Source organism: Streptomyces sp. CA-243310 (assembly GCF_050936775.1).
Lineage (GTDB): Bacteria > Actinomycetota > Actinomycetes > Streptomycetales > Streptomycetaceae > Streptomyces.
The window spans coordinates 3,417,652-3,473,298 of record NZ_JBNJMF010000001.1 but is presented as its reverse complement, the minus strand read 5'-3'; the positions used below and the strand labels follow the sequence as shown (position 1 = coordinate 3,473,298).

Annotated in this window: 53 protein-coding genes (2 of these 53 cut by a window edge); 17 read left to right on the top strand and 36 right to left on the bottom strand. The window is 73.6% G+C overall.

The window, feature by feature from the left end; translation table 11 throughout:
* The 5 genes from ACQEVM_RS15280 to ACQEVM_RS15260 all read right to left on the bottom strand — a co-directional run.
* A protein-coding gene (locus ACQEVM_RS15280; protein WP_433078931.1) for a hypothetical protein crosses the window boundary here: on the bottom strand, positions 1-782 show its 5' portion. The gene continues 40 nt to the left of window position 1, outside the view; only the first 782 of its 822 coding nucleotides appear in the window; it begins with the start codon at positions 780-782; its stop codon lies beyond the left edge, outside the window.
* Positions 782-2,056, bottom strand: a complete 1,275-nt coding sequence (locus ACQEVM_RS15275; RefSeq protein WP_433078929.1) for a VWA domain-containing protein — start codon at positions 2,054-2,056, stop codon at positions 782-784. The genes ACQEVM_RS15280 and ACQEVM_RS15275 overlap by 1 nt, the downstream gene beginning before the upstream one ends.
* 123 nt (positions 2,057-2,179) lie before the next feature.
* Positions 2,180-2,575 (bottom strand): GntR family transcriptional regulator, encoded by a 396-nt coding sequence (locus ACQEVM_RS15270; RefSeq protein WP_433078927.1) that lies wholly within the window; start codon positions 2,573-2,575, stop codon positions 2,180-2,182.
* A 52-nt stretch (positions 2,576-2,627) separates the two neighbouring features.
* Positions 2,628-3,614 (bottom strand): ABC transporter permease, encoded by a 987-nt coding sequence (locus ACQEVM_RS15265; RefSeq protein WP_433078924.1) that lies wholly within the window; start codon positions 3,612-3,614, stop codon positions 2,628-2,630.
* Positions 3,611-4,558, bottom strand: coding sequence for an ABC transporter ATP-binding protein (locus ACQEVM_RS15260; RefSeq protein ID WP_433078922.1), 948 nt, complete (start codon positions 4,556-4,558; stop codon positions 3,611-3,613). Before ACQEVM_RS15260 ends, ACQEVM_RS15265 begins: the two co-directional genes overlap by 4 nt.
* Positions 4,559-4,748: 190 nt before the next feature.
* Between ACQEVM_RS15260 and ACQEVM_RS15255 the strand changes: the two genes are divergently transcribed.
* From ACQEVM_RS15255 to ACQEVM_RS15245, 3 genes are read left to right on the top strand one after another with little or no spacing between them, the layout of a single operon-like run.
* Positions 4,749-5,384, top strand: a complete 636-nt coding sequence (locus tag ACQEVM_RS15255) for an ATP-binding cassette domain-containing protein (protein ID WP_433078919.1) — start codon at positions 4,749-4,751, stop codon at positions 5,382-5,384.
* Positions 5,381-6,247 (top strand): metal ABC transporter permease, encoded by an 867-nt coding sequence (locus tag ACQEVM_RS15250; RefSeq protein WP_433078917.1) that lies wholly within the window; start codon positions 5,381-5,383, stop codon positions 6,245-6,247. The genes ACQEVM_RS15255 and ACQEVM_RS15250 overlap by 4 nt, the downstream gene beginning before the upstream one ends.
* Complete coding sequence (locus ACQEVM_RS15245) at positions 6,205-7,020, top strand: metal ABC transporter solute-binding protein, Zn/Mn family (RefSeq protein WP_433078915.1); 816 nt, start codon at positions 6,205-6,207, stop codon at positions 7,018-7,020. The genes ACQEVM_RS15250 and ACQEVM_RS15245 overlap by 43 nt, the downstream gene beginning before the upstream one ends.
* A gap of 81 nt (positions 7,021-7,101) precedes the next feature.
* Here the strand turns inward: ACQEVM_RS15245 and ACQEVM_RS15240 are convergent, their stop codons facing one another.
* Together ACQEVM_RS15240 and ACQEVM_RS15235 are read right to left on the bottom strand one after the other, a co-directional pair.
* Positions 7,102-8,757 (bottom strand): class I adenylate-forming enzyme family protein, encoded by a 1,656-nt coding sequence (locus tag ACQEVM_RS15240; protein WP_433078913.1) that lies wholly within the window; start codon positions 8,755-8,757, stop codon positions 7,102-7,104.
* On the bottom strand, positions 8,754-10,613 hold the full coding sequence (locus ACQEVM_RS15235; protein WP_433078911.1) for a CoA transferase: 1,860 nt from the start codon (positions 10,611-10,613) through the stop codon (positions 8,754-8,756). The genes ACQEVM_RS15240 and ACQEVM_RS15235 overlap by 4 nt, the downstream gene beginning before the upstream one ends.
* Positions 10,614-10,887: 274 nt before the next feature.
* Here ACQEVM_RS15235 and ACQEVM_RS15230 point away from each other — a divergent pair, with 274 nt between their 5' ends.
* Positions 10,888-12,015, top strand: a complete 1,128-nt coding sequence (locus ACQEVM_RS15230) for an acyl-CoA dehydrogenase family protein (RefSeq protein ID WP_433080025.1) — start codon at positions 10,888-10,890, stop codon at positions 12,013-12,015.
* Between the two features lie 21 nt (positions 12,016-12,036).
* On the opposite strand, the gene ACQEVM_RS15225 is transcribed toward ACQEVM_RS15230, so the two are convergent.
* Positions 12,037-13,128: a sugar ABC transporter permease gene (locus ACQEVM_RS15225; protein ID WP_433078909.1), complete on the bottom strand. Its 1,092-nt coding sequence runs from the start codon at positions 13,126-13,128 to the stop codon at positions 12,037-12,039.
* Complete coding sequence (locus tag ACQEVM_RS15220) at positions 13,125-14,339, bottom strand: MFS transporter (RefSeq protein ID WP_433078907.1); 1,215 nt, start codon at positions 14,337-14,339, stop codon at positions 13,125-13,127. Before ACQEVM_RS15220 ends, ACQEVM_RS15225 begins: the two co-directional genes overlap by 4 nt.
* Before the next feature lie 171 nt (positions 14,340-14,510).
* Between ACQEVM_RS15220 and ACQEVM_RS15215 the strand changes: the two genes are divergently transcribed.
* From ACQEVM_RS15215 to ACQEVM_RS15195, 5 genes are all read left to right on the top strand, one after another.
* Complete coding sequence (locus ACQEVM_RS15215) at positions 14,511-15,206, top strand: hypothetical protein (protein ID WP_433078905.1); 696 nt, start codon at positions 14,511-14,513, stop codon at positions 15,204-15,206.
* Positions 15,207-15,349: 143 nt separating this feature from the next.
* Positions 15,350-15,949, top strand: a complete 600-nt coding sequence (locus ACQEVM_RS15210; protein WP_266952898.1) for a sigma-70 family RNA polymerase sigma factor — start codon at positions 15,350-15,352, stop codon at positions 15,947-15,949.
* Positions 15,950-16,050: 101 nt separating this feature from the next.
* A complete protein-coding gene (locus ACQEVM_RS15205; protein ID WP_433078902.1) occupies positions 16,051-16,557 on the top strand; it encodes a GNAT family N-acetyltransferase in 507 nt (168 codons plus the stop codon).
* A gap of 110 nt (positions 16,558-16,667) precedes the next feature.
* Positions 16,668-17,465 carry a 3-hydroxybutyrate dehydrogenase gene (locus tag ACQEVM_RS15200; RefSeq protein WP_433078900.1) on the top strand — a complete coding sequence of 266 codons (798 nt, stop codon included), beginning with the start codon at positions 16,668-16,670 and terminating at the stop codon, positions 17,463-17,465.
* 243 nt (positions 17,466-17,708) lie between these two features.
* Positions 17,709-18,095, top strand: coding sequence for a VOC family protein (locus ACQEVM_RS15195; protein ID WP_433078898.1), 387 nt, complete (start codon positions 17,709-17,711; stop codon positions 18,093-18,095).
* A gap of 40 nt (positions 18,096-18,135) precedes the next feature.
* Here the strand turns inward: ACQEVM_RS15195 and ACQEVM_RS15190 are convergent, their stop codons facing one another.
* The gene (locus ACQEVM_RS15190) at positions 18,136-18,687 is read right to left on the bottom strand and encodes an STAS domain-containing protein (protein ID WP_433078896.1); all 552 of its coding nucleotides are present in this window, start codon (positions 18,685-18,687) and stop codon (positions 18,136-18,138) included.
* 370 nt (positions 18,688-19,057) lie between these two features.
* Positions 19,058-19,351, bottom strand: a complete 294-nt coding sequence (locus tag ACQEVM_RS15185) for a hypothetical protein (protein WP_433078894.1) — start codon at positions 19,349-19,351, stop codon at positions 19,058-19,060.
* A 222-nt stretch (positions 19,352-19,573) separates the two neighbouring features.
* Here ACQEVM_RS15185 and ACQEVM_RS15180 point away from each other — a divergent pair, with 222 nt between their 5' ends.
* Positions 19,574-19,807: a hypothetical protein gene (locus tag ACQEVM_RS15180; protein ID WP_433078892.1), complete on the top strand. Its 234-nt coding sequence runs from the start codon at positions 19,574-19,576 to the stop codon at positions 19,805-19,807.
* 40 nt (positions 19,808-19,847) lie between these two features.
* Here the strand turns inward: ACQEVM_RS15180 and ACQEVM_RS15175 are convergent, their stop codons facing one another.
* The 13 genes from ACQEVM_RS15175 to ACQEVM_RS15115 all read right to left on the bottom strand — a co-directional run bounded on the left by ACQEVM_RS15175 (position 19,848) and on the right by ACQEVM_RS15115 (position 33,601).
* On the bottom strand, positions 19,848-21,038 hold the full coding sequence (locus ACQEVM_RS15175) for a Gfo/Idh/MocA family protein (protein WP_433078890.1): 1,191 nt from the start codon (positions 21,036-21,038) through the stop codon (positions 19,848-19,850).
* 187 nt (positions 21,039-21,225) lie between these two features.
* Positions 21,226-22,071: a class I SAM-dependent methyltransferase gene (locus tag ACQEVM_RS15170; RefSeq protein WP_433078888.1), complete on the bottom strand. Its 846-nt coding sequence runs from the start codon at positions 22,069-22,071 to the stop codon at positions 21,226-21,228.
* Between the two features lie 94 nt (positions 22,072-22,165).
* The gene (locus ACQEVM_RS15165; RefSeq protein WP_433078886.1) at positions 22,166-22,597 is read right to left on the bottom strand and encodes a hypothetical protein; all 432 of its coding nucleotides are present in this window, start codon (positions 22,595-22,597) and stop codon (positions 22,166-22,168) included.
* A 196-nt stretch (positions 22,598-22,793) separates the two neighbouring features.
* Positions 22,794-24,035, bottom strand: coding sequence for a cytochrome P450 (locus tag ACQEVM_RS15160; protein ID WP_433078884.1), 1,242 nt, complete (start codon positions 24,033-24,035; stop codon positions 22,794-22,796).
* A gap of 24 nt (positions 24,036-24,059) precedes the next feature.
* Positions 24,060-25,451: an NAD(P)/FAD-dependent oxidoreductase gene (locus ACQEVM_RS15155; protein ID WP_433078882.1), complete on the bottom strand. Its 1,392-nt coding sequence runs from the start codon at positions 25,449-25,451 to the stop codon at positions 24,060-24,062.
* Positions 25,444-25,683 carry a ferredoxin gene (locus tag ACQEVM_RS15150; protein ID WP_433080023.1) on the bottom strand — a complete coding sequence of 80 codons (240 nt, stop codon included), beginning with the start codon at positions 25,681-25,683 and terminating at the stop codon, positions 25,444-25,446. Before ACQEVM_RS15150 ends, ACQEVM_RS15155 begins: the two co-directional genes overlap by 8 nt.
* A gap of 105 nt (positions 25,684-25,788) precedes the next feature.
* Positions 25,789-26,421: a hypothetical protein gene (locus tag ACQEVM_RS15145; RefSeq protein WP_433078880.1), complete on the bottom strand. Its 633-nt coding sequence runs from the start codon at positions 26,419-26,421 to the stop codon at positions 25,789-25,791.
* Between the two features lie 101 nt (positions 26,422-26,522).
* Entirely contained in the window at positions 26,523-27,605 is a 1,083-nt protein-coding gene (locus tag ACQEVM_RS15140) for a polyprenyl synthetase family protein (RefSeq protein WP_433078878.1), read from the bottom strand.
* A gap of 108 nt (positions 27,606-27,713) precedes the next feature.
* Positions 27,714-28,523: an anti-sigma factor domain-containing protein gene (locus ACQEVM_RS15135; protein ID WP_433078876.1), complete on the bottom strand. Its 810-nt coding sequence runs from the start codon at positions 28,521-28,523 to the stop codon at positions 27,714-27,716.
* A complete protein-coding gene (gene sigK / locus ACQEVM_RS15130) occupies positions 28,520-29,128 on the bottom strand; it encodes an ECF RNA polymerase sigma factor SigK (protein ID WP_433078874.1) in 609 nt (202 codons plus the stop codon). The genes ACQEVM_RS15135 and sigK overlap by 4 nt, the downstream gene beginning before the upstream one ends.
* A gap of 143 nt (positions 29,129-29,271) precedes the next feature.
* Positions 29,272-29,763 (bottom strand): hypothetical protein, encoded by a 492-nt coding sequence (locus ACQEVM_RS15125; protein WP_433078872.1) that lies wholly within the window; start codon positions 29,761-29,763, stop codon positions 29,272-29,274.
* Positions 29,764-29,860: 97 nt separating this feature from the next.
* A complete protein-coding gene (locus tag ACQEVM_RS15120; RefSeq protein ID WP_433078870.1) occupies positions 29,861-31,714 on the bottom strand; it encodes a VanW family protein in 1,854 nt (617 codons plus the stop codon).
* Between the two features lie 279 nt (positions 31,715-31,993).
* A complete protein-coding gene (locus tag ACQEVM_RS15115; RefSeq protein WP_433078868.1) occupies positions 31,994-33,601 on the bottom strand; it encodes a phospholipase D-like domain-containing protein in 1,608 nt (535 codons plus the stop codon).
* A gap of 533 nt (positions 33,602-34,134) precedes the next feature.
* Here ACQEVM_RS15115 and ACQEVM_RS15110 point away from each other — a divergent pair.
* Positions 34,135-34,335, top strand: a complete 201-nt coding sequence (locus ACQEVM_RS15110) for a hypothetical protein (RefSeq protein ID WP_433078866.1) — start codon at positions 34,135-34,137, stop codon at positions 34,333-34,335.
* Positions 34,336-34,451: 116 nt separating this feature from the next.
* Here ACQEVM_RS15110 and ACQEVM_RS15105 read toward each other — a convergent pair whose 3' ends face one another.
* From ACQEVM_RS15105 to ACQEVM_RS15065, 9 genes are all read right to left on the bottom strand, one after another.
* Positions 34,452-35,159, bottom strand: a complete 708-nt coding sequence (locus ACQEVM_RS15105) for a formyltransferase family protein (RefSeq protein ID WP_433078864.1) — start codon at positions 35,157-35,159, stop codon at positions 34,452-34,454.
* Entirely contained in the window at positions 35,156-38,320 is a 3,165-nt protein-coding gene (locus ACQEVM_RS15100) for a non-ribosomal peptide synthetase (protein WP_433078862.1), read from the bottom strand. Before ACQEVM_RS15100 ends, ACQEVM_RS15105 begins: the two co-directional genes overlap by 4 nt.
* Positions 38,317-39,462: an NAD-dependent epimerase/dehydratase family protein gene (locus tag ACQEVM_RS15095; RefSeq protein WP_433078859.1), complete on the bottom strand. Its 1,146-nt coding sequence runs from the start codon at positions 39,460-39,462 to the stop codon at positions 38,317-38,319. Before ACQEVM_RS15095 ends, ACQEVM_RS15100 begins: the two co-directional genes overlap by 4 nt.
* Complete coding sequence (locus ACQEVM_RS15090; RefSeq protein ID WP_433078857.1) at positions 39,447-41,474, bottom strand: fatty acid CoA ligase family protein; 2,028 nt, start codon at positions 41,472-41,474, stop codon at positions 39,447-39,449. Before ACQEVM_RS15090 ends, ACQEVM_RS15095 begins: the two co-directional genes overlap by 16 nt.
* Positions 41,475-41,478: 4 nt before the next feature.
* On the bottom strand, positions 41,479-42,357 hold the full coding sequence (locus ACQEVM_RS15085; protein WP_433078855.1) for a hypothetical protein: 879 nt from the start codon (positions 42,355-42,357) through the stop codon (positions 41,479-41,481).
* 9 nt (positions 42,358-42,366) lie between these two features.
* Entirely contained in the window at positions 42,367-43,401 is a 1,035-nt protein-coding gene (locus ACQEVM_RS15080) for a 3-oxoacyl-ACP synthase III family protein (protein ID WP_433078853.1), read from the bottom strand.
* A 458-nt stretch (positions 43,402-43,859) separates the two neighbouring features.
* Entirely contained in the window at positions 43,860-45,035 is a 1,176-nt protein-coding gene (locus ACQEVM_RS15075) for an RNA polymerase sigma factor (protein ID WP_433080021.1), read from the bottom strand.
* Between the two features lie 8 nt (positions 45,036-45,043).
* Positions 45,044-45,451: a YciI family protein gene (locus tag ACQEVM_RS15070; RefSeq protein ID WP_433078851.1), complete on the bottom strand. Its 408-nt coding sequence runs from the start codon at positions 45,449-45,451 to the stop codon at positions 45,044-45,046.
* 168 nt (positions 45,452-45,619) lie between these two features.
* Complete coding sequence (locus tag ACQEVM_RS15065; protein ID WP_433078849.1) at positions 45,620-46,330, bottom strand: adenosylcobinamide amidohydrolase; 711 nt, start codon at positions 46,328-46,330, stop codon at positions 45,620-45,622.
* Positions 46,331-46,491: 161 nt separating this feature from the next.
* Here ACQEVM_RS15065 and ACQEVM_RS15060 point away from each other — a divergent pair, with 161 nt between their 5' ends.
* On the top strand, positions 46,492-47,982 hold the full coding sequence (locus tag ACQEVM_RS15060; RefSeq protein WP_433078847.1) for an MFS transporter: 1,491 nt from the start codon (positions 46,492-46,494) through the stop codon (positions 47,980-47,982).
* A complete protein-coding gene (locus tag ACQEVM_RS15055) occupies positions 47,979-48,590 on the top strand; it encodes a TetR family transcriptional regulator (RefSeq protein ID WP_433078845.1) in 612 nt (203 codons plus the stop codon). Before ACQEVM_RS15060 ends, ACQEVM_RS15055 begins: the two co-directional genes overlap by 4 nt.
* A 47-nt stretch (positions 48,591-48,637) precedes the next feature.
* Here ACQEVM_RS15055 and ACQEVM_RS15050 read toward each other — a convergent pair whose 3' ends face one another.
* The gene (locus ACQEVM_RS15050) at positions 48,638-50,023 is read right to left on the bottom strand and encodes a sensor histidine kinase (RefSeq protein ID WP_433078843.1); all 1,386 of its coding nucleotides are present in this window, start codon (positions 50,021-50,023) and stop codon (positions 48,638-48,640) included.
* Positions 50,020-50,709: a response regulator transcription factor gene (locus ACQEVM_RS15045; protein WP_433080019.1), complete on the bottom strand. Its 690-nt coding sequence runs from the start codon at positions 50,707-50,709 to the stop codon at positions 50,020-50,022. The genes ACQEVM_RS15050 and ACQEVM_RS15045 overlap by 4 nt, the downstream gene beginning before the upstream one ends.
* Before the next feature lie 80 nt (positions 50,710-50,789).
* Between ACQEVM_RS15045 and ACQEVM_RS15040 the strand changes: the two genes are divergently transcribed.
* The 4 genes from ACQEVM_RS15040 to ACQEVM_RS15025 all read left to right on the top strand — a co-directional run bounded on the left by ACQEVM_RS15040 (position 50,790) and on the right by ACQEVM_RS15025 (position 55,169).
* Positions 50,790-51,974: a UDP-N-acetylglucosamine--N-acetylmuramyl-(pentapeptide) pyrophosphoryl-undecaprenol N-acetylglucosamine transferase gene (locus ACQEVM_RS15040; protein ID WP_433078841.1), complete on the top strand. Its 1,185-nt coding sequence runs from the start codon at positions 50,790-50,792 to the stop codon at positions 51,972-51,974.
* Positions 51,971-52,975 (top strand): SDR family NAD(P)-dependent oxidoreductase, encoded by a 1,005-nt coding sequence (locus ACQEVM_RS15035; RefSeq protein ID WP_433078839.1) that lies wholly within the window; start codon positions 51,971-51,973, stop codon positions 52,973-52,975. The genes ACQEVM_RS15040 and ACQEVM_RS15035 overlap by 4 nt, the downstream gene beginning before the upstream one ends.
* Positions 52,976-53,202: 227 nt before the next feature.
* The gene (gene argJ / locus ACQEVM_RS15030; RefSeq protein ID WP_433078837.1) at positions 53,203-54,348 is read left to right on the top strand and encodes a bifunctional glutamate N-acetyltransferase/amino-acid acetyltransferase ArgJ; all 1,146 of its coding nucleotides are present in this window, start codon (positions 53,203-53,205) and stop codon (positions 54,346-54,348) included.
* Positions 54,349-54,476: 128 nt separating this feature from the next.
* The gene (locus ACQEVM_RS15025; RefSeq protein ID WP_433078835.1) at positions 54,477-55,169 is read left to right on the top strand and encodes an NADPH-dependent FMN reductase; all 693 of its coding nucleotides are present in this window, start codon (positions 54,477-54,479) and stop codon (positions 55,167-55,169) included.
* 30 nt (positions 55,170-55,199) lie between these two features.
* Here ACQEVM_RS15025 and ACQEVM_RS15020 read toward each other — a convergent pair whose 3' ends face one another.
* On the bottom strand, positions 55,200-55,647 hold the 3' portion of the coding sequence (locus ACQEVM_RS15020; protein ID WP_433078833.1) for a mechanosensitive ion channel family protein. The gene runs 662 nt beyond the window's last position; the window shows 448 of its 1,110 coding nt (coding positions 663-1,110); its start codon lies beyond the right edge, outside the window; its stop codon occupies positions 55,200-55,202.

The following is a 55,647-nucleotide window of genomic DNA, read 5'->3' as shown; positions in this document are numbered from 1 at the left end:
CGGGTCAGGGAGTACCCGCCGATGCCGGCGAGGGCGGCGAGGGCGGCGAGCAGTCCGCCGGCCACGGTCCAGATCCAGCGGTCGGACCACCGGCCGCCGGCCCAGCCGCCTTCCGGCTCGATGCCGGCCGCCGGCTGCTTCCCGTCGGCCTCCGCCGCGCGGGCAGCCGTGATGCCGGGCACCAGCGGGGCCGACAGGGCGCCGTCCACCGCGTAGGCGCCGCCGGTGTCCTTCGCGTCGGCCCGGACCTGCGCCCGGACCGGCTGCCCCAGGTCCTCCGGGGCCAGGTCGATCACGGTGAGCCGGACGTAGTAGCTGCCCGGCAGCGGGTCGTTGGCCCACGTGTCCGCGCCGGTCCGCACCGGTCGCAGGGTGCAGGACAGCTCGACGGCGCCGGCGTCCTTGGCCGCCGGGGCGGCCTGCTTGCCGTACATGCAGGGCTGACGGCGGCGCAGCCCGTCGTAGACGTCGAGCCGCCAGCTCGCGGCTCCGTGTCGGGAGGCCGCGGCCGGCAGCGTCACCGTGGCCTTGACGGTGGCCCGTTGACCCGCGTCCAGCGGGAGCACCCAGTACAGGTAGTCACCGGTGGACGCGTCGGCCGTGGCTTCCTGGCCCACCTTGACCGGGGTGGCGGTGCGGAAGCTCGTGCCCGCCTCCGTCGGCCCGCCTCCGGTGCTCGCCGACGGGGACGGGGACGGGGTGTCGGCGACGGCCGTCCCGGCGAGGCCGAGGAGGGCGCCGCCGGCGAGGGCGGCGGCCGTCAGTGCGCGTACGGTACGCATCAGTTGGTCCTCCAGACGGAGATGCGCCAGCGGGAGATCCAGCCCCAGACCACACCGACCACGAGGCCGGTGAGGACGAGCACGCCCAGCAGCCACCAGCCGCGTCCGAGGCCGAAGGACGCCACGTCGGAGGTGTCGTCGGGGCCGTCGACCACGTCGATGGTCAGTTCGAGGGGCATGCCCGGGGTGGTCTTGACCGAGGCGGGCGCCGAGAAGGAGTTGCTGACCTGGAGGCAGACGGTCTCCGGCTCCGTCACCTCGTTGCCGTCGGCGTCGTCGAGGACGGCCTTGGGGTACCGCAGGCCCGTGGAGACGAGGTCGGTGCGACCGTCACCGGCCTCCGAGCCCCGGACGATCTCGCGTCCGTGGACGGTCGAGGCGCGCAGCATCACGCCGTAGTCGTTGTTCACGGCGCGGTCGGCGCCGATGCTCACCGATGCGCGGAGTTCCTGGCCGGGCTTGACGGCCACCTTGTACCAGCGGTGTTCGCCGAACGTCTCGCGGTCGGTGTAGAGGCCGGCGCCCAGCACGGGGGCGTCCTGGCACCGTGCGGTGCCCGTGGCGGCCACGGGGGTGACCACGGGTGCGGCGGCCCGGTCGACGAGCTGTTTGACCCGGCCGGAGAGTTGGTCGGTGTGCTGTACCGAGGTGTAGGTGCCGCCGGTGGCCTCGGCGATGCAGATGAGCTGGTCGCGCGTCTTGGCGTCGGGTACGAGGCCGAGCGTGTCGATGGTCAGGTGGATGCCCCGTGCGGCGATGTCGCGGGCGACCTCGCAGGGGTCGAGCGGGGCGCAGGTGTCCTCGCCGTCCGTGATGAGCACGATCCTGCGGGTGGCGTCGCCGCCCTTGAGGTCGTCGGCCGCACCGAGCAGGGCCGGGCCGATCGGGGTCCAGCCGGTGGGGGCGAGGGTGGCCACGGCCGTCTTCGCTTCGGTCCGGTTCAGCGGACCGACGGGGTAGAGCGGTCGGGTGTCCTTGCAGCCCAGTTTCCTGTCGTCACCGGGGTAGTTGGCGCCGAGGGTCCGTATGCCCAGGAGGACGTCGTCCGGTACCGCGTCGAGCACGTCGTTGAACGCCTGCTTCGCGGCGGACATCCGGGACTTCCCGTCGATGTCGGTCGCCCGCATCGAGCCGCTGACGTCCAGGACCAGTTCGACCTTGGGCGGCTCTTTCGCCGCCGGCTCGCCCGCCGAGGCCTGTGCCGGGAACAGCCCGACGGCCAGTGTGGCCAGCAGGCCGCACGCCGCGGCCGCCACCCTTTTTCTTGTGATCATCGCCGGATCGTATTGAGGATCGTCGGCCAATCCAAAAGCCGCCCGGCGTGAAGACGTTCTCCGGCGCACCCGTGACCTCCGCGCGCCGGGTCCGACCCCCGGGCGCGCCCGGGGGCACCCGGACTACACCGTGCCGACCGTGGGGAACGTCTCCGCGCGCACGGTGTCGAAGAGGGTGGTGACGTCCGAGGGCGTGAGGCCGTCTTCGCGGGCCTGCCGCATCCACGCGCCGAGCTGGACGCGCAGCGGGGACTCGGCATCGGTCAGGGGGCCCGATGACGACTGGAGGACGAAGGTGCCCGCGCCCTGCCGCACTTCGACGAGTCCGGCGCGTTCCAGTTCGCGGTACGCCTTGAGGGTGGTGTTCGGGTTGACCTTGGTACTGGCCGCCACTTGTGCGGCGGTGGGCAGTTTGTCCCCCTCGACCAGGGCGCCCATGCGCAGCGCCTGCTCCACTTGTCGGACGATCTGGAGGTAGGCGGGCAGGCCGCCGCGGCGTTCGATGCGAAACACGACCACGGTGCCCGCCTCCTTCGTTGCTTCGTCGTCGATGGTCAGACTAGGTCGCGGATCAGAACGGTCCGCGCCGGGTGCGCCAGAGCAGCAGGGCGACGAGGAGTCCGGCCAGGACGAGGAAGATGCCGGACGCGGTCCACTGCATGCCCGCCATCTGGTCCTTGCCGAAGTAGTCCCACACCGAGTTGACGATCCCCATCTTGGCGCGGCAGGCCTCCGGAACCACGTCGTTCGCGCAGGTGCCCCACCCGTGGAGTTCCCCGGAGGCGGTTGCGATCCAGTTGTCGACCAGCACGGCCTGGTCGAGCGCGGCCGGCCGCGCCCCTTCCAGTGGGAAGGCGATCCGGCGCGGGGTGGCGAGCCGGTCCTTGACGACGTCGAAGGCGATCGACGCCGCGTACCCGATGAGGAAGGTGAGGACCATGGCGGGCACCGTGCGCCGGATCAGGGCGCCGATGGTGATGCCCAGGACCGTGGAGAACAGTGCGAAGGAGATGAAGACCGGGACGGTGGTGTCGAAGGAGGATTCGTGCAGCCAGTCGTGCGGGTTGAAGGGGGTCACGGAGCCGCGCCACCAGGCGAAGAGCCCGCTGAGCGCGGCCGTGGTGAGGGTGATGAGCAGGAGGGCGAAGCCGAGCTTGGCGAGGAGCCAGCGTCGCCGGGTGACGGACTGGGTGGTGGCCAGTCGCGCGGTGCCGTTCTCCATGTCGGAGGCCAGCAGGGGCGCTCCGACGAACACGGCGAGGACGGTGGTGAGGAAGGACAGGTTGACGGCGAAGGAGTTGAGGGTCTCCGACGCGTTGCCGGCGATGTTGTCGCCGAGGGCGTCCGCCGGTTTGCCGGGCCAGCCCGCCGCGTGCAGGGTGTCGAGCATCGCGCCGCGCTCGTGGATGATCCAGGCGCCTCCGAGGACGACCAGCACGAGGCAGGTGAGCAGGGCCGGGCGGTGCCGGCGGAACATCAACCAGGCCAGTCCGCGCAGTCGGCGGGCCCTGGCGGGCGCGGCGCTCGCGGTGGCGTCGGGGCGGGTGACGGTGTTCATGCCGCGAAGTCCTCTCGTCGGCCGGGCGCGGCGGTCGGGGAGACCAGCGCGGGCGCCCGGGGCGAACGGAGGTAGGCCAGCAGCACTTCCTCCATGCCGGGGTGCGATTGCTGCCAGTCGGGGCTCAGCGGTCCCTGACGCAGCAGGAGGGCGGTGAACTGCCGCCCGGAGGTGCGGACCTCGACGACGGTGTGATCGTCGAGCGCCGCGGGCAGGGCGCCGCCCTCGGCGACGAGTCCGGTCACCAGGGTGTGCATGGGAAGGAGTTCGTCGGCCTCGCCCGCCATGCGGACCTGGCCGTCCGCGAGGACGAGCAGGTAATCGCACATGTTCTCCAGCTCTCCGAGCATGTGGGAGGACATCAGGACGGTGGTGCCGTGCGTGGCGGCCTCGGACATCAGCAGCGAGCTCAGCTCGTCCCGGGCGACGGGGTCGAGGTCGGCCATCGGCTCGTCCAGCAGGAGGAGTTCGGGACGCTTGCCGAAGGCGAGCGCGAAGGCCACCCGGGTGCGCTGGCCGCCCGACAGGTCCCCGACGCGAGCCCGGAAGGGGACGTTGCCCGCCCGTACGATCCGTTCGGCGACGGCCTGGTCCCAGCCCGGGTTGAGCTCACGACCCATGCGCAGCGTGTCGGCGACGCTGAACTGCTTGAACAGCGGCTTGTCCTGGCCGAGGTAGGCCCAGCGTCGCATCACGGCGGGGTCCCCCGCCGGGGCGCCGAAGACCCGGAGCTCCCCGGCCGTGGGCTCGATCAGCCGGGTCGCCAGGTTGAGCAGGGTGCTCTTCCCGGCGCCGTTGGGCCCCACCAGGGCGCAGACGCGGCCCGCCGGGATCCGGAAGGAGCAGTCCCGAAGCGCCCACCCCCGCCGGTATTTCTTGCCCAGCCCCAGGGCCTCCAGGGCCCAGCGGCTGTCGGACGTGCCGGGAACGGTCAGATCGCGCACGCCTCCCCCTTTCCGTGATTCCACTACTTCATTAATGGAATCATGGTCTGGCCGCGGGGCGGGTGTCAACCGCCGCCCCACCCCGTCACGAGCGATCCGCCGTGATCCGGAACCGGACGGGCCCCCCGTCCGACTCCTGTGCCGGAGGCGGCGCCGGCCCGCCCACGGCACGAGGACGGGAAGGCACGGGATGGGCGGACTGGATGTGCGGATGCGGGGTGTGGGGTGCCGGCACGGGCGGGTCGAGGCCGTCACCGGGGTGGACCTGGAGATCTCGGCCGGTGAACGGATCGCGCTGACCGGAACCAACGGCTCGGGGAAGACCACCCTGCTGCGCGCCGTCCTCGGGCTGCACCGCCAGATGACCGGGTCCATCCTGGTCGGCGGCCGGGGCACCGGCTCCGCGGCCGAGTGGGCCTGGCGGCGGCGGTCCTGCGCCTGGATCCCCCAGAAGCCGGCGGCGGGCCGGTTCCCCCTGCTGGGGGCCGAGTTGCTCGGCAGCTCGGGCGCCGCCGCCGAGGCCCGTGAGGCTGCGGAGAAGCTGGGCGTGGGGCCGCTGACGAGTCGACCTCTGCACAGCCTCTCGGGCGGACAACTCCAGCGCATGTACCTCGCCCGCGCCATCGGCGGGGTCGCCGCCGGCGCCATGGTGCTGCTCGCCGACGAGCCCACCGCGGCCCTCGACTTCGACGGCCAGGAGGAAGCGGCCGAGGTCCTGACCTCCCTGCCCGTGACCCTCGTCGTCGTGACCCACGACCGGGCGCTCGCGAACCGCTGCGACCGGGTACTGGAGATGGCGGCGGGCCGACTGCGGGAGGTCCGGTGATCCTCGCCGCGGCCGATCTCGGCGAACTCCTCGGGCTCCTGCCCGTGCAACGGGCCGGCGTCGCCCTGCTGCTGGCCGCGATCGGGCTGCCGATCATCGGCGTGATCATCGTCGGCCTCGACATCATGCCGGTGCGCTTCGCCATGATGCACGTGGCCCTGTTCGGCATCGCCGTCGGCCTGCTCACCGGGCTCGACCCGATGCTGTGCGCGCTGGTCGCGTGCGCCCTGGCGGGGGCCGGCGTCGCACCGCTCGCCCGGACCCCGGACGGCCTGTCGGGGGCGATGGGTCTGTTGATGAGCCTGGCCATCGCCGCCGCGCTGCTGTTGCTGGCCGTCTCCGGCGTCAACGCCTCCGGGGCCTTCGCCCTGCTGTGGGGGTCGATCCTGTCCGTGGGCACCACCGATCTGGTGGTGCTCGGCGTCCTGGCCCTGCTGATGCCCGCGCTCTTCCGGTGGCGGCGGCGGGACGTGGCCCTGCTGCTGTACGACCGGGAACTCGCCCAGTGCTCCGGCGTCCCCGTCCGCGCGCTGACCGCCGTGCTCCTGGTGCTGGTCGCCGTCGCGGTCGCCGGGGCGATCAAGCTCACCGGCGCCCTGCTGGTCGACGCCCTGACCCTGCTGCCCGCCCTCGCCGCCCGCCGGCTGGGCACCTCGCTGCGGTCCATCACCCTCTGGGCGGTCGCCATCGGGGTCGTCGTGAACCTCACCGGGTTCCTCGTCGCCCTCCGATTGGACTGGCCACCCGGCCCGGTCCTCGTCCTCACCGCGGGGGCAGTCGTCCTCGCGGTCCACTTCCTCCCCGAACGGAGAATCAGCTCATGGCGCGTACCCGCGTCCGATTCGCTTCCCTCCTCGCACTGAGCGCGGCCCTGTCCCTGGTCACCGGCTGCGGCGACGGCGCGGATTCCGCTCCCGCCGCGGACGCCGCGAGCGGCACGCCCGCGCGATCCGGGTCACCGGTGGTCGTCGTCACCACGACATGGGAGGGCGCCTTCGCCAAGGCGGCCGGGGCAGCGGACCCGAAGGTGATCGTTCCGCAGTCGGTGCACCACGCCCCGGACTACGACCCGAAGCCCTCCGACCTCGCGGCCGTGGCCAAGGCCGACTTCGTGCTGTACGCGCCGTTCGAACCCTACGCGGCCAAGATCAAGGAGGCGGCCGGCTCCCGGGCGAAGCTCGTCGAGGTCAACCTCGACAACGACCCGGACAAGGCCAAGGCGGAGGTCGCGCGGCTGGCCGGCCTGTTCGGCACCCAGGGCGCGGCGGCCAAGTGGACCGCCTCCTTCGACACCGAGTACGCGGCGCTCGTGAAGGACGTCCAGAGTGCCCGACCCGGCGGGAAGAGCCCCTCCGTCGTCAGTCAGGTCTTCACGACCTGGGCCGCGAAGCTGTCCGGAGCGGCCCCGGTCGCCACCTTCGGCCCCGAGGCGGTCACGCCGGCCCGGCTGGCCGAGCTGTCCGCGAAGAAGCCCGCGCTGGTCCTGGACAACGCGCACATGACGACCGGTGTCGTCCTGCCCGACTCGGGTGCGAAGCAGGTCGAGATCGTGAACTATCCCGGGGCGGACCTGGAACTGCTGCCGGTCTACCGCAACGCGGCCGCCGCGCTGAAGAAGGCCATGTCCCCGTCCTGAGCCCGGTCGGCTCCCGCCCCGCCCGGAACGGCTCGGCGACGGTGGGGCGGGGCCGTCCTCGCCCCACCGTCGCCGTCCGGCCTACACGTCGGCCGTGACCCTGCCGAAGCGTTCGCGTACCGCCGTGCGGTCGGGCTTGCCCGCGGGTGTCAGCGGGAGTTCGCCCACGACCAGCAGGCGTTCGGGGTGCTTGCGCCGCTCCAGACCGCGCCGCGTCAGGTGTCCGGCGAGCGAGGCGAGCGTGAGGTCCTGCGGACCGCGGGCGACGACGCACGCGGCGAGCCGCTCCCCCATCACCTCGTCGGGCACGCCGACGCACACCACGTCCCGCACCCGGGGGTGGGACGCCAGTTCCCGTTCGACCTCGGCGGGGCTGATGTTGGCGCCGCCGCGTATCACGATGTCCTTGAGACGACCGACGACGTGCAGGACGCCGTCGTCGTCGATCAGCCCGAGGTCTCCGGTGCGGACCCAGCCGTCCGGGGTGCGGTACCGGGCGTCGAGCTCGGGCGAGGCCACGTAGCACATCGGGGTCATCGGACCGCGCGCGATGATCTCCCCGACCTGTCCGTCGGGGAGCCGCTCACGGGTCTCGGTGTCGATGATGTGGATGTCGGCGACGCGGGGGTCGGGCCGCCCGGCCGCCACTCCCGCGTCGTCGGCCTCCGGGGTGTCCTCGCCGAGCCCGGTGTGGCAGTTGACGCCGTCGGCCGAACCGTACAGGTTGACGACGGGGCAGCCGAAGGCCTTGGCGGCGCTCTCGGCGGTGGTCTCGTCCAGGGCCGCGCCACCGAGGACCAGGGCGGTGGGTGAGGGCAGCGCGCCGGCGTCGGGGCCTTCCTCGTCGAGATGTTCCAGCATCATCCGCACCATCGTCGGCACCCCCAGGACGTGGGTGGGCCGGTGCTCGCGCACGGCCGCCAGCGCGGCTTCGGCGGTGAAGCGGTCGAGCAGGACGAGCGTCCCGCCGTGGCGGGCGAGGGTCACCGCGGTGCCGTTGGAGCCGAACGCCGACGCCAACGGTACGAGGAACAGGCAGCGGGGAGCCGCGGCGTCGGGCATCAACGAGGCCAGGAAGTTGCCGCGACCGCCCGCGAGCGCGTTGTGCGAGTACGCGATCATCTTGGGCTCCGCCTCCGAACCGGAGGACACCAGGATGCGGGCCGCGCTGTCGGGGTCCGGGCGCGCGGCCACGAACGCGGTCGCGTCCGCGCGCAGCAGCCCCGTGAGCGCCACGGTGCCCTCGGGGGCGGTGCCGGGCCCGGCGGCGATGACGTGGCGCAACGCGGGCAGGGTGGCGAGCAGGGCGCGCAGGTCGGCGGCGTGCCGGTTGCCCTGGTGTTCGACGGAGGCGATGACCGCGACGGCCTCGGCTCTGCGCAACAGGCTCTCCGCCTCCATGCCGCCCCGGCCGACGGGGAAGGGCAGCGCGACCGCGCCGAGGGCGGCGAGGGCCAGGTCGGCCATGACGGCGTGGCGGCCGTTGGGGAGTTGGACGCCGACGACGTCGCCGGGGCGGATGCCGAGTTCCCGCAGGCCGGTGGCCAAGGAGCGCACCTTGCGGTCGAGCGCGGTGTAACAGAGCGCGCCCTTGGCGTCGATGACGGCGGTGCGGTGCAGGTCGGCGATCTGGCGGGCCCGGAAGAGGCTGTACAGGTCCAGGTCGGGGCAGGTCCCGTCCACGGCCCAGGAGCGGCGGAGGTCGGCGGGCAGCAGGTCGTGCAGGATGACGGTCACGCGTGGCTCCAGGGGTCGGGAACGGCGGGGGCACCGTGCGCGTCCCGGCTGATCGAGCCGGTGAAACGCGGGTCGTGGTGCAGGTCGGCCAGGTCGGTGGTGACCGCGGTCGCGGACAGGCCGTGGTCACGCAGTTGCGCGAGCGCCTCGTCGGTGGACAGTTCTCTGAGGTCGTAGGCGCCGGCCGCCGCCGCGCAGACGTCGGCGGGGACGATCCAACCGTCGGCGGTCCGCAGCGGGGCGCGGAATCCGGCGGGCCGGCGCATCGGCCCGCCGTTCCGGGCCCGGCTCAGGGCGGGGCCGGTGAGGATGTCGGCGGCGCCGAGCAGCGAGGAGTCGACACGGACGCCCTGCCCGCCGCGCTCGCGGGTCAGCAGCCCCGCGAGGACGGCCTGTGCCCCGAGGAGCCCGCCCAGGACGTCGAGCAGGGTCATCAGCGAGGGCGCCGGAGGTTCGTCGCGGGGGCGGGCCGCCTCGCCGACGCCGGTACGGGCCTGGACCATGAAGTCCGTGCCCATGGGGGCGTCGTCGATCCGGCCCGTGCCCCATCCGCCGGTGTACGCGTAGACGAGTGCGGGGTTCACGGCGGCCAGGTCGGCGCAGTCCAGGCCCAGTTCGGCCGCCTTGCCGGGGCCCCAGTTGTGGAGGAACACGTCGGCCCCGGCGGCCATCTCGCGCAGCCGGGCCCGCTCGCCGGGCGACTTGATGTCCACCTCGACGGCCTTCTTGCCCCGGTTCAGGGCCAGCCAGCGGGCGGAGAGTCCGGAACTGGTGGGGGGCATGCCGCGCAGCGGGTCCCCGCCCGGCGGTTCGATCCGGATGACCTCGGCGCCGAGCAGGCCCAACAGGTGCGCGGCGAGAGGGGCCTGGATGCGGCGTCCCGCTTCGAGCACCGTGATGCCGGCCAGCGGCTTCCCGAACGGGGGCGGCGGCGTGGGACGGTGGCGCGGAGTGTCGCCGGAGCCGTACGGGGCCAGGGTCCAGGGTGCGGCCCCGTCGTGTTCGGCGGCGCGCTCGGCGAGGGTCCGCAGCCGGCACACCTCGGCGCCGGAGCGTGCCGCGGCCTGCCTCAGCCGTGCCCAGGTGTGGGCGTTCGCGGTGCGGTGCAAGGCCTCGGGGAAGGGCGCGCAGGCGGTGGCGTACCGGAACTGGAAGGGCCGCCAGCCGGCCCGGATCGCGTCGGCGGGGGCGTCGAGGGACCGCCAGAAGGCCGCCCAGGCCCCCGGGTCCAGGGTCTCCAGTTCGAAGAGCCTGCCGTCGACGGAGGTGAAGGGCGGTCCGCCGGGGGCGAGTTCGGCGGCCTCGCCCTCGTCGGCCCCGGCCGCCGCGAGGTATTGGGACACGGTGAGCAGCCCGGCCCGGTCCACGCTCGTCCCGATCCGTTGGGCCGGGCCGCCTCTGGCCTGGCCCAGCAGGCCGGCGAGGAGTCCCTGGGTGGTGAGCAGGGCGGTCGCGGTGGTCGCGTAGTCGACGGCGAGGGCGCGCGGGGCGCCTTCGCGGCGGCCGTGCACGGCCATGATGCCGGTGGCGGCCTGGGCGGTGGCCTCGTCGGTGATGCCGTGCGCGGGGTTCGCGGACCAGCGCGCGTGGGCCTCCTGCCGGGCGAAGTCGCCTCCGGTGAGGGCGAGTCGGGCGCCGCGGTCGTCGCGGCGGCCGGTACCGGTCTCGGCGCCGAGGAGGCGCAGGTGTCCGGCGACCAGCATGGTCAGCGCGGTCATCCCGGCAGGGCCCGTCACTCCGGTCGGCCCGACGGGGCTCTTCGGCCGGTCCGGACCCTTCGGCCTCGGCGGTCCGCAGACGTCGAGTCGCAGCCCTTCGAGTGGTCGGACGATCTGTGCGGTGACTGGTGAGGCCATGCCTCTCCTCTTGTCCTGGCGCGGCGGTGGCCGGCCCCGGGATGTACGGAACGCGGGAACCGGGTCGGGTGCGCACCCGACCAGCTCCACGGGAAGAGAGTCGGACTGTCGTTCCCTCGGGTTCCCGTTCGAATGAAGGAAAGCGGTGTGTGGCGAAGTGGTGGACGACGCGGTGGGTGACGTGACGGACGATTCGGTCGATGGTTCGGTGGACGGTCCGGTCGAAGAGGGAGGCGGCACGGGACCCCTCGAAACCGACGCGGACACCGAGCGGTTGAGGGAGCGTGTCACGGAGTTCGTCCGGGGCCGGGTGTACCCGGAGGAGGAGGTACTGGATGCCGGCGGCCCGGCGGCCGCCGCCTCGCTGCGCAAGCTCAACGACTTCGCGAGGGCGGAGGGGTTGTGGGCGCTGCCCCTGCCGGTCGAGGCGGGGGGTCAGGGGCTCCCGCTGGCCCGGTACGCCCGGATCGCCGAGGCCGAGGGGGCGAGCGATCACGGGCCGGCCGCACTGGGCTCCGCGTCCTTGCTCGACGTGACGATGCTCCTGCGGCACGGCTCGGCGCGGGTGCGCGGGCTGTACCCGGAGCGGCTCACGGCCGGGGAGTCGCGGGCCTGTTACGCCATGACCGAACCGGACGCCCCCGGCACCGACCCGTCGCTCACCGCGACCCGCGCCGTGCGGGAGGAGGGCGGCTGGGTCGTGACCGGCCGCAAGTGGTTCACGTCGGGCGCGGCGGAGGCCGGCCTCGTCACGGTCCTGGCCCGTACGGACGGAGAGCCGGGCGACCGCGAAGGCCTCTCGCTGTTGGTGGTCCCGACGGCCTCCCCGGGCTTCCGCGTGGTGCGCGAACTGCCCGTGTTCGGCGCGTCCGGCCAGTGGGAGATCGAGTTCGACCGGGTCCGGGTACCGGACGACCACCTGCTCGGCGCACCCGGCCAGGCCCTGGTCATCGCGGCGCAACGGCTGATGCTCGGCCGCACCCTGCGCTGTCTGCGCTGGCTCGGTCAGGGCCGGCGCGCCTTCGACCTGATGTGCGCGCGGGCCGCCTCCCGGTCCGGGTCCCGGGGGCCGCTCGACGCGCAACAGCTCGTCCAGTCGCATGTGTTCGAGGCGCTGCTGGCCCTGCGTGGCACCCGTCCGCTGGTGTACGAGGCCGCCGACAGGATCGCCGCCGGGCTGGACGCGCACGTGGAGGTCGGGCTGGCCAAGGTGGCCGCCGCCCGCATGCTCCAGCAGGTGGCGGACTCGGCCATCCAGATTCACGGCGCGGCGGGGCTCGGTCCCGACACCCCGCTGCCCGCCCTCTTCCGCACGGGTCGTGCCGCCCGGATCCTGGACGGCCCGGACGAGCTCCACATCGGCTCGGTGGCACGCCGGGTGCTGCGCGAGCACCGCGCCTGAGCGGGTGCCCGACCGGGCGCGTCAGGGCTCTCGGATGTCGACCCGCCCGGTCAGCTCGGCCAGCCCCACCGCGAGGAAGAAGTCACCCCAGATCAGCTCGTGGCGGGTCGCGACGCCCCGCCCCGCGTCGTAGCAGCCGTCCAGCAGCATGCCCCCGGGGCGGACCCCGCGGGGCCGGGTCAGGTGCGCGTCGGTCAACCGGCGCAGGATGGCGACGGCCCGCTCCCGGTGCCGCGCGGCCCGGGGCCCGGGGGCGCGCCCCAGTTTCAGCAGGGCGACGGCCGTGATGGCGGCGGCGGAGGTGTCCAGCGGACCACCGGGCCGGGTCCCGGCCCCGGGCTCGCGGTCGTACGGCACGAGGGGCGGCGCGGCTCCCGTCGTCCCGCCGGCCAGCAGCTGCGCCGCGGCGGCGCACCGCTCCCTGAGCCTCCGCGGGACGGCGGGTCGGTGCACCGCGTCGGCCGCCGCGAGCAGCAGCCAGGCCCGGCCCCGGCTCCAGCCGACCGGCGGGTCCTCGCACCTCCGCGGGCCCGTCTCCCTCTCGAAGCGCCAGGCGGGAATCACGGCGCCGTCCTCTCCCAGGCAGAGGTCGAGGTGCCGTTCGAGGTGGGCCGCGGCGGCCCGCTCCCCGGCGGGGCCGGCGGCGGCGAGCAACGGCGCCGTGCCGGGCACCCCGTCGACCCGGAGCAGCATGCGGGGGCCGCCGAAGGCCGATCCCCAGGGCACCGCGCCGAGTTCGGGGTCGAAGGCGGCGGTGCAGGCCCGCCCCGCCCGGACCCGCAGGTCCCGTGCCACCGGGTCGCCGCCGGCGAGGGCGGTGCCGTACCAGAGGATCAGCCCGCGGGTCGCGGTGTCGTCGTCCAACCGGTCGGCGAGTCGCGCCGTGCACGCGGAGGCGGCGGCCCGGTCCTCCTCGGCCCCGGTGTGCCGGGCCCGCAGCCACAGCAACCCGGCCCAGAACCCGCCGGTCCACGCGCCCCGCCCGGTGGTGACCCACCGTCCGGTGTCCGGGTCGGCGTACAGCGGAAACCGCTCCCCGACCTCGGCGCGGGTGCCGGCCACCCGGTCGAGCACGCCGTCCAGCGCCGCGTCGGCCCAGGACGCCGCGCTCACGTCGTCACCGCGGCCCGTGCCCGCGCACCGCGCTCCCGTACCGCCCAGGACGTCGCGACGGCGCAGGCGGCCGTGAACTCGGCGGCGACGAGCAACCAACCGGCGCCGTACCGGCCGGCCTCCGCGAGCATGCCGAACAACGGCGGCCCCAGCGCGAACCCTGCGAAGAACCCGGCCGAGACGAGCGCCGATTCCTGCCCGGCCCGCCCGGGTGCGGCCCGTTGCATCACCAGCACCATCGAGACGGCGTTTCCGGAGACGGCGAACACCCCGACCGCCACCACGGCCGGCCAGACCAGCGGCGGCGCCCACAGGGACGCGGCCAGCAGCCCGGCCGCCGCCACCGCGCCGGCCGCCAGCAGCCCGGGCAGCCACTCGGCCCGCCCGGGCCGGGCCGCCTTGGCCCAGCAGATGCGGCCGACGATGCCCGCGACGCCGAGGACGGCGACGAGGGCGGCGGCTGTCGTGGCACCCAAGTCGAGCCGTCGGGCGCCGAACAGGGCGACGTAGGTGTTCACCGAGGCGATCCCGGAGCCGAGGAAGACGGAGAAGACGGCCAGCCAGGCGATGGCGCCCCGGGGCACCGGGGAGAACCGCGAAGGGGCGGTCCTCGCGGGCGGGTCGGCGGGCAGCGCGCGCCAGGCCCACAACGCCACGATCGCGGCGCTCGCGGCGGCGGTCCACACCGCGGCCCGCCACCCGACCCCGCCGGCCAGCGCCGCCAGCGGCAGTCCCGCCGCGAAGGCCCCCGCCTGGACCCCGGATTGCTTCGTCCCGGTGACCGCGCCGCGCCGGGCCGGGGAGACGGCGGCCAGGATCGCCTTGTTGGTGGCCGGGTTGGCCAGCGCCTGGGGCAGTCCGCCCAGGGCCACGGCCGCGAGCAGGAACCCCGGTCCGGGCGCGGAGCCGATCAGCGCGAGCGCCCCGCCGGAGACGAGCAGCAGGAGCACGAGGGATCGCCGCGGCCCGATCCGGTCGACGAGCCGACCGCCGAACGGCGACAGTACGGCCGCCGTGCCGAAACCGATGGTCGTGGTCAGGCCCAACACGGTCGTCGACACGTGAAGTTCGTCCACCAGCCGCGGTCCGAGCGCGCCGAGCAGGAACAACTGGAGCATGGAGAACGCCATGGCGCAGGTCAGGAGGGCGGTCAACCGGTGATCGCCCCGGGGCGGTCCCGTCTCCCGCGCCGACTGCTGTCGATCCGCCACCCGTTGCCCCGTTCCTCGGTCGGCCTTGCGGTCGGGACAGGAGTCGAGGGAGCCGACTCTGTGGTTCCGGAGCCCTGTTGTGGCGTGCGACACACCACTTTTTGTCAGGTCGGGGCAAGTTTGGGCGCCGCTCTGGGGATGCCGTGAAGGGAGTGCGACGATGAGCCCGCCATGACACCAGGTCGATGTTGCCGAGCGTTGCGGGCCGCGATGTTCGCGGCCACCTGCGTGCTGCTCGCGGCCCTCGGACACGTCCTCATGTCGGACAGGGCCGTCCCCTGGTGGGCCATGGCGGCGGGGTTCGCCGGCGTCGGAGCGAGCGCCTGGGTCCTCGCCGGTCACGAGCGGGGCCTGTTCTCCGTCACCTCGGCGGCGGTCGCCGTCCAAGGCGCCCTGCACTACGGGTTCTCGCTGGCCCAGGCGGGAACCGCCGCCGGCGGCGGCCTCACCCACCCGCCGGGGGCGATGTCCCACGGCGCCGTCATGGTCCACGCCGGTCACCACATGGCAGGCGCGGTCCCCTCGGGCGCCGCGACCGCGATGAACGGGGCCGCGGGGGGCCCCGCGCCCGGCGGCACGGCCGGGATGGCCGACATCTCGTCGACCGGCATGCTCAGTGCCCACCTCCTCGCCGCACTGCTCTGCGGCCTGTGGCTCGCCTACGGCGAACAGGGCGCGTTCCGTGTCCTGCGCGCGGTGGTCGGCCGGATCCGCGTCCCCCTCGGGCTCCTCTTCCACCTTCCCCCGCCCGCGCACCGCCCCCGGGTCCGGATCCGTCGGGACCACCGGTCCCGGCCGCTGCGCGGTCTGCTCCTCGTCCACGCCATCACCTCACGGGGCCCGCCCCAGGGGATCGCTGTCATCTGACAGCCGGCTCCCCGGACGGCGACGGCACTCGGCCGCGCGCACCGGGCATCGGTCCTGCCGTTCGGCGGGCCGTACCCCTCACCGGCGCCGCCGCCCCCGATCGGCGCGGCGGCACATCCGGATTCCCGGAAGGACATCAGGCGATGACCCCTGCCCTGCTCCCGCGTCCGATCACCGCCGAGACGGCGCCCGCGCGACACACCGCCGGATCGGACGAGCCCACCACTCGGCTCGCTCTCGCCGCCCGTGACGGCGACCCCGACGCGGTGGACCGCTTCGTCCGCGCCCTGCAGCGCGACGTCTGGCGCTACGTCGCCTACCTCAGCGCGGACCCGCAGGCGGCCGACGACCTCACCCAGGAGACGTTCCTGCGGGCCCTGGGCAGCCTGCACCGCTTCGAGGGGCGTTCCTCCGCCCGTACCTGGCTGTTGTCGATAGCGCGGCGCACGGTGGTGGACAGCCTGCGGCACAAGGCGGCCCGACCCAGGCTCTCCGGGCGGGACGACTGGCAGACGGCGGCCGAGCAGACCCAGCCGTTGGATCTGCCGGGGTTCGAGGACGGCATCGCGCTGGCGGAACTCCTCGCCACGATCCCCGCCGACCGCCGCGACGTCTTCGTCCTCACCCAGGTACTGGGCCTTCCCTACGCGGAGGCCGCCGACGCCCTGGGGTGTCCGATCGGCACGGTCCGCTCCCGGGTGGCGCGGGCCCGTACGTCGCTGATCGCGCTCCTGCGCGCGTGATCGGCGCGGGCCGGTGACCACCCCGTCGCCGGTCCGTGCCCGGCACGGAGCCGCCCGAAAAGCGTGCGGCGTCGCCGCGGGGGCCGGGTGAGAATGCGCGCATGCGCATTCGAGCCGTCCGCACCGCCGAACTGCCGCTCCTCCAGGAGATCGAGAGGGCGGCGGGCGAGTGTTTCCGTGAGATCGGCATGGTGGAGATCGCCGCGGACGAACCGCTTCCGCTCGCCGAACTCGCCCGTCACCAACGGGCCGGATCGGCCTGGGTAGCGGCCGACGGGGCGGACCTACCGGTGGCGTACCTGATCGCGGACCGGGTGGACGACGCTCTGCACGTCGAGCAGGTGTCGGTGCACCCGGGCAGCGCGCACCGCCGCATCGGGCGCGCGCTGCTGGACTTCCTGGCGGACCGGGCCAGGGCCGAGGGGCTCGCGGCCCTGACGCTCACCACGTTCGCCGAAGTGCCGTGGAACGCCCCCTACTACGCGCGCTGCGGTTTCCGGATCCCCTCGGAGGATTCCCTGGGCCCCGGCCTGCGGGAGGTTCGCGCGCGGGAGGCGGCCCACGGCCTCGACCGGTGGCCGCGGGTGACGATGCGTCGGGACCTGTGAGCCGCGCGCCGCGCCCGGCCCCGACATGGGCGGTCGCACCATGTCGGGGGCCCGGACTGTGTGGGGCAACGCCATGGGCGGCGGACGGGCGGCGTCCCTAGTGTTCCCGCATGACGAGCAGACTCTCCCTCCCCCATCCCCCACCGGCCCCGGATCCGGTCGGCACGGACCAACGGGGGCGGGTCGCACTGGTGACCGGCGCCGGCAGCGGGATCGGCCGGGCCTGCGCCGTCGCCCTCGCCGCGGCCGGCGCGACCGTGCACGTCGTCGACGTAGCACGGGGACCGGCCCTCGAGGTCGCGGAGGCGGTCGGCGGCCAGGCCCACGTCGTCGACCTGGCGGACCCGGCGGCCATCTCCGCCCTGCCCACCCGTGTCGACATCCTGGTCAACAGCGCGGGTCTCCAGCACGTCGCCCCGATCACCGAGTTCCCCCCGGAGCGGTTCGCCCTGATCCAGCAGGTGATGGTCACGGCGCCCTTCCTGCTGCTGCGCCACGTGCTGCCCCACATGTACGCGGCCGGCTGGGGCCGGGTGGTCAACATCTCCAGCGTGCACGGGCTGCGGGCCAGCGCGTACAAGTCCGCCTACGTGGCGGCCAAACACGCCCTGGAGGGACTGAGCAAGGTCACCGCGATCGAGGCCGCGGCGCACGGGGTGACCAGCAACTGCGTCAGCCCCGGCTACGTCCGTACGCCCCTCGTGGAGGGCCAGCTCCAGGATCAGGCGGCGGCCCACGGGGTGAGCCCCGAGGACGTCCTGTCCGACGTGCTGCTCGCCCGCTCGCCGATCAAGCGGCTCATCGAACCGGAGGAGGTGGCGGCGTCCGTCCTCTGGCTCTGCGGCCCCCACACCGGTTACGTCACCGGCACCTCGATCTCCCTGGACGGCGGCTGGGGCGCCAACTGAACGCGGTGACCGCTGCCGGCGGCTCCGCCCGGGGCGGGTCGCGCCCCCGCGTGTCGGCCCGACACGCCAAACGGACCCTCGGATCTCGGGGTCCGGGGGTCCGTTCACGCGCCATCATGTGCCATGGCTCCTCGCCCGGTCGGGACTCCCGCCGGACCGGCTGCGATTCTCACCCCTTCGGCCACCCACGGCGGCCCGGCCGCGTCCCGGCGGACCGCCCCGAGCAGGACTGGACGCGTCCGCATGGTGCACGTACTCGGCAGCAGGATCCTCCTGACACCCACGGACCCCGAACGGTCCCGTGCCTTCTACGGCGAGGCCCTGGGGCTCGCCGTCCACCGGGAGTTCGGCACCGGACCCGAGCGGGGGGTCGTCTACTTCCTGGGCGGCGGCTTCCTGGAGCTCTCGGGCCGCGCCGACACCCCGCCGGCGCCCGGGCTGCGCCTGTGGCTCCAGGTCGCGGACGTGCGGGAGGCTCACGAGGAGCTGCTCGCGCGGGGCGTCGAGGTGCTGCGTCCACCGCTGCGCGAGCCGTGGGGCCTGATCGAGATGTGGATCGCGGATCCGGACGGCGTGCGGATCGCCGTGGTGGAGGTGCCCGCCGACCATCCCCTGCGGTTCCGCCCCTGAAGCCGTAGCGGCCCCCTGTCCCGCACGCGCGCCGGTGTCGTCAGCTCCGCGCCGGCACACCGCCCGTGGCCGACGGGGACGGGGCCCCCGCGGTCCGGCCGGCGACCCGCCCCCGACCGGCGGTGTGTCCGGCATCGGCCGGGACCCGCCGCGCGCCCCGGGGGTCGCTCGCACGCGCGTGCCGGATCGCGGGGACCAGGCGCAGTTCCGTGGCGAGGGTGAAGAGGTCCCCGGCCTGACCCCGCAGCCCCAGGATCACCAGGTCGTCGCCGTGCCGCTCGGCCCGGGCGTGCAGCCGGACGAGGAACCGCAGGCCCGCGAGGTCCATGAAGGTGACGCCGGCCAGGTCCAGGACCACTGCCGCCGGGGTCGGCAGGGTGCCCAGGATCCGGTCGAGGCCCTCCAGGGCCCCGAGGTCGATCTCACCGCAGGCCGTGATCACCACGGTGCCGCCGGCGAGGACGGCGGTGACCTCGAAGGCGTAGCCCTTGGCGGCGGCCCGCGCGGCGGCCGTCGATCCGGTGTCGCGCGGGCCCTGCCCGGTGTCACGGGGAACCTGCCGGCCGTCCCGGAACCACTGTGCGACGAGCATGTCGTAGATGGGCGTGTTCTCCGGCCGTCCTCCGGTCGGCCGGAGCGGCGCGGGCGACCGGACGGACGTGGTTGCCGCAAGGCGCGTGGGCGTCATACCGGGGTGAACGATCCTGCCCGACGGGAGGTCGCGCCGCGTTATCAGGCTGTGTCCCGGCGCTCGTCACCCTCGACCGTCCCGGTCACCGGATCGTGGCGCGTGCCGGACGGCGGCGCGCGGGAGCCCCGGTCGACGTCCGGTGGCTGCCACGCGGCGGGCAGAGGTCGCGGTGGGCCGGCTCACCCGTTCGGCCCCCGAGCCGGCCGGAGGAATCTCCGCGGGCGGCCCGTACGGCGGCCGGGCCTGCGAGAGGCTCGGCCGCGGGCGGGGCTCACGCGGCGCGTCTGGCCCAGTGGAGGGGAACCTCGGCCCCTCCACCTGCGCGTACCGTCTCGACCACAGCCTGATGGAGGTCCCGGCTCTCTCCTTCCGAGATGCATTCCACCGGGCTGCCGGACAGGGTGAACCAGTCCGACGAACCGCTGTACTGAACCGCCACCTGTGCCTGTGCACCCGTCCAGGTCGTGTGCACGGTCAGGTTCCCGGAGATGACGCCCACCTCGGTGGTGCGGACACCGCCGGCCTCCGGGTAGATCCCCGTGGTCGTCCAAGAAGCCCAGGCCATTCGGCATCCACCTCCTTCCGTCAGCGATCGGCGAGACGCAGGAGGCCTGACACGGGGCCCGCGCGCCGGCCGACGGTAATCGCCACCGGCGCCCCCGCTCAAACCTCCTCCACCTCATTTCCCTCCTCTTGGTCTACCCCCATTGGCCCCATCGCTCACAGGGGGCTCTCATGGAAACCACGCCGGTCCCGCTGCCCGCGTCGAGCACGGAAGGGTACGCCCATGTACGAAATGCGCGCCGAGTCCACCTCCGACCGCCACCAACTGTTGTGGCACGTGATCGCGAAGGAAGCGACCCTCAACACCCTGTGCGGCTTCCAGCTCGGCCCTGACCAGGCCGCGAAGTCGATGACCGAGTCCGGATCGGAGCGCTACTGCGCTCCCTGCATGGACGCCTTCGGCAAGGCCGTGCACGACTCCACGAAGCCCCTGTCCCCCACGAGCGCGGGCGACTGAACCCCGCCGGACCGCGCGCCCGGGTCTCCGGTGCGCGCGGTCAGCGGGCTTCGGGGCACTGGCCCCGTTCGAAGTACGCCACGAGCCCCGGGTCGAGCGGGGGCACGCGTCGCGGGATGCCCCCGTCGCGCAGCGACGTGGTCGCGAGGCAGCCCGCGGCGACCGCCATGCGGGCCGCGACGGGAGAGGTGTCGGTGGCTCCCCCGTGGCGGACGAAACGCAGGAACTCGTCGATCAAGAGGGGATCGGCGCCGCCGTGCCCGCCGTCCGAGGGCGCGGCGATGGTGTGGCAGGCGTCGGGAACGGCCCGGTACCCGGACCGCCGGCTGTTCCAGACCCGTACCTCGCCGCCCGGGCCGTCACCGAAGTTCTCCAGGCGACCGGCATCACCGATGACGGTGTAGTTGCGCCAGTAGTCGGGAGTGAAGTGGCACTGCTGGTAGGCGGCCAGGACTCCGTTGGCGAGTCTCAGGTTCAGCAGCGAGACGTCCTCCACGTCGATGACCGGGTTGAGGCCCCGCTGGGTGTGCGGCGGCCAGTGTCCGTCGTGGGTGTACCAGTCCTCGTGCTTGGGTTCGCCGTGGGCGCGGCGGTGCGGGTTCTCCCCGTAGACCATCAGGTCGCCCATCGCCTGCACGTCTCGGGTGTAGGAACCGGCGAGCCAGTGCAGGACGTCGATGTCGTGCGCCGCCTTCTGGAGCAGCAGGCCGGTGGTGTAGCGGCGTTCGGCGTGCCAGTCCTTGAAGTACCAGTCCCCGCCGAAGCCCACGAAGTGGCGGACCCAGATCGTCCTGACACGGCCGATGGCGCCGCCGTCGATGAGCCCGCGCATCAACCGCACCACGGGCATGTGCCGCATGTTGTGGCCGACGTACAACCGCGTGCCGGTCTCGCGGGCGGTGCGCAGGATCGTGTCGCAGGCGGCCACGGAGATGTCGAGGGGCTTCTCGACGAACACCGGCTTGCGGGCCTCGAGGATCCGGCAGGCCAGGTCGGCGTGCGTGTGGTCGGGGGTGAGGACGAGGACGGCGTCGATGCCGGAGTCCCCGATCACCTCAAGGTGGTCGGCGGTGACGCGCGCGTCCGGGAAGGCGGCTGCCGCCGCGGCGCGGGCGCGCGGGTCGGGGTCCGCGACGGCGGTGACGGCGGCTCCTCGGCCGGGGCGGTGGGCGGTGCGCGCGAGGCTTCCGCGCAGGCCGTATCCGAGGACACCGATACGGATGTCGGTCAAGGTCGACTTCCTTCGCGTCGAACGTGGTCACCGGCGGCGGCGCCGGCAGGCCTCGTGACGCTTCCCCTCGCCGGGGTCCCACAATCGGGCGCGTTCACGGCGGGCCCTCACCCCGGGGCCCGTGCTCCGGCGCCCTCACCGGGCGCGTTCGGCGTGCGTCCTCGACGGGTGCGTTCGGTGGGTGCGTTCAGCGGTGCCCGGGGTCGCGCCGGCCCCAGGCGGTGAGCATGCCGGCCGACAGATCGGCGCAGTCGGGCGAGTCGAGGTAGGCGATGGCCGCGTCGACGGCCGCGTCGTCCACCTGTCCCGTCGCCACGATCGCCGCTCTCGCCCGGTCCCACGTGTCCGCCCAGAAGCGGCTGATGGGGCTTCCGGGGAGCAGGGGAGGTACCCGGATCTCGGCGCCCACCCGGGTGAGTCCTGCGGCGCGCAGCAGGTGGGGGTGGTCCGTGATGCGGGAGACGTCGGTGCCGATGGTGTCCCGCAGGCCTTGCCACATGGCCCGCATGACCCGGGTGTACGGCGTCGCGTCCGCGCCGGCGTCGTCGTTCGGGTCGACGGCGTCGCTGACGACCAACGTCCCTCCCGGGAGCAGGAGTCGGGCGAGCGAGGAGATCAGCCGTGGGCGGTCGGGAAGGTGCATGAGGACGAACCGGGCGTGGACCAGGTGGAATCGGCGGCCGGGGTCGAAGTCCGGGGCGGTGATGTCCGCTTCCATGACGTCGAGTCCTGGGAGGGGACGGGTGGTCAGGAAACGCACGTCACGGTCGACGGCGAGGACGGAGTCGACGTACTCCTCCCGCAACAGCCGCCGGCTGACCGTGCCCGTTCCGGCGCCCAGGTCGAGACAGTTCCATCCCGGTCCGGTGCCGAGATCGCGCAAGCGGGCCATCGTGATGTCGTCGTAGGTGAGCGCGCCGAGGTCGATGCGGTCGCCCTCGCCGACCAGATCGGGTGGGAAGACGTCCTCGCCGTACCGGCCCGCGGCACGGGCCCCGGGTGTCGGCCCGTCGGGCCTGGGCTGTGCGCGCATGTTCAACTCACCGCCGTTTCAGCGGGGTTCGGTGTCGATCCGGCGAGAGCCGCCGGTGGTCCCGGCGGCTTTCGCGGCGTTCGGGCTCCCTCGATCAGCAGGTGAGGCCGCTCTTGGCGGACTTCACCGCGTCGTCCAGGGTCTTCACGTTCGGGGCGAGCTTGCTCACGGCGTCCTTGCCGGTCGTGTCGCCGGGCAGGCCCTCGTAGGCCTTCTTCAGGTCATCGGAGGCCTTCTTCACGGACTCCTTCTTCGCGGCGTCCCAGGTGGCCGTGGACTTCTCGACGTCCTGCCAGCTCTTCTGGACGTCCTCGTACGCTTCCTTGATCTGGTCCTTGGTGGCGTTCGCGGGGTTGAGCGCACGCAGGGCGGCCGTGTCGGCGTTGAGTTCGGTCAGATTGGTGCACAACTCCGCCGCGGCGCTGCTCGGGTCGTCGCTCGGGTCCGCGAAGGCGGCGGACGCTCCCGAGGCGGCCAGGACGATGGTGGCCGCGGTGGCCACGGCTGTGCTGAGAACGCGCTTCATGTGTTTCCCCTCTTCGGGATGCTTGCCGGGATGAAGTCCCACTCCCCCCGTTCCCCGAGCTCCCCGGCTCTCCACGCTGGCACAGGGCGAGGAGGCCCGCAATCGCGGACCGACCCGGAAAGCGCTCGCCCGGGCATGCGACAAGCGCCGGTGACCTGGGCGGACCGGCGCTTGTCGACGGACGGGCGGGACTCCGTCAGGGGCGGATCCCGTCGCAGGTGATCTCCAGGTGGCGCGGGCCGCGCAGGACCGCGTTCTGGCGGTAGGGCGGCGGGTCCTCGATGAGTCGGGGGTTGTCCAGCCGGCGGGCCAGCTCGCTGAGCGCGAGTTGCGCCTCCAGCCGCGCCAGCGGGGCGCCGAAGCAGCTGTGGATGCCGCTGCCCAGGCCCAGGTGTTGGATGTCCTTGCGGTACGGGTCGAAGCGGTCCGGGTCCTCGAAGCGGTCCGGGTCCCGGTTGCCCGAGGCCAGGACCAGCCACATCGAGGAGCCCTTGGGGATGGTGACGCCGCGGATCTCGACGTCGACGAGCGGGGTGCGCTGCGGCAGCAGTTGCACCGGCGGCTCGTAGCGCAGCAGTTCCTCCACCAGCGGCACGGCGAGCTCCGGGTTCTCGCGCAGGTCCGCCAGGACGTCCGGGTGGCGCAGCAGGGTGAGCATGCCGTTGGTGATGAGGTTGACGGTGGTCTCGTGGCCCGCGATCAGCAGCAGGGCGGAGGTGCTGAGCAGTTCCATCGTGCTCATCGTGTCGTCCTGGCCGTGTCCGGCGGCCAGTTCGGACAGCATGTCGTCCTTGGGGTTCTTGCGCCGCTCCTCGATCAACCCGGCCAGGTACATGCCCAGTTCCATGCGGGCGTCGTGGGTGACCCGCAGACGCTCGGCCGGGTCGGCATCGGGGTCGGGGTCGAGGCCGGCGGCGATGGTGTCGGCCCAGCTGTGGAAACGGGGCTCGTCCTCGCGCGGCACGCCCAGCAGCCGGCAGATCATGGTGACGGGGAACGGGTAGGCGAACTGGTCCACCAGGTCGATGCGGCCGGGGTCGCCGAGGTTGTCGATGAGCCCGGTGACGATGCCGTGGAGGTCGTCGCGCATCCCGTCGATGCGGTGCGGGGAGTGGGGCGGCCCGAAGGGACGGTTCGTCATCCGTCGCAGTCGGTCGTGCTCCGGGGGGTCGAGCTTCAGGAAGCTCGGCGGCAGCGCCGTCTCCTCGCCCCCGCCCTCGTCGTCGGCCAGCGGGTCGCCGGCCGTCGCGGTCAGGTTGTGGGCGTCGGAGCTGAGCCGCGGGTCGTGCAGCAGGCTCTGGATGTCGTGATAGGTACTGATGACGTAGGGCCCGGTTCCGTCGTGGAAGACGGGGGTTTTGCGCAGTTCCTCGTACAGGGGGTACGGGTTCGCGCGGTTCGAGTAGTCCAGGATCTGCTTCAGGATGCCTTCGGCCATGTCGGTCCTCCGGGGGCGCGCGGGTCAGTGCCCGGCAGGGGTGAAGGTCATCCGGCGGTCGGCCGGCGAGTACCCGCTGAGGGTGATGGTGGGGCCGTGCGTGGGCACGGAGGGGTCGGGGAAGTCGGCCGGGATCGGCCGCTGCCCGTCGGAGCGCCTGTCGACCGTGGGGAACGGCGGCGGGAAGGGCGCGGTGGCCTCGATCTGCTGCTCGTAGAACTGGAGCCAGCGGCAGTTGTCGAAGGTGACGGCCCCGATGACGCGTCCCTGGTAGCCGTAGACGCCGGTGAAGCGGCGCTCGGCGCGCGAACCCTGGGTGATCATGACCTCGGTGCCCATGGAGGGCACGCCGACCGACTTGATGTTCACCCCGAACTGCGAGGACCAGAAGGCCGGCACCCAGATGTGGGGGCGCCGGTCGCTGCTCTCGCTGAGCATGTTGTGCGCGGCCGTCTCCGCCTGGGCGACGGCGTTGCCCCAGTGCTCCAGCGACAGGAACTGGTAACCGAACAGCGGGTGCGGGGAGCGCGCCACGTCACCCGCGACGAAGACGTCGTCGGTGACGATGCCCCGGACGTCGAAGGCCCGGCAGCCGGCGTCACAGGCGATGCCGCGCGGGCCCGCTCCGAGGCCGGAGCCGGCCAGCCACTCCGTGTTGCGCTGCGCGCCGAGGGAGACGACCACGACGTCGCACTCCAGGGTGGTGCCGTCCGAGAAGTGGGCGGAGCGGACCCGTCCGGTCGTGTCGCCCTCCAGCCGGGTGACCATGACCCCGGTGCGCAGGTCGACACCGTTCTCCCGGTGCATCTCGGCGGCCACGGCGCCGATCACCCCGCCGAGCGCGCCGACGAGGGGGGCGTCGCCGCGCTCGGCGACGGTGACCTCCAGGCCGCGCTCGCGACAGGCGGAGGCGATCTCGGAGCCGGTGAACCCGGCGCCGATGACCAGGACCCGCTTGGGGCCCGCGTCGAGCCGGCGGGCCAGCCCCGCCCCGTCGTCGCGGGTACGGAGCACGAAGACCCCGTCGAGCTCGGCCTCGGCCTCGTTCGGCCAGGGCCGGGCGCGAACACCGGTGGCGATCATCAGCCGGTCGTAGGGCACCTCGTCGCCGTCGGCGAGCTTGACGAGCCGGGCCGCCATGTCGAGGCCACTGGCCGGGACGCCGAGCCGCCACTCGGCGTCGATCTCGCGTCGGCGGGGCAGCGCGGTGTGCTCGGCGGTGGCCTTGCCCAGCAGGACCTGCTTGGACAGGGGCGGCCGGTCGTACGGCTCGTACGGCTCGTCGCCGATCATCGTGAGCGTGCCTTCGAAGCCCTTGTCCCGGAGCGTCTCGGCGGCGCGCAGACCGGCGAGCGACGCGCCGACGACGACGATCCGCCCCTCTCGCTTCAGCCGGTCCAGGGACCCGTCAGGCATGGGGGGCCTCCCCGCTCGCGGCGCGCCCTGCGGCGGCCATGTCCATCTCGTCCACGAGGATCGCCTGCACGGGGCAGGCGGCGACGGCCTGGGCGACGCGCTCGCGCTGCGCCTCCTCGGCCTCCGGGTCGTAGAGCAGTCCTTCGTCCCCGTGCATCGCGAAGACGTCGGGCGCGAGGAATGCGCACTGGGCGTACCCCTGGCACCGGTTCAGGTCGACGACAAGCCTCAACAAGGTGCGGTCCTTTCGGTGATCCCCGCGGCTACCGGATCCAGCGTGCGCGGCGGCGCCGGCGACGGCGCGCCCGGAAAGCCATTGGGGTGACGGGCGGGGGTCTCACGCGGGGCGCGGGCCCGCCCGCAGGATGTACACGCTGACCAGCAGGCACCAGGCCGGGAAGACCATCTCGGACCACGGCAGGGTGGAGCCGAACACCAGCAGGACCAGGCCGACGACGTAGCCGAACAGGGTCAGCGGGCGCGGGAACACCCCGAGCCTGCGCCCCATGGTGGAGGAGGCGAAGACGAAGACGGCGGCCATCCGCATCGCGTACGTCGTCAGCAGGGTGTACGCGAAGTGGCGGCCGAAGGCCTGCGGTTCGGTGGCTTCCAGGACCGTTCCGGCGGCCGCGGCGGCCCCGAAGAGCGAGGCGACGAAGACCAGGCCGCTGCCCAGGAAGGCGGTGGCGACGAACCGGTCCTCGGATTCGCCGGCGTGTGTGCGCACGGCGCCCATGAACCAGAGGAAGGCGATGCCCGCGAACGGTACGAGTTCCACCGCGGCGGTGATGGCGCTCCGTTGGCCCGAGGTGACGGCGATGTCGTCGCCGTCGGCCCCGGCGGGCAGACCGGTCCGGGCGAGCACGATCGCCGTCGCCAGCAGCAGGGCGAAGACGATCCCCGCCACGCCCGCGGCACGCGGGGTGCTCAGGCTCTGTGCCGGGCTCTTGCCCGGTGGTCCGTGTCTCATGGCTCCAGCAAGCCGGGCTCGGGCCCGGTGTGCCAGCGGGGCCGGGCGGTCGGGTGACGGGAGGGACCGCCCGGGCGAGGCAGGACGGACGAACGGGTGGGTCAGGCCGTCCGGTCCATGCTCCACGTCGGCAGGGTGCGGAAGAAGGCGACGGCTTCCGGGCGCCAGTGCTCCTCCCAGGAGGCGGCCTCGGCCGCGGCGGCCCGCGCGTGGGAACGCATCTCGTCGCGGAGCCACCGGTCGGCACCGTTGCGGCGGGCGATGTCCCGGATCCGGGCGATCGTGGCGTCGGTGCAGTGCGGGTCGCCGAGTGCGGACTCCACGAGGGCCGCCTCGGGCCGGGTCGCACGGGCCAGTACGGCGGCGACGGCGTAGGTGCGGCGGCCGGAGCGGATGTCGGCCCCCGTCGACTTGCCGACATGCGCGTCGTCGCCGAACAGGTCGCGGTGGTCGTCGCGCATCTGCTCCCCGATCCCCACCAGGCGTGCGTACCGGTGCAGCCGTTCGTGGTGCGGCGCCGGGTCCTCGCCCGCGGCCAGCAGTCCCATGGTCAGCGGCGCCAGGAGGGAGTAGCGGGCGCTCTTGAAGTCGGTGACGGTGTGCAGGAACTCCTCGTCGGGCCGTGCGTGGGTGTCCCGCTCCAGGTCCACGATCTGTCCCACGACCGTCTCGGCGGCGGTCCTCAGGTGTACGCCCAGGAGGCTCTGGCGGAGTTCGGCGGGGACGTCGGCCTCCAGCAGGACCTGCATGGAGAGGAACGCCGCGAGATCCCCGGCGAGCACGGCCAGGCCGAGGGCGGTGGGGGCGTGGTCGGGAAACTCCTCGCGGTAGGACTGGTGGGTCGACGGACCGCCGCGACGCAGCGGCGCTTCGTCGATGATGTCGTCGTGGACGAGTCCGTGGGTCTGCAACAGTTCGATGCTCAGCGCGGCCTCCGTCAGGCCCGGCACCTCGTCGGTGGTGACCAGCCGGGCCGCCTCGTGGAGGAGGACGACGCGCAGCCGTTTGCCACCGCGCAGGGACAGGTCCCTCAGGAGTTCCAGGCAGCGGGGGGTGAACCGGCTCATCGGCGGGGTGTCGAGCCGTTCCCCGAGGGTGTCGAAGTAGCGCGCGAAGTGCGTGTCGAACCGGCTGCGGTGTCCGGATATCCGTTCCAGGGTGGTGGCGGTGGCCGTGGCGTCCATGAAGATCAGTATCGGGTGTCCGCGGACGGCCCGGGCGGCCGGCGCCGATGGTCTCTCGGGCTCCTCGGAATCTCGGAATCCTCAGACCTCTCAGACCTCTCACGCCTCTCAGGCCGGGATGTCGATCACACCGACCGGTGCGGAGGTCGGTCCCACGGAACCGGCGGCCGATTCGACCGTGACGCCGACGGAGGTGGCCTGCTCGACGGGCCCGTCGAGGAGTTTGACGTGCCAGTTGCCGCCGCCGCGCAGGGTGCCGGCCGCGCGGGTGGTGCCCGCGTCGTCGTACCAGAGCTTGTACACCTGGCCATCGGGGAGTTTCGGCAGCCCCGAGGCGATGAAGGCGGCCCTGCTCTCGCTGCGGGAGACGATCACACAGCCGGTGGCGCCGTCCTCGAACCGCGCGGCGCTGACCTTCGCGTCGGGGGCCGCGAGCACGTCGGCGAGTTCCGCGACGGGGCCGGTGCGACGGGTGGACTCGATGAGGCTGCTCCGTGCCTGCTCGGCCTCCTGGTGCTGCCACAGGGCGATGCCTCCGAAGGCGACGGCCGCGGCCAGACACGCCGCGAGGACCCAGCGTCCTCGTCGCCCCGGGCGGGCTCCGGAGCGGTTGCCGGACCGGATGGCGCCCGGGGCGTGCGGGGCGACGGGTGCCGGGGGCGGCACCACGACCGGTGGCAGGGCCGGCTCCTGGGCGGTGACCGCGATGCGTTCGAGGACGGTGCGGCGCAGGTCGGCGGGGGGCGACATCGGGGGTGAGCCGCTCAGGTCCGCGACGACGGGGGTCAGCGCGGCCGCTTCACGGCGGCAGGACACGCAGCCGGCCAGATGTCGTGCGAAGGCGGCTTCCTCGTCGGGCGGCATGGCGTGCAGGAGGTACGCGCCGAGCGGGGCGTGAGGGTCGGGCGCGATGCTCATCGGGATGCCTCCAGACAGTCGCGCAGCCGGTGCAGTCCGTCGCGGAGCCTCGACTTGACCGTGCCCTCGGGCGACTCCAGCGAGCGGGCCACCTCCCGATAGGTCATCCCCTCGTAGAAGGCCATCCGTACCGCCTCCCGCTGGGGGGCGGTCAGGCCGTCCAGACAGCGGCGTACCTGCCGGTACTCCTCCCTGCCCTCGACCTCGTCAGCCACCTCGTCGAAGGCGGGCATCCGGTCGAGGAGGGCCGCCTTCTCCTCGCGCGCGCCACGTGCCTGCGCGGAACGTACCCGGTCCACGGCCCGGCGGTGGGCCAGCACCATCACCCAGGCCTTCGCGGTGCCGAGTTCCGGGCGGAACCGGCCGGCGGTGCGCCACACCTCGATCATCACCTCCTGGGTCACCTCCGCCGCCTGGTCCTCGTCCCGCAGGACCCGGCAGACCAGCCCCATCACGGGGCCGCACACGGCGTCGTAGAGGGGGGCGAAGGCCTCTCCGTCGCCCTGGGCCACCCGCAGGAGCAGCTCGTCCGGCCCGTCTGCCGGGCCGTCGTTCACGTCGTCCGGGCTCTGCGCCCTTTCGGTCCTGTCCGTCCTGTCCGCCATCGGAGGTCCGTGCTCCTTCCGGTGCACCGGCTTCCGATCCCATCACCGTTGGGGACCGGGCGCATCCGGAGGGATGGGGAAAATGAGCGACGAGGGCCCGCGGCGCGGGCCCTCGTCAACCATCCGTCGTGCGGGAGAAGCAACTACCAGCGGTGCTTGTACGAGCAGTCCCAGTGCCCCTTGACCCAGTCCTTGTCCCAGTGTCCGGGGACGTACACCCACTTCCAGTGCCCCTGGCCACCGCCCCGGGATTCACCGTGGCCCTGACCCTGACCCTGGCCCTGACCCTGGTCCTGACCCTGGTCCCGGTCGCGGTCCCACTTCCCGTTGCCGTTCCTGTTCCCGTTGCCGTTCCCGTTCCAGTCGTCGTGTCCGTTGCCGTTCCCGTTGTCGTGCTTCCAGTGGTCCTTGACCCAGCGCTTCTCCCAGTGGCCCTTGACCCACCGCTTCTCCCAGTGGGCCTTCTTCCAGACGCACTGCTTGCCGCCGTCCCCGGTGACGGAGGCCGCGACGGTCTGTGTCGCGGCCGGCGCGGCCATCGCGGGAGCCGCGGCTCCCAGCGCCGCGCCGCCCACGAGTACGCCGGTCGAGGCAACGGCCACCGCCATGTGTCTGACCCGGATGGGAACGGACATGGATCCCACCTCCTGGCCCTCACCCGAGTGAGAGCAGTGAGTGATGTGACACAAGTAATTCGATGCAGCCGGTGGGTCTGGATGGGACGAGTTCGGGTCAGGTTCCGCGCGGGCCGTTCGTGGCGGAGGAGGCGTTCGCCTGCCCGGCGGCCCGAGCCGTCGGGGCGGACGAGCCCGCCGGTGTCGTCGGCGCGGTCGGCGCACCCGAGGGGGCGGGGGTCTGCGGGGTGCAGGTCACCTCGTCGCGCGGGGTGTAGTGCGTCTTGTACGTCTCCCGCTTGGCCTCCTGGCCGCCCCGTACGAAGACGCGGTCGACGGCGACGTCGAAGCCCTCCAGCGGGGTCTGCACCTCGCAGGTGGCCCCGGAGCCCGTGCGCTTGCCGGGCGGAGTGATCGCGGTGCGCGGGCCCTGGGTGGCGCGTATCTCGTCGTACTTCTTCGTACCGAGGAAGCTGATGGTCAGGGAGGTGTCGGTGGACTGGGCCTGGATGTAGATCGCGTGGCCGGAGTCGTTCTTCCAACGCAGGTCGAGCGTGCCCCAGGCGACGGTGGCCTCGCGGCCCTCCGGGTAGCGCTCGATGTAGAAGGAGTGGGCGCCGTGCTCCAGCGGCTTCACGCCGGCGAAGAACAGGGCGTTGTACATGGTCGTGGCGACGGCCGAGACACCGCCGCCGGGCGACTTCACGTACTGGCCGTCATTGATCATGATCCCGTCGACGAACCCGTTCTCCTTGGTGCGTTCGCCGACCGTCTTGTTGAAGCTCCACGTCTCGCCGGGCATGACGACCGAGCCGTTGATCAGGTCCACGGCCCGGCCGATGTTGGTGGTGCGGTAGGGCGCGGCCGGGAAGGCGACGGTGAAGGACGACATCTTCTCCTTGATCCCGAGGCGCTGCGCGTCCTCGGCCGTCAGGGCCGGGTGGATCGGCGTCCCGCTGAGTTCGGCGGTGCGGGCGGCGGTGCCGGTGCGGGTCAGCAGCGGTTCGACGGCCGCGCCGAGGGCCTTGTCCGTGACCTTGGTTCCGCTGCGTCCGTCGGACGCGAGGACCGCCCGGTCGGAGGAGTCGAGCCGGAAGGTGGCGTTGCGCGGCTCCGGGGTCGCGGCGTCCACCTGGCGGGCGACCGCGGGGTCGGCCAGCAGGGACTTGGCGTCGAGCCGGGGCTTGAGGCGGCCCTGGCCGTCGGCCGCGACGTCCAGGTGGCTGCCGAGCACGGCCGGGGTTATGGATATCGGCCTGCCGGCGAGGCTGAGCGTGACCGGACCGGACATCGCGGGCGCGGCGAACTCGCGCACCGCGCGATCGGTCTCCTGACGCCCTATGGCGGGGTCCGTTCGGTCGACGGGGAGGACGACGGGACCGGACTGCGACTGCGGGCTCAGGTAGGCGGCGCGCACGGTCTGCGGCACGCCCTCGGTGCGCAGGGCGACGCCGGTCACGGGCTGGGTGACCCGCGGCTTGCCGTCGCTGAAGGCGATGTCGCCGTCGCGGGCCTTGCGGTCGCCGGCGGCGAGCCGGTCGACCTCGGCGGCGCTCTTGGCGTCGTCCATGCGGGTCACGGGCTCGACGGCGCGCTCGCGGGGCGTGGCGAAGAGTCGCCCGATGACCGTGAACGGGTTCGATCCGGTGTTCGCGGCCTGGTCGACGGTGGCGCCGGTGTCGAGGGACAGACCGAAGGAGGCGGGGGCGATCCGTTCCGTCCGGTCGCCGATCCGCAGCTCCAGGGGGGCGCTCGCGGCCGGGCCGAGCGTGCGGTCCAGGGCCGCCGTGGCCTCTGCGCGGCTCATTCCGCCGATGTCCACGCCGTGGACGTGCGTGCCGTCGGCGACGGAGTCGCCCGTCACGACCAGGGCGGTGGCGTAGAGGCCTCCGAAACCGAGTACGGCGGCCCCGCCCGCCAAGGTCAGGGCGATCCGCAGGTTGCGGGGCGTCCGGCGGTTGTCACGTCGCATGTCTCTCCCGGTGGCGGTGGTTCTGGTACGCGGTGGTCCTGGTACGTCGAAGGGGCGCCTGGCACCCACCCGAGAACCTGAAACGCGCCAGAACAATGACCAGCATGAAGGAGATACCTGCCATATCGGGCAAAATGTGCCCGTTCTCACGCTGCCGGACCGCTCGGTCCGGCGAGCGTCCGGCGAGCGCCGCAGCCCTGCGGGAGCGGCGCGGACGGCCGCCCGCGCGTGGTGCGCGGGCGGCCGTCCGCAGGGCCTGGGCGTGGCGAGGGGCGCGGGTCAGGACGGGCAGACGCCCCGCTCGTAGTCGACGGTGGCGGTCTGCTTCGAGTACTGCCACTGCGGGACGAGGAGCTGGTCCGTGAGCTGCCGGGCCGCCGCGGGGCTCTCGACGACGTACCCGAAGTCCTGGAGCCACGCCGGGTAGAGGTTCTTCGAGCCGATGTAAAAGGCGGCGTCGTCCACGGAGATCAGCTTGTGGTGCTGGGCGTAGGGGCGGCCGTCCGCCCAGGTCGCGCCGGGGGCGGCGCGGAACGTGGCGAGCTGGAGGTTCGAGCACATCGTCGTGCGGGCCGCTGCACGGTCCCCGGTGACCTGGGCGAGCCGGTCGCGGAGCGTGTCGCTGATCTCGGAGAGGGACTTGATCTGCGAGTAGCCGCCGCTGCCCACGGCGCCCCGGTTGGCGGGGTCGCTGACCACGATGCGCACCTTCACCCCGGCGGCCAGTTTGGCGGCGAGGGCGTCGTAGACGCGGATGTCGTAGCGGGGCAGGGGCGGGCAGGTCGCGTTGAGGTCCTGCTGGGAGATCTCGATGTGCCGGTTCGCGCCGGAGATGAGCGCCCGCAGCGCGCTCTCCTCCGGGTTGACCGTGTCGTAGTCGCGGTCGGCGTTGGTGTTGTCGTGGAGTCCGACGACGCACTTGGTGTCGGGGGCGGTCGGCAACTGGGGCCGGAACGTCGAGGTGGGGTCGTTGCGCATGATGCCGACGCCGAGCCCGCCGACGGCGATGGCCGGTACGTCGCCCTGCGGCGCGGGCGCCGCGGCGGGCTTCGGCAGCGAGGGCAGGCAGGCGGCGCCGTTGGAGGAGGCGAACCAGACGCTGGAGATGTTGCCCTTGTTCTGGCAGGTCCAGGACCAGAGCTCGTCCAGGTAGCGACCTGCGGAGGCGGCGGCCGGCCCCTTCAGGGCGAGGTCGACATCGGCCACCGGGTGCGCCGTCTCCAGGTAGTCGTCCTTCCAGCTGTTGATCCCGCCCGTGACGACCGACTGGCCGTCGACCAGGAGGATCTTGGAGTGGTTCCAGGAGAAGGCGGTCTTGGAGGTCGTCATGGAAGCGACGTTGAGGTCGACGTTCCGCGCGTCCTCGCCGAGTCGGGCGACGAGTTCGTCCCGGTACTTCGACGGCACCACGTTGAGGTGGTAGATCGGGGCGGCGCCGACGAGGACGCGCACCTTGAGCTTGTTGCCCCGCGCGGCCGACGCCTTCAGGCCGGAGACGAGGGCGTCCTGGAAGGCTCCGTTGGGGAAGGGGGCCAGGGTCGATATGTCGACGGTCTGCTTCGCCTGGGCGACGTTCTCGGTCATCTTCGCGAGCAGGCGTTCGGTACCGGGCCGCCGCGCGCAGCCGGCGTCGCCCCAGCAGCCGGGGGTTTGCAGCAGCCAGTCACTCCCGCCGGCCGTCGAGGCGTCGAGGGCGTTGCCGTCGGTGCGCTCCCACACCCGCCCTTCCAGTCCGGGTGAGACCCGCCGGAGTTCCTGTTCGATCCCGTCGAGGTGCGGTGTGGTGGCGGCTGCGGCCGGCGCGGCGGGCAGGAGTACGAGGAGCGCGGCCGCGACGGCGGCCCGGGGAGCGAGGCGGGTGGGCCGCGCAGGCGTGGGGCGGAGCAATGTGGGTTCCTTGCGAGAGGGGTGGCCGTCACCGCGCCCGACCACGACGGGTCCCGACGGGGCGACTGGCAAGATCAACTCGCGGACGCTATCAGTCCGATAGGCACCGCAATGGGCACCGGATATCGGATTCAGCCACGGGTCACATGTGGTGTTTACGACACTGTGTCCGTGTTCCTCCGTACCGCTCCGCCCTTGTCCGCTCGCACGCGGCCCCGTTCTTCGGGCCCCGCCCCTCGGTCGCCGTGCGTGCCCGGGTCGCCCCGAACACGACAACGGCCGAACGTGCTCGGGGCCGTCGGCCCCCTCCCCCGCGCACCGGCTCCCCCGCCCCGGGTACGACGGCCGATCGTCATCACGGGCGCGTCGGGGGCCGTCGCCGGTGCGCCGCTCCCGTACGGAGAGGTGAAGCTTGTCCGCATTCCGCCTGCCCGGCGGTCGGTTCCCCCCTGGGTGCGCCCGGCACCCGGACGCGCGTCGCCCCGGCGGGAGGACGAGCGTGTCCCGGCGGACCGGCCCTCGTTTGGCCCGGCATGACCTCCGCCGGCCGCATGGCCCTCACCGCCGCCCTGTCCGTCGCCGCCCTCGGGCTCGGCCTGGGCACCGCCCACGCCGACACCCCACCCGCGTCGCTCACCGCACCGTCCGCCCTGGACCCGCTCCTGACCAGCGGCGACCTGGGCCAGACCGCCAACGAGCTCGGCGGACAGCTCGCCGAGAGCCTCAACGACTGACGTTCGGGTCGCGCCCTCGGGCTCCGGCCCGGGGTACCGGACTCCGACGCTCGCGCACCGTACGCACCGTACGCACCGCATCGGCGCTTCGCGGGTCGTACGGCGCGTGCGCACCCCTACGCCCGCGGCGCCGCCCGGTCCCGGTCACCGCCTCCCAAGGCCGCCACGGCCTGGGCCAACTCCGGTGCGTGCACGGCGAACGGCCCCAGGTCCGTGGCCCGGGCGAACGCCGGATGGTCCCGGTACTCCGACAGCCGGTCCAGTGCGCGCAGGCCGTTGTAGCTCGCCGGTCCGTACGGTCGCACGGTCCCGGCGGACAGGTCCGATCCGTCGGCGACGGCCGCGAGCGTCTCCTCGAAGAGGGCTTGGCAGGCCCGGATCCCCCGCAGCATCACCTGGTGGTGGCGGTCGTCGGGGCCGATCGGAAAACGCCGGTCCGCCAAGACCCGTCCGGTGTCTATGCCCGCGTCGACCTCGTGCAGCGTGGCGCCGTACTCGCCGTCGCCGCGCAGCAGCGCGAACAGGAGCGCGACCGAGGGCAGACCCCGGTGGCGCGGGAGGAGACCGTTGTGGATGTTGAGGATGCGCAGGCCCAGGGAGAGGACGGGGGCGCGGAGGATCCGGCGGTTGTTCAGGGACCATACGATCCCGTCCGTGGAGGCCCCCGCGAGGTCCGCGGCCCGTGTGTCGACGTCGGCGGCGAGGTGCGGGGCGCCCGCGGCGTCCCGCGGGTCATCGCAGCAGACGAGGTCGACGGCGTACCCCCGCGCGGCGGCGTGGGTGACGGCTCGTCGCACCAGGGCTCCGTCACCTATGAAGATCACGCGGGTACCTCTTTCCGGGCGGCTTCCACATGGGCACGGACGTGGTCGAGGGTGACGTCTCGTACGAGGGATTCGAGGCGGCTCATGAACCAGCGCCCCTGGGCCTCGGTGAGCAGGTCCGAGGAGACGGCGTCGAGCATCTCGACGAGGGCCAGCGAGTCGCCGCCCAGGAGCCGGAACTCCGCGCCCTCCGTGAGAACCTCCGGGTCCACCCCGAGGATCCCCGCCCAGTGACAAGCGACCCGGTCCCGGAGCGCTGTCGGGCCCGCCGTCGCGGGATCCGCCTCCGGCCCGCCCGCCCCGAAGGGGTCGGGCAGCGCGTCGAGGTCCGCCTTGCCGCCGACCGTGCGGGGAAGGTCGGCGACGGTCGTGATCCTCGCCGGGACCAGGTGGGCGGGCAGCCGCCGGGCCAGTTCCGCGCGCAGCACCGCTGCCAGGTCCGGGGCAGCGACCCGCGGCGCGTCCAGGGCCGTCGCGGCCACCGGATCCCCGGGGCTCGCCGGCACCACGTACGCGCACAGCACCGGCGTGGTCGTGCCGGGGCGGCTGCGCGCGGCCACGACGGCGCGGCTCACCGCGGGGTGCGCCTCCAGCGCGGCGACGACCTCGGCGGGTTCCACCCGGTGCCCGGCGATCTTGAGCTGCCCGTCGGCGCGCCCCGCGAACTCGACCGCCCCGCCCGGCAGCCGGCGCCCGAGGTCGCCCGTGCGGTAGAAGCGCACGCCGTCGGGGCGGGTCCCGAACGCGGAGGACGCCCCGTCCGGAGGACCGAGGTAGCCGCGGGCCACCTGGCGGCCGCTGACGACGATCTCACCGGTCCGGCCGTGGTCCTCCTCCCCCGTGCCGATCACCCGGCCGTCCTCGGCCACCAGCTCGACCCGGGCCGCGGAACCGGCGGTGCCCAGGGGGATGGTCGCCGTCGTCTCGCCGCCGTCCACGACGTGGGCGAGGCAGGCCACGGTGGCCTCGGTGGGCCCGTAGCCGTTGACGATCCGGCAGTCCGGGCCGAAGGCGGCCCGGGCCGAGCGGACGGCGGCGGGCGTCAGCGGCTCGCCGCCGAGCAGCAGGGTGCGTACGACCGCCCGGTCCCCGCAGAGCGCGAGGTGCGAGGGGGTGAGCGCGAGGGTGTCGGCGCGGTGGTCGTGCAGGAGACGGCGCAGCGTGGCCCGGGAGGGGGCCTCGGGGGCCAGCACGGTGGTCGCGCCGGCTGCCGGCGGCAGGAACAACGCGAAGCAGGAGATGTCGAAGGCGTAGGAGGAGGCGAACCCGAAGCGGGTGTCCTCGTCGACCCGACAGACGTCGGTCATCCACCGTACGAACCCCGTCAGGCCGCCGTGCTCGATCCGCACCCCCTTGGGACGCCCGGAGGAACCGGATGTGTGCATGACGTACGCCAGGTCCCCGGGCGCGGGGGCCGGGGGCAGTTCCCCTTCCTGCGTGTCGGCGGCGTCGAGGATGTCCTCGATCGGGATCAACCGGCACGGTACGGACACCGTCAGCGCGTCGGCGAGGTGGCGCTGGGTCAGGCACAGCCGGGCGCCGCACTCCTGGAGGACTTCCTTGATCCGCTCTCCGGGGTGGGCGGGGTCGAGGGGCACGTAGGCGGCGCCCGCCTTCAGGATGCCCCAGAGGGCGGTGACGCCCGCCGGCGACCGGTCCACGACCAGTCCGACGAGGTCCTCGCGGACGACGCCGCGGCCGGCCAGTTCGCGGGCGACGGCGTCGGAGCGGCGATCGAGTTCCGCGTACGTGACCTCCCCCTCGGGCCCGTCGAGGGCGACCGCTCGGGGTGCCCGGGCCGCCTGTGCGCGGAGCAGGTCGACCACGGTGGTCCCGACGGCGACCGGGACGGGGACGGGCCGGGGCGCGGTGACCGGGGCCGGCAGTCGTGACGGGGGTCGGGTGGTGGAGGGCGGGCCGGTGGGGGACGGAACGGGCGTGGGCGCGAGGCGGGCCAGGGCCCGGTCAAGGAAGCGTTCCGCGCGGTCCGCGAGATCGGGGCCGCCCCGTACCCCCATCGTCAGCTCGGTCCCCGCGGGGGTCTCGGCCGCGACGAACGAGACGGGCACCAGGGGCGCGTGGACGGGCAGGGCATGGACCGTGGTGGCCGTGAAGCCCCCTCCGCCATAGTCCTGCGGGTCCAGTCGACCCAGGTGGGACACGACGGCCGAGGCGAGGTGGCGGTCGGCGCGTCCGGTGGCGGCCTGGCCGGCGCGCAGCAACAGGGCGGACGCGGCGAGGGGCAGCGGCGCGAGGGCCGACTCGAAGCCGGAGGAGAGTTCACGGCCTTCGGCGAGGGCCCGCAGCAGGGTGAGGTGCGCGCCGGTCCAGTCGTCGCCGGGGCTCAGGTCGAGGAAGAGCGGCAGCGTCAGGTTGCCGGTGGCCGTGACGCCGGGGCGGTGCCGGCGCAGGTCGACCGGGACCATGATCCGGCCGGGCCGGCCCGAGGCGTCGGTGACGGCCTGGGCGAGGCGGGCGGTGAGGGCCGCGTGGTGTCCGGGCAGGGTCCTGCGCAGCCACAGGGTCCGCGAGGGGCCTGCCGCGGCCCGGCCGAGGGGTGAGGGCCGGTCGGGCGGCAGCGTGGGGCGGCGTTCGCCGGCGCCGAGCCGGCGCAGCAGTGACCGGTCGGTGTCGGGTCCCAGGGCCGCTCGCGCCGGGTCCCCGCGCAGGGCGCGGAAGACCTCGCGCACCCAGATCAGGGCTCCGTGGCCGTCCATCAGGGCGTGCGAGACGCTGAACACCAGCGTGGTGCGGGTGCCCGGCGGCGCGCCCTCGTCGGCGGCGGACGCGGGTGCCCGGCCGGGCACCACCAGCACCTCGCAGCCGGGCGGGTCGGTCCGCCGCGCGGGGCCGTACAGGAGGGCGGCCGTGTCCGGCGTCGAGACGTCGAAGGCCGCGGCGGAGCGGGCGTCGGCGTACCGGACGCGGGGCAACGGACCGTCGGCGTGCCACAGCGGACCCCGCCGGGCCAGCCGCGAGCCGGGGACGGCCTCGGCGGCGCGGGCCACCGCCGCCCGGAGGCGGTCGGCGTCGGGCACGCCCTCGCCTTCGACGAGGATGCGCAGCGCCATGCCGCCTCGGGCGTGCTCGGCGGCGAGGTAGAGCCGCTCGGTGGGCGAGACGGGGCGCCGGTAGCGGGGGGTGGGTCGGGGGCGGTTCATCGCGGGGTGCCTCCTCGCTCGGAACGGGCGGGTGCGGTGCCGGTGGGGGGTGTGGGGGCCGGGCCGGGTGGGCGTCCCCGGGCCGGTGTGGTGCCGGGGCGGGTCCACGCGTCGACCCCGCCGATGTCCTCCACCCACCGCACCAGTGCGCGGACGCCCTCCGCCTGGTCACGCGGCGCCTCGTGGCCGAGGTCGCGCCGGGCCGCACCGGTGTCGTAGGTCGTGGATCGGGTGAGCAGGGCCATCGTGTAGCGGCTCATCGGCGGTGTGGTCCGCTCGGCACCGGGCCGCAGCCGCCACAGCGTCTCGACGGCGCCGGCGAGCGCGCGGCCGACCGGCAGCGGGATCCTCGGTCCGGGCGGTGCGCAGCCGAGGAGCCGGCCGACCTCGGTGAGGAAGGCCCACAGGTCGGTCCGCTCCGCGTCCGCGACGAAGTACGCCCGGCCGCCCACGCGTGCGGTGGGGGCCGTGGCCGCCCGCAGGCAGGCGGCGACGGCGTTGTCGCTGTGGCACAGCGAGACCAGGACCCGCTTGCCACCCGACAGGTCGGGCAGCCGGCCCGCGTGCATCGCGCCGATCATGCGGGGCAGGAAGCCGGCGTGGTCGCGCGGTCCCCAGATGCCGCGCGGGCGCAGGGCGACGGTGGTGAAGCGTTCGGTGTGGGCCGCGAGTACGTCCTGTTCGGCGCGGGCCTTGGTCTCGCAGTACAGGTTGAAGAAGCGGTCGGGGTAGGGCGTGGTCTCGTCGATGTCGAGGCGGTCGCCCTCGCGGATCCGCATCAGCGCGCTGGGGCTGGAGACGAACACGAACCGGCCTGCGCCGGCGGCCCGCGCGGCATCCATGAGCCGCCGCGTGCCGGCGACGTTCGCCTCGTGGAACTGTGCGCGGCTGCCGTGGTCGACGACCCGGGCGGCGCTGTGCAGCACGGTGTCCCGGTCCGAGGCGGCGGCGCGCAGGGAGTCCTCGTCCGTCAGGTCGCCGACGGCGAGTTCGACACCGGGCAGGGAACCGAGTCGTGCGGTGTCGCTGCCCTCACGGACCAGGGCGCGTACGTGGTGGCCCTCGCGCACGCAGGCGTCGACGAGGTGGCCGCCGAGGAAGCCGGTGGCCCCGGTGATCAGGATGTTCACAGGGTCCGCCACCAGGTCGCGCCGTAGACCATGGTGAGGGCGACGGCGACGGCCCGTCCGTGGCCGGCCGCCCGGGCCCGGGGCAGGGCGAGGGGGATCTGCGCGGCGTGCACGCCGATGCTGAGGACGGCGTCGATCCACCACAGCCAGTGCAGGACGGGGGCGTCGGGCGCTGTGGCGGTGGCGGCCATGACGGCGCCGCCGAGCAGGTAGGCCCAGCCGGCGAGCGGGATCAGCTTCGGGGCGCCGGCGCGGGACCACGGGGGCGCCGGGGGTGCGAGGCGGCGTTCGGCCCACCGGCCGAGCTCCTCACGGCCGATCTTGGCGTTGTGTCGGATGTCCACGGGGAACCCCGCGTGGCGCAGGAACGGCGCGGACGCCAGTTCCGGGACGTGGTGGGTGGCCGCTGCGCGCAGCTCGACGACGAGGTCGCGCCAGGCGTCCGCGTCGAGGGGGGACTCGGTCTCCACGCAGACGACGGGCTCCTGCGCGCCGGCCGGGCCGATGCCGACGAGTGCGCTGCGACGGACCAGCGGGTGTGCGTTGAAGACGCCCTCGCAGAGCACGGTGTACAGGTCGTGCCCGGTGGCGCGCACGCGCTGCGCCGACCGTCCGCAGAACCACAGTCGACCACTGCCGTCGAGGTAGCCGAGGTCGCCGGTGCGATGCCAGACGCGGGGTGCGGTTCCGGCCCCGGCGATCGGGTGCCGGCCCGCGCGGGCCGGCTCCTCGTACGCCTTCTCGGGCACCTTGTGGAGGGCGTCGGCCCGCGGGTCGGCGTGGTAGCCGGGGCTGACGGAGTCCCCGGCCACGAGGATCTCCCCGACGCGCCCCGGCTCCGGGTCCGACCCGTGGGCGAGGGCCGGCATCGGGCCGTCGGTGACGGGCGCGATCCGCAGGAGGGTGCCGGGTACGGGCCGGCCGACGCAGGTTCCGGCGCCCAGCGCGGCCCGGTCGGCGGTTTCGGACAGGATCTCCTCGGACTCGATCGAGGTGATCGGGAGGGCTTCGGTGGCCCCGTAGGTGACGTGGATCCGGGCCTTCTCGTCCAGGACGTCCCGCAGTGCGGCGACGACGGACGGGGGGACGGGCGCCCCGCCGGACACCACGCAGCGCAGGTCGGGCAGGGGGTGGGGGCGGGTCGTGAGGTGGTCCGCGAGGCGGCGCAGCAGGGCGGGCGAGGCGAACATCGTGCTGACGGCGAATCGTTCCAGCGCGTCGACGAGGAGCTCGGGATCGGCGTGCGCGACCTTCGCCGGCGCCAGCGGGGCGAGCACGATCGTGGATCCGTAGACCAGGTCGAGCATGCCGTAGAAGGGCAGGGTGACCAGGGAGACGTCGTCGCGGGTGCGCCCGTGCGCGTCCTCGATCCGACGGGCGATCGAGAGCGCCGTCCGGTGGGTGTACTCGACTCCCTTCGCGGGTCCGGTGCTTCCCGTGGTGAAGCCGATCATCAGCAGGTCGTCCCCGCCGACGGCGGGGGGTGCGGTGCGCGGGCCCGGGGCGGACCGCAGGCGCGCCAGCGTGTGACCGCCCCACAGGCGGTGGCGGCCCAGCGTGACGGGGATCCGCACGGCCTCGAAGGTGCGGCGGCCCAGGACGCGCACCAGGTGGGCGAGCGGCGGGCCGATGAAGGCCTCGGCGCCGACGGCCCGGTAGCAGTGGAGCATGCGGCGCGGGCCCATGCCGGGATCGACGACGACGGGAACGGCGCCGATCCGGAAGAGCGCGAAGACCAGAGCGAACAGCTCGGGTCCCGGCGGAGTCATCAGCACCGTCTTGGTTCCCCGGCCGATGCCCGCGTGGGTCAGGCCGTGGGCGAGTCGCTCGACCTCCTGCTGCAACTCGCCGTAGGTCAGGGTGCGGTAGCGGGGGCGTCCGTCGGGTTCGCGGCCACCGTCGGGGTGGATGACGGCGGGCTTGTGCGGGAAGGCGAGGGCGTTGCCTTCCAGCCGGGCGGCGAGGCCCGCGGCGCCTGCCGCGGCCTCCCGGGGGTTCGTGCGTCGTCGGCTCGCGGTGGTCACGGGATCACCGGCCTTCGGGTCGGTAGCTCGCGCAGGCCGCGCTGGGGCCGGCGCCGGCGGTGACGAACAGCAGTTGGTCACAGTCCTCGGGCAGGCCGGCCGCCAGGGCGTGGAGGTAGCCGAGGACGGGCGCCGCGGTGTGCGGTTCGCCCGTCTCGCCGGGGGGAAGCGCGTCCGTCTCGGTGCCCGGACCGATGACAAGGGTGCGGTCGAGGTCGAGCCCGTACGCGGAGGCGTAGTCCGCGATGGCGGTGGCGGCGAGTTCGGCGCGTCGCCGGTCGTGGTCCGGGGAGCGCCGCACGGTGATCATGGTCCGGCCCTCGGCGCCCATGCCGGCGGTGTCCAGGTACCCCTCGGTGTCGCCGGGGCCGTCGGCCGTGTAGTGCCGTACGGGGCCGAATCCGGCGTCGGGGTCGGCGCTGCGCTCCAGCAGGAGGGCCCCGGCGAGGTCCGCGTACGGGTAGTCGGGGTCCCGGCGGGCGTCGCCGCCGGGGTGCACGTCGGCGGCGGTGACCAGGAGGCGTTCGGTGCTGCCCGTGTCGAGGAGCGCTTGACCGACCTGGACCGCGTTCAGCACGCCGCAGGCGCCGTTCATGAGGTCGAAGGAGAAGCCGGCCGCGGGATCCACGAGGTAGTCCAGGCTGATGCCCACCTCCTTCTGCACCAGGGCCGCGAGGGCCGGTTCGAAGGTGTTCGACTCGCGGTAGACGCCCACGTTGACGAGGACGCCGACGGCCGAGGGGGACAGACCGGTCTGGTCGAGGCAATCGCGGGCGGCCCGGCCGGCGAGCACCACGGAGGAGGCCGCCGGGGCGGCGTCGGCGGCTTGGGTGCCGGTGGCGCGCGTGTCGACGGTGGCGGTACCCGCGGCGGTGATGATCATGCCCATGATTCAGACCCCCAGGTGGGTGACGGTGGCCGACAGGGCTCCGGTGACCACGCCGGAGGCGGCGGGAACCAGCAGGAAGGTGGATCCGCGCCGGGCGGTGCCCGCCGCGAGGTGTTCACGCAACGTCAGGAAGTGTGAGGTGGTGGCGGTGTTTCCGTACTTCTCCACGACGGCGAGCGAGGTGGGCATGGGCGTGCCGAACTCCGCCTCGCCCGTCTGGTTCACATAGTCGATGAATCGGGCGCCGACCTGGTGCTGAATGATGTAGTCGAATTCCTCACCCGCGAAATCCCGACCGTTCTTGGACAGCAGGTCGCCGTGGAATCGGGGCCAAAGGGCGAGCCGGTCCTTGTTGTGCATCTTCTTGTTGTCCGTGTAGAGCGCGATTCCCTCGGTGCGCTCGCTCGGCATTCCCATGCACAGGTGCGAGTACTCGGCACAGGTCATCAGGTCCACGTAGTGGATGCGGTCGGCCTCGTCCGCGGACCGGTCCATGATGACCGCGGCGGCGGAGTCGCCCACGGAGAGGGAGGCGAACTGCGGGTCGTACGAGTCGCCGATCTCGCGGGCCGCCGTCTGTGCGACGCGGGTCGCCTGCTCGCCGCTGACGACCATGCCGCGGCGGACCGCGCCGGAACGGATCATCCGATCGAGTACGTACACGCCGGTCATCATTCCGGCGCAGGCGTTGGAGACGTCGAAGTGCAGGGCGGAGCGGGAACCCATCTCACGGGCGAGGGAGCCCGCGAAGGAGGGTTCGAAGTAGAAGCGGTCGGCGTCCTTGAAACGGGTGATCGACGCCGATATGACGATGTCCAGTTCGGCGGCCTCGTATCGGGACGCGGCGAGGCATTCGCGCGCGGCGCGCAGGGCCATGCCGAACGAGTCCTCGCCGATCTCGGGACGCGGATCGTAGACCCGCCTCTCGGCGACTCCGGTGATCCGCTCGACGTCCACATCTCGCAGATTCGGGGTTCGCCCGGTCAATTCCCGGGTGGTCAGCGTGGTGGCCGGCACATGGGATCCGATGGATTCCATACGGCTGTATAAGGTATTCGTGCTCAATTTTCACTCCGTGGTGGGCGCACGCGGGCAGCACACATCGCTCCGGCGGAAAGGCGCGGTGTTTCGCTGTGATTCGCCGTGTTTCACTGGTGACAGACAGCGAAGTTACCGTAGCGTACGGATTTGTCAGTCCTGTTACGCGGCCACCCGAAAGCGGACCGACGGGGCGAATATCGGCCATTTACCCTCGGCGGGACATTCCGCCGGGCCCGTGGCCGCGCGCACCGCGTGCGGACCCGCCGCACGCGCCCTTCCCGGGCCGCACCGCCCGGGCGGCCGGCTCCCGCGCCGAGCCCGCGCCCACGCGACTCCCCCGGGCACCCGCCTTCGAAAACCTGTCCGGAATCACACGGTCCGTCTTGACCGTCCACCGTCCGGCCGTCCGGACGTCGGCCGCGTGAACGACCGGACGTCCGCTCGACCGCGTCGCGTCAGCCACGCCCGAGGGCGTTGAGCCGGGCGGCCTGGCGGGTCAGGTGGTCGCGCTCGGCGAGGTTGGGTGCCTTGTCGGCCGCCTCGGCGTACAGCCGCGCCGCCGTCACCAGGTCGCCGTCGCGCTCGTGGAGATACGCCGCCACGGCGGCGTGGCGGGGCAGGGGATGTCCCGTGCCCGAGGGCCCCGGGGCGGTCCCGTCCAGCTCCGCGAGCGCCGCCAGGCCGGCGCGCGGCCCGTCGGCCTCGCCCACGGCCACCGCGCGGTTGAGGCGGACGACGGGGCTGTCGGTCAGACGCACGAGCTCGTCGTACCACTCGACGATCTGCACCCAGTCGGTCTCCCCGGCGGTGGGCGCGTCGGCGTGGAGCGCCGCGATGGCGGCCTGGGCCTGGAACTCGCCCAGCCGGTCGCGGGCGAGGGCAGCCTGCAGGATCCGGACCCCCTCGGCGATCGACTCGGTGTCCCACCGGCCGCGATCCTGCGCGGCGAGCGGCACGAGGCTGCCGTCGGGCAGGGTCCGGGTGGCGCGCCGGGCGTGGTGGAGCAGCATCAGCGCGAGGAGTCCGGCCACCTCGGGGTGGTCGATCACGGCCGCGAGCTGCCGGGTGAGCCGGATGGCCTCGGCCGCGAGGTCGACGTCACCGGAGTAGCCCTCGTTGAAGACCAGGTAGAGGACGCGCAGCACGGTGGCCACGTCGCCGTTGCGGTCGAAGCGCACGTCGGAGACGGTGCGTTTGGCCCGGCTGATGCGCTGCGCCATGGTCGCCTCGGGGACCAGGTAGGCCTGGGCGATCTGGCGAGTGGTCAGCCCGCCGACGGCGCGCAGCGTGAGCGCGACCGCGGACGAGGGTGTCAGCGACGGGTGGGCGCACAGGAAGTACAGCCGCAGCGTGTCGTCCACCGCGGACGCGGGTCCGGCGGCCGGCTCCTCTTCGACGAGGTCCTCGCGCCGGCGGCGGGCGGCGTCCGATCGGGTGGCGTCGAGGAACCGGCGCCAGGCCACGGTGACCAGCCAGCCCTTAGCGTCCCGCGGGGGGTCGGCCGGCCACACGCGGACCGCCTCGACCAAGGCGTCCTGCACGGCGTCCTCGGCCGCCGCGAAGTCTGCTCCGCGGCGGACGAGGATCCCGATCACGCTCGGGGCGAGGCTCCGGAGCAGGGCCTCGTTCATGGACGAGGTCACTCCGTGATGGTGGGCGGCGCGGCCAGGAACGGGCGGACCTCCAGCCATTCGTGGATCGGCCTGCCGCCCGCCCCGGGGGCGGCGGACAGTTCCCCGGCCAGCTCGACGGCGCGCTCGTGGTGGTCGACGTCGATGATCATCCAGCCGGCGATGAGGTCCTTGGTCTCGGCGAACGGACCGTCGGTGACCGGCGGGCGCCCCTCGCCGTCGTAGCGGACCCACTCTCCCTCGGGGGCGAGTGCCTGGCCGTCGACGAACTCGCCCGTCTTCTCCAGCCGCGCCGCGAAGTCGTTCATGTACCGCACGTGGGCCGTGATCTCCTCCGGGGTCCACCGGGCCATGGGTACGTCGTTGACCGCGGCCGGGGCGCCCCGGTAGTGCTTCAGCAGCAGGTACTTCGCCATGATGTCTCTCCTCTGTGCCGGTGCGGCCATTCTGGCCGCCTTCACCCCGGGGACGGAGCCGGGCACGGGTTCTCGACATCCTCGCCCGAACTTTTTTCAGTTCTCTCCGAAGAGCCCACGCAAGAGCTCTCGGAGCCGTGTCCCGGGTCGCACTCGCCGTCCGGCTCGTCAGCCGGCGGTGGATCGTCGCGCGTCGTGACGGCGGGCCTCCGCCCGCAGGCACGCGTCCCGGGTGGCCTGGTGCACCGCCCGGGCCAACCGCGCCCCCCACACCGACCGGGGACCGGCGAACGGCTCGCCCGGGCGGGTGGCCGAGGGGACGAGCGCGGCCACGCACACCGCGTCGGTCGGGGTGCCGGAGGCGTCGACACCGGCGTCGCGCAGTGCCTGGACCTTGGCCTCGGTGGCCGTGGCGACCGCGTTCACCAGGGCCGCGTCGGAGAAGGCCACCGGCACGGACACCACGATGTTGATCGTCCCGGCCTCCCTCGGCCCGGGGAGCCCCGGGCCGGGAACGGCCGCCCAGCCGCGTACGCCGAGGCCGGCGGAGGCGAGGGCGTGCACGCCCTCGTCGGAGGCGCTGCCGTGGTCGGCCACGTCGGCGGCCGTCATCAGCCCCACGCCCGGCCCGCAGACCCCCGCCCCCGCGGCGAGTGCGGCGAGGTGGCGGTCCGGGTCCATGCGCCGGTAGCCGTGGGGGACCTGGGCGTTGAGCACCCAGCGGCGCTCGCCGATGCCACCGCCGAGCGGCGCGCCGGCGATCATGCGTCGGCCCTCGCCGGGCACCCACAGGAGCATCGGCCATGCCCGGCCCTCTTCCGTGCGGGTGAGCAGGGGAAGGCGGTCGAGGGCGGAGAGGTCCGGGGTCGTCGAGGGCATGCCGCAGCCTATCCGGATGATCACGGGGGGCCGGCGGTGCTCCGAGCGCCCCACCAGGCACACGAGGGCGGGACGCAGGGGTGCACAAGCGTTTACCCTGAGAGGTGAACGCTTGTGCACCCCTGCGGTGCGCCTCCCCCACGTTCCGTGTCTGGAGCAGCATGCCCGCCGCGATACCCGACCCCGCGTCCGCCACGACGCCCCGCGCCCCCTCCCCGCACTCCCGCCTGATCGTCCCCGTCCTCGCCTTCTGCGGCGTGGTCGTCGCCGTCATGCAGACCCTGGTCGTCCCGCTGCTGCCGCACGTCCCGGACCTGACGGGCGCGAGCCCGGGCGCCGCGGGGTGGCTCGTCACCATCACCCTGCTGACCGGGGCCGTGTTCACCCCCGTCCTCGGCCGGGTCGGCGACATGTACGGGAAGCGGCGCGTCCTGCTCGCGTCCCTCGGGGTCCTCACGGCCGGGTCCGTGCTGTGCGCCGTCAGCTCCGACATCGGGATCCTGATCACCGGCCGGGCGTTGCAGGGCGCGGCGCTGGCCGTCATCCCCCTGGGCATCAGCATCATCCGCGACGAGCTGCTGGCCGAGCGGGTGCTGTCCTCGATCGCCCTGATGAGTTCGACCCTCGGCATCGGCGCGGCGATCGGCCTCCCGGTGGCCGCGGTGGTCATCGAGAACTTCGACTGGCACACGATGTTCTGGGCCTCGGCCGCCCTCGGCACGCTCGACCTGGTCCTCGTGCTGTGGATCGTCCCCGAATCGCCGCTGCGCTCCCCCGGCCGTTTCGACGCGCTCGGGACCCTCGGCCTGAGCGCCGCCCTCGTGGGGCTGCTCCTCGCCATCACCCAGGGCGCGGACTGGGGCTGGACCTCCGCGCGCACCCTCGGTCTGCTCGGCGCCTCCCTGGTCGTCGGGCTGCTCTGGGGGCGGTACGAACTGCGGACCACCTCCCCCATGGTCGATCTGCGCGTGTCGGCCCGGCCCGCCGTGCTGCTCACCAATGTCGCCGCCCTGCTGATCGGCTTCGCCTTCTACGCGAACTCGCTGGTCACCGGCCAGATGGTGCAGGAGCCGACGAGCACGGGATACGGGCTCGGCGCGTCCATCGTGGTGAGCGGCCTGTGCCTGTTGCCGGGCGGCCTGGCCATGGTGGCCCTGTCCCCGCTCTCCGCCCGCATCTCGGCCGCGTACGGGCCCCGGACCGCGCTCGCGCTCGCCGCGGCGGTCATGGCCGTCGGCTACGTGGTCCGGTTCTTCACCAGCCACAGCCTCTGGTTGATCGTGGCCGGGGCCACCGTGGTCGCCTCCGGCACCGCCATCGCGTACTCGGCGCTGCCCGCCCTGGTGATGCGGGCCGTGCCGGTGAGCGAGACCGGCGCCGCCAACGGGTTGAACACCCTCATGCGCTCCGTCGGTCAGGCCTGCTGCAGCGCCGTGGTCGCCGCCGTCCTCGCACACGTCACGTTCCTCGTCGACGGCCGCGCCGCCCCGACCCTGCACGCCTACCTGCTGATCTTCCTGATCGCCGCCGGAGCGGCGCTCGCGGCCCTGGTCGCCACCCTCTTCCTGCCCTCGGCCGGATCGGCGTCCGGTGTGTCGGGCGGTACGGTCACGGTGACCGCGTCCGCGTCCGCCGCCCGGGAGAGCGCATGAGCACCACCGACCCGTCCGTCTCCGAGAGCGGGCCCGACGCCGATGCCGAACCCGATGCCGGGACCGGGCGCGAGAGCGGGCGCGACGCGATCGTGCGCGCCGCCCGCCGGGCGTTCACCCTGCGCCCCTACGCCGAGGTGACGATGCGCGGCATCGCCGCCGACGCCGGTGTCAGCCCGTCGCTGATCGTGAAGCGGTTCGGCAGCAAGGAGGCCCTGTTCAACACGGTCGCCGACTTCCGGCCGGCGGCGGACGAGCTGTTCGCGGCGCCCCCGCGGGCGCTGGGGCGGCATCTGGTCCTCACCATGGTCCGGCTGCGCGAGCGGCTCCGCGGGGATCCGCTGCTGCGGGTCGTGTTCTCCCTCGGCAACGACGACGAACGCACCCTGCTGCGCGAACGCTTCCGGGAACAGGTCACCAACCGCCTGGCGGCGCTCCTGACCGGCACCGACCCGCACTTGCGCGCCGAATTGATCGCCGGTCAACTGCTCGGTCTGGGAGCGACCTTGAGCCTGCACCGACCGGACGGCGCGGGGGGCCGCACTCCCCCCGACCGACTCGCGGACCTGTACGCCCCCGGCCTCCAGCGGCTCATCGACGGCGACTGATTCCCGCCGCGTGGTCCTCGGGGGCCGGTCGGCGCGCGGCCGGTCGGTCAGCCGCCGAAGGTCAGCCGGAACAGGGCCCCTCCCCCCGGCGCGGCCTCCGCCGTCAGCTCGGCCGCGTGCGCCCGGGCGATCTGCCGCGCCATCGCCAGGCCCAGCCCCGACCCCGGCAGGGCCCGCGCCGCCCCCGCCCGGTAGAATCGGTCGAAGACGTACGGCAGGTCCTGCGGCGCGATGCCCGGACCGTGGTCCCGAACCGTCAGCTCGGGCCCGCCGGCCCGCACCGTCAGCTCCACCTCCACCGGTACGCCCGCCGGGCTGAACTTCGCCGCGTTGTCCAGCAGGTTGCCCAGCAACCGGCTGAGCCGGGCCGGCACCCCGGGTACGACGACCTCGTCGGTCGAGCGCACCACGATCGGCACGGAGGGCCAGTGCGCCCGCGCGGCCTGCGCGCAGTGCTCCACCAGCCGGCCCAGCCTGACCTGTTCGACGAGCGGCTGCGGCTCCTCGTCTCGGGCCAGCTCGATCAGGTCGTTGACCAGGCCCGTCACCTCCCGCAGCTGCCGACCCAGGGCGAGGGAGGCACGATCCCGCTGCTCCACCGTCAGCCGCTCGCCGCGCGCGAGCAGTTCGGCGTTGGTGCGCAGCGCCGTCAGGGGGGTGCGCAGTTCGTGCGAGGCGTCCGCGACGAGGCGACGTTGCGCGGTGACGGACTGTTCCAGCTCCCCCAGCATGGTGTTGAAGCTCCCGGCGAGGCGGGTGATCTCGTCCTCCCGGCCCGGCGGGGGCAGCTCGATGCGGTGGCGCGGGTCCCGGGTGGCCGCGATCCGTTCGGCGGTGGCGGTGAGCCGGGTCACCGGTGCGAGTCCGGTCCGTGACACCCAGTACCCGAGCACGGCGGCGAGCAGCACACCGGCCGCGCCGATCACCACCAGCCACCGGGCGGCGTCGGAGATGCCGGCCTCCACGGTGTCGGCGCGCAGCGCGACCTGGAGCGCCTGCCCCTTCGTGTAGTCGGTGGTGAGCATCCGTGTCGGGTGTCCGGCGTGGACGATGCTCGTGTAGTACGGGGCGCGCCGGCCGGCGGCGACGGCCCTGGTCCCGGCGTCCACGGGCAGGATGTACGGCCGGGCGGGGTCCTTGGCGGGATCGGCCGGCACCACCTCCGCGCAGGCGGGCGCGGCCAGGAAGCGGCATTCCCCGGCCAGGGTGTCCGGTCCGGAATCGGGGTTGCGTCCGGCGGCGAGCCGCGCGGACTGGGTGAGGCTGAGGTCGAGCTGGTCGTACAGGGCGCCGCGGACGACGAAGAAGGCCGCGGTGCACACGCCCACGGCGACCAGCGCGACGGCCGAGGTGACGGCCACCGCCAGCCGGGTCCGCAGCGGGCGGCGTCTGCGCCAGGGGGCGCCCAGCCGGCGCCGGCCGGCGCCCGTCACGCGGTGTCCAGCCGGTAGCCGACGCCGTGGACGGTGTGCACCAGCCGCGGTTCACCGCCGGCCTCCAACTTTCGGCGCAGGTAGCCGATGTACACGGCGAGGGAGTTGGAGTCCGGTCCGAAGTCCCGGCCCCACACCAGTTCCAGGATGAGCTCGCGCGGCAGCACCTGTCCGGGATGGCGCAGCAGCAGCTCCAGCAGCGCGGCCTCGGTGCGGCTGAACTCCAGCGGACGCCCGGCCCGCCGGCCGGTCCGGGTGCCCGGGTCGAGGACGAGGTCGGCGTACGCGAGGGGGTCGCCCGGGTCGTCCTGGGCGGGCGCGGCCCGGCGCAGCAGCGCCCGTACCCGGGCCACCAGCTCGTCCAGGGCGAACGGCTTGACGAGGTAGTCGTCGGCGCCCGCGTCCAGCCCGTCGACCCGTTCGCTCACCGAGTCCAGCGCGGTCAGGACGAGCACGGGTGTCCGGTCGCCCATCGCGCGCAGTTGCCGGCACACGCCGAGGCCGTCCAACACCGGCATCATCACGTCCAGGACCACGGCGTCGGGTTCCCAGGCCGCGACCTCGGACAGCGCGGCCAGCCCGTCGGCGGCTCCGCGCACCTCGTACCCCTCGACGGCCAGGCCGTCCTGCACGGCGGCCCGCACCTCGGGTTCGTCGTCGACCACCAGAATCCGCTGTCTGCTCATGGAGCTCATGGGCAAAGCCTGCCAAAGGCCGCTGCGGAACCTCTTAGAACCCTCTTAGGGCGCACCGGAAGTCTGCCGCCATGACCACACGAGACACTCCCCCGGCTCCCCTGTCCGTCGTGATCGGTGCCGGCGGCACCGGTGGCCACATCTATCCGGGGCTCGCTCTCGCCGAGGCCCTGCGCGCGGCCGTTCCCGACGCCGTGGTCTCGTTCATCGGGACCGAGCGCGGTCTGGAGACCGAGCTGATACCGCGCGCCGGGTACCGGCTGCACACCGTCGACATGATCCCCTTCGATCCCGCGCTGGGCGCCAAGCGCTACCTGCTGCCCGCCGCGCTCCTGCGGTCGGCCGGGCAGGCGCGGACGGTGATCCGGGCCCAGGGGGCGCACGCCGTCGTCGGCATGGGCGGCTACCCGAGCGCGCCCGCCGTCCTCGGTGCCCGGCTGGCCGGACTGCCGGCGCTGATCCACGAGTCCAACGCGGTCCCGGGGCGCGCCAACCAGTTCGCGGCCCGACTCACCCCGCACGTCGCCGTGGCCTTCGACCGCAGCCGGGAGCATCTGGCGGGTGGGGAACGGGCGCTGACCACCGGGATGCCGATCTCCGCGGCCCTGGCCGGTCTCGCCGAACTGCCCGGTCACGAACGGGCGTTGCTGCGCGCCGAGGCCCGGCGGGCGTTGGGCGTACCGGACGGGCGTCGGCTCGTGGTGTTCAACGGCGGCAGTCTCGGCGCCGTCCGGCTCACCGGGGCGGCCGTCGGGCTGGCCGGGCTCTGGCAGGGGCGGCACGACGTGCAGCTGCTGATCAAGACGGGGCCCGCGGCGCTGCCGGACGCGGTGGCGGACCTCGCCGCGTCGGGCGGGCAGCGGATCGCGCGCGCCGTGCCGTACCTGGACCGGATGGACCTCGTGTACGCCGCCGCGGACCTCGTGGTGTGCCGGGCCGGATCGGCGACGGTCGCGGAACTCGCCGCCACCGGCGTCCCGTCCGTCCTGGTCCCGTACCCGCACGCGCCGGGCGATCACCAGACCCACAACGCGCGGGTGCTGTCCGACGCCGGCGCGGGGCTGTTGCTGCCCGACGCCGCCGCCACCACCGATCGGCTCGCGGACCTCGTGGGTCCGTTGTTGGCGAACCCGGCCCGGCTGTCGGCGATGGCCGGCGCCGCCGACCCCGGCCCGCACGCGCGGGCCGCCGAACTGCTGGCCGCGGAGGTCCTCCGCGTCGCCGGCATCACCCTTCCCCTCCTGGAGCGAGCATGAGCAGCACGAACAACTGGAACGGCCGTACGGTCCTGGTCACCGGCGCCGAGGGATTCATCGGCTCGACCCTGGTCGACCTGCTGGTGGCCCGGGGCGCCCGGGTCCGCGCCTTCGTGCACTACAAGCCGTACGCCGAGAAGGGCCACCTGGCGCGGTACCTCGCCGAGCCGGACGGACCCGTGGAGATGTGGGCCGGAGACATCCGCGACGCGGGCCGGGTCAGCGACGCGGTGGCCGGCTGTGACACCGTGTTCCACCTGGCGGCGCTGATCGGGATCCCGTACAGCTACGCCTCGCCCGGCGCGTACGTCCAGACGAACGTGACCGGCACGGAGAACATGGCCGAGGCCTGCCGTCGGCACGGGGTGCGCCGGCTGGTGCACACCTCGACCAGCGAGGTGTACGGCACCGCGCTGACGGCCCCGATCGCGGAGAGCCACCCGCTCCAGCCGCAGTCCCCGTACTCCGCTTCGAAGATCGGCGCGGACATGATGGCGCTCTCCTTCCACCACGCCTTCGAACTCCCGGTGACGGTGGTGCGGCCGTTCAACACGTACGGTCCGCGACAGTCCGCGCGTGCCGTGATCCCGACGATCCTCGCCCAGCTGCACTCCGGGGCGGACGAGATCCGTCTCGGATCCCTCTCCCCGACGCGGGACTTCACGTATGTCACCGACACGGCGGAGGGCTTCCTGGCGGTCGCGGAGTGCGACCGGGCCCTCGGTGAGGTGGTCAACCTCGGGACGGGTCGGGAGATCTCCGTCGGGGACCTGGCGCAGGCCCTGATCACGGCGTCGGGCCGGGAGGCCCGAGTCGTGGTCGATCCGTCGCGCCTGCGCCCCTCGGGCAGCGAGGTACAGCGGTTGCTGTCGGACAACTCCCGGGCCCGCGAGTGGGCTCGCTGGGAGCCGCGGGTATCCCTCACGGAGGGGCTGCGTCGTACCTCGGACTGGATCGCGGCCAACCTCGCCCTCTTCGCCCCGGACCGCTACCAGGTCTGACCGGACGGGGTGCTCCCGGTCGACCGGGAGCGCCCCCGCCCCTGGGCGTGACCGTCGGGTCTCCCCCTGTGCGGTGACGCTTCGGCCGGACCACGCGTCGGGCGAGAGTCGCAGGTCAGGACCCGTGGGCGACCGCCGGGACACGGGCCTGTCGGCGGGTGTCAGGTTGCTACCATCACGGCGATCAGAGGAACTGGCCGACCTACGGAACGAACCGGAGATCTCGCGTGTCGGAGCTGAACCCCATCGGATTCCACACCTTTGTCGCGAACCTCGGTGTCAAGGACACCACCCGCGACTTCACGGTGGTGGTTTCCGAGCACCCCTGCGCCGCGGCGGCCGTGTTCACGCAGTCCCGGTTCGCCGGACCGAGCGTGTCGCTCAGCCGCAGGCACGTGGCCGACGGATCGGCGCGCGCGGTGGTGACCGTGTCCAAGAACGCCAACGTCGCCAACGGGGAACGCGGTGCGCGTGACGCCGAGGAGGTCGTCGCGCTGACCGCGGAGCTGGTGGGATGCGCGCCGCAGGAGGTGTTGATCGGATCGACCGGGGTCATCGGGCGGCCGTACCCGATGGAGACGATGCGGGCGGGGATCCCCCGGGTACGGGCCGGCGAGGAGGCCGACTTCGACGCCGTCTCCGAGGCCATCATGACGACGGACACCCACCCGAAGCTGGCGCGGGCCCGGATCGGATCGGCGACCCTGGTCGGAGTTGCCAAGGGCGTCGGCATGTTGGAGCCCGACATGGCCACGCTGCTCACGTACTACTTCACCGACGCGGCCCTGCCCGCCGACGAACTCGACGCCGTCTTCCGGCGGGTGATGAACCGGACCTTCAACTGCGTGAGCGTGGACTCGGACACCTCCACGAGCGACAGCGCCGTGATCCTCGCCAACGGAGCGGCCGGCGAGGTGGACGTCGCGGAGTTCGAGGCGGCCCTGTACGCCGTGGCGGAGGACCTCACCAAGCAGGTCGCCCGGGACGGGGAGGGTGCCACCAAGCTCATCGAGGTGGTCGTGGACCGGGCGCGGGACGAGGAGCAGGCCCGTCGGGTCGCGAAGGCGATCGTCAACTCGCCGCTGGTGAAGACGGCCGTCCACGGATCCGATCCCAACTGGGGGCGGGTCGCGATGGCCGTGGGCAAGTGCAAGGACGACACCGACATCGACCCGGACCGGGTCGTGATCCGCTTCGGCGACCTGGTCGTCTACCCGCAGGCCGAGCCGGACCTGGCCGGGCTGACCGAGGTCATGAACGCGGACGAGGTCCTGATCCACGTCTCCCTCGAGACCGGTACCGCGGCCGCCCGGGTCTGGGGCTGCGACCTGGGCGACGGCTACGTTCGGATCAACGCCGACTACACCACCTGACCTCCGCGTGGGTCGTGGCGGTCCCGGGCCCCGGCGGACGCCCGTCCGTAGGGCCGCCCGGGTGACGGCGCGCGCCCCGACCGGCCGGAGCGGGCCGGGCGCCGCGGTGGTGGGCTACGGTCCCGCACGTGACGGATGCGAGCGGCGTGAACGACAACGACTCCGACGGCGGGGCCGGAACCACCGCCCTGCGGGTCCTCGTCCTGGCGGGGTCGTCCCGTCAGGGTTCCGTGAACGCCCGGCTGGCCGCCCTCGTCGCCGGCGAGGTCGAACGGTCGGGCGCCACCGCGGACCTCGCCGGCATCGGGGAGTTCGCGATGCCCACGTTCGACGGGGACACCGAGGCGGCCGAGGGCCCGCCGGCCGGAGCGGCTGCCCTGCGGGAGCGGCTCCTCGCGGCGCAGGCCCTCGTGATCGCGTCTCCGGAGTACAACGCCTCCATGCCCGGAGTCCTGAAGAACGCCGTCGACTGGGTCTCCCGCTTCCGACCCCAGCCCTTCAAGGACAAGCAGACCCTGCTCGTGTCGGCCTCCCCCTCGCTGGTCGGCGGGAACAGGGGACTCTGGGCGCTGCGGGTTCCCCTGGAGCACCTCGGGGCCCGGGTGTACCCCGACATGTTCAGCCTCGCCGCGGCGCACTCCGCCTTCGGCGAGAACGGCGAGCTGACCGACCCGGGCCTGCGCCAACGGCTGGCCGACACGGTCGATTCGTTCCTCGCGCTGGCCGAGGCCGACACCCGGTACCTGTGCCTCCAGCGCCGTTGGTACGAGTTCCTGGGCGACGAGAGCAGCGCCCCGGTGACCCAGCGCGCGGAGGACTGAGCGCCGGGCACCGACCCTCGCCGGCGCCCCCTACCGCGCGCTGTCCATCGGCACCGTCGGCGGGACCTCCCGCTGGTGCGGGATCCCCGCGGTGGGTACCGACCGGAATGCGTCCTCGGGTCGCATCGCGACCGTACGGGTGGGCGCCGGGATCGAGATGCCCTCGTCCCGGAACCGCCGGTGGAGGCGCTTGATGAACTCGTGCTTGATCCGGTACTGGTCGCTGAACTCCCCCACGCCGAGGATCACCGTGAAGTTGATCCTGGAATCGGCGAACGTGTGGAAGCGGACGGCCCCTTCGTGGTCGGGGACCGCCCCGTTGATGTCCACCATCACGCTGTCGACGACCTCCAGCGTCACCCGTTCCACGTGCTCCAGGTCGCTCTCGTAGCCCACCCCGACCTGTACGAGGATCGACAACTGCTGCTCGGGCTGGGTGAAGTTGGTCATGTTCGTGCGGGCCAGCCGGCCGTTGGGG

What these genes read in the sequence shown, in the direction of transcription:
- ACQEVM_RS15165 (WP_433078886.1), bottom strand. Translation starts at nt 22,597, where the DNA reads ATGAAGCGCGTTCTCAGCACAGCCGTGGCCACCGCGGCCACCATCGTC.
- ACQEVM_RS15195 (WP_433078898.1), top strand. Translation starts at nt 17,709, where the DNA reads ATGGTGCACGTACTCGGCAGCAGGATCCTCCTGACACCCACGGACCCC.
- ACQEVM_RS15075 (WP_433080021.1), bottom strand. Translation starts at nt 45,035, where the DNA reads ATGAACGAGGCCCTGCTCCGGAGCCTCGCCCCGAGCGTGATCGGGATC.
- ACQEVM_RS15180 (WP_433078892.1), top strand. Translation starts at nt 19,574, where the DNA reads ATGTACGAAATGCGCGCCGAGTCCACCTCCGACCGCCACCAACTGTTG.
- ACQEVM_RS15145 (WP_433078880.1), bottom strand. Translation starts at nt 26,421, where the DNA reads ATGAGACACGGACCACCGGGCAAGAGCCCGGCACAGAGCCTGAGCACC.
- ACQEVM_RS15140 (WP_433078878.1), bottom strand. Translation starts at nt 27,605, where the DNA reads ATGGACGCCACGGCCACCGCCACCACCCTGGAACGGATATCCGGACAC.
- ACQEVM_RS15100 (WP_433078862.1), bottom strand. Translation starts at nt 38,320, where the DNA reads ATGAACCGCCCCCGACCCACCCCCCGCTACCGGCGCCCCGTCTCGCCC.
- ACQEVM_RS15065 (WP_433078849.1), bottom strand. Translation starts at nt 46,330, where the DNA reads ATGCCCTCGACGACCCCGGACCTCTCCGCCCTCGACCGCCTTCCCCTG.
- ACQEVM_RS15275 (WP_433078929.1), bottom strand. Translation starts at nt 2,056, where the DNA reads ATGATCACAAGAAAAAGGGTGGCGGCCGCGGCGTGCGGCCTGCTGGCC.
- ACQEVM_RS15055 (WP_433078845.1), top strand. Translation starts at nt 47,979, where the DNA reads ATGAGCACCACCGACCCGTCCGTCTCCGAGAGCGGGCCCGACGCCGAT.
- ACQEVM_RS15120 (WP_433078870.1), bottom strand. Translation starts at nt 31,714, where the DNA reads ATGCGACGTGACAACCGCCGGACGCCCCGCAACCTGCGGATCGCCCTG.
- ACQEVM_RS15235 (WP_433078911.1), bottom strand. Translation starts at nt 10,613, where the DNA reads ATGGCCTCACCAGTCACCGCACAGATCGTCCGACCACTCGAAGGGCTG.
- ACQEVM_RS15125 (WP_433078872.1), bottom strand. Translation starts at nt 29,763, where the DNA reads ATGTCCGTTCCCATCCGGGTCAGACACATGGCGGTGGCCGTTGCCTCG.
- ACQEVM_RS15205 (WP_433078902.1), top strand. Translation starts at nt 16,051, where the DNA reads ATGCGCATTCGAGCCGTCCGCACCGCCGAACTGCCGCTCCTCCAGGAG.
- ACQEVM_RS15155 (WP_433078882.1), bottom strand. Translation starts at nt 25,451, where the DNA reads ATGCCTGACGGGTCCCTGGACCGGCTGAAGCGAGAGGGGCGGATCGTC.
- ACQEVM_RS15170 (WP_433078888.1), bottom strand. Translation starts at nt 22,071, where the DNA reads ATGCGCGCACAGCCCAGGCCCGACGGGCCGACACCCGGGGCCCGTGCC.
- ACQEVM_RS15190 (WP_433078896.1), bottom strand. Translation starts at nt 18,687, where the DNA reads ATGCTCGTCGCACAGTGGTTCCGGGACGGCCGGCAGGTTCCCCGTGAC.
- ACQEVM_RS15060 (WP_433078847.1), top strand. Translation starts at nt 46,492, where the DNA reads ATGCCCGCCGCGATACCCGACCCCGCGTCCGCCACGACGCCCCGCGCC.
- ACQEVM_RS15265 (WP_433078924.1), bottom strand. Translation starts at nt 3,614, where the DNA reads ATGAACACCGTCACCCGCCCCGACGCCACCGCGAGCGCCGCGCCCGCC.
- ACQEVM_RS15245 (WP_433078915.1), top strand. Translation starts at nt 6,205, where the DNA reads ATGGCGCGTACCCGCGTCCGATTCGCTTCCCTCCTCGCACTGAGCGCG.
- ACQEVM_RS15160 (WP_433078884.1), bottom strand. Translation starts at nt 24,035, where the DNA reads ATGGCCGAAGGCATCCTGAAGCAGATCCTGGACTACTCGAACCGCGCG.
- ACQEVM_RS15185 (WP_433078894.1), bottom strand. Translation starts at nt 19,351, where the DNA reads ATGGCCTGGGCTTCTTGGACGACCACGGGGATCTACCCGGAGGCCGGC.
- ACQEVM_RS15210 (WP_266952898.1), top strand. Translation starts at nt 15,350, where the DNA reads ATGACCCCTGCCCTGCTCCCGCGTCCGATCACCGCCGAGACGGCGCCC.
- ACQEVM_RS15200 (WP_433078900.1), top strand. Translation starts at nt 16,668, where the DNA reads ATGACGAGCAGACTCTCCCTCCCCCATCCCCCACCGGCCCCGGATCCG.
- ACQEVM_RS15070 (WP_433078851.1), bottom strand. Translation starts at nt 45,451, where the DNA reads ATGGCGAAGTACCTGCTGCTGAAGCACTACCGGGGCGCCCCGGCCGCG.
- ACQEVM_RS15215 (WP_433078905.1), top strand. Translation starts at nt 14,511, where the DNA reads ATGACACCAGGTCGATGTTGCCGAGCGTTGCGGGCCGCGATGTTCGCG.
- ACQEVM_RS15110 (WP_433078866.1), top strand. Translation starts at nt 34,135, where the DNA reads ATGACCTCCGCCGGCCGCATGGCCCTCACCGCCGCCCTGTCCGTCGCC.
- ACQEVM_RS15035 (WP_433078839.1), top strand. Translation starts at nt 51,971, where the DNA reads ATGAGCAGCACGAACAACTGGAACGGCCGTACGGTCCTGGTCACCGGC.
- ACQEVM_RS15135 (WP_433078876.1), bottom strand. Translation starts at nt 28,523, where the DNA reads ATGAGCATCGCGCCCGACCCTCACGCCCCGCTCGGCGCGTACCTCCTG.
- ACQEVM_RS15080 (WP_433078853.1), bottom strand. Translation starts at nt 43,401, where the DNA reads ATGGAATCCATCGGATCCCATGTGCCGGCCACCACGCTGACCACCCGG.
- sigK (WP_433078874.1), bottom strand. Translation starts at nt 29,128, where the DNA reads ATGGCGGACAGGACGGACAGGACCGAAAGGGCGCAGAGCCCGGACGAC.
- ACQEVM_RS15255 (WP_433078919.1), top strand. Translation starts at nt 4,749, where the DNA reads ATGGGCGGACTGGATGTGCGGATGCGGGGTGTGGGGTGCCGGCACGGG.
- ACQEVM_RS15045 (WP_433080019.1), bottom strand. Translation starts at nt 50,709, where the DNA reads ATGAGCAGACAGCGGATTCTGGTGGTCGACGACGAACCCGAGGTGCGG.
- ACQEVM_RS15040 (WP_433078841.1), top strand. Translation starts at nt 50,790, where the DNA reads ATGACCACACGAGACACTCCCCCGGCTCCCCTGTCCGTCGTGATCGGT.
- ACQEVM_RS15085 (WP_433078855.1), bottom strand. Translation starts at nt 42,357, where the DNA reads ATGATCATCACCGCCGCGGGTACCGCCACCGTCGACACGCGCGCCACC.